The following is a 56,676-nucleotide window of genomic DNA, read 5'->3' on the forward strand; positions in this document are numbered from 1 at the left end:
AATTCGCCCGCAACAACGCCGAACGCGCCTGGCTCACCGCCGACTCGATCCGTTTCGAGGTGGGCGACGCCCGCGAGGTGCAGGCGCCGGCCGACCATGGCTGGATCGTCACCAACCCGCCCTATGGCGAGCGCATGGCGACCGAGCAGGACGCCGACCTGTGGCGCGACTGGGCCACCTGCCTGAAGCGCAATTTCGCCGGCTGGCAGCTGCACGTCATCACCAGCGATCTGACCCTGCCCAACCAGATGCGCCTCAAGCCCAAGCGCCGCGTGCCGCTGCACAACGGCGCGCTGGACTGCCGCCTGTTCGGCTTCGAGCTGGTCGCCGCCGGCTACCGCGACGCCTGACGCGCCCCTCACGCCCGGGGCGGTTCTCCCCCGGGCGCCCTCCTTTTTTCTGCCGGCCGCGCGTTGTAAAAGCGCCGCAACATCGCGCCCGTATCTTTGCTTATGGTGCCCCGCGGCGCCGATTTGGGGCATCATCAGCACCAAGGTGTTGCCGATACGCACCAGGTGCTTGCACAGTTTCAGGGTTAACCCTATAATTCGGGTTATCCCTAGTAGCTAAACAACAGTGCAAGCCCGTGGAGGCTATTGTGATCAACCCGAACAACACCATCCGCCTGACCGACGAACTCGAGCGTCAACTGATGCTCCAGGCTATTGAAGAACAGTTCCGCCCGCACCCGATGCGTGCGTTGGCCGCAGGCCTGCGTAAGCTGGCCCACGGCGTCCGTGCCCTGGCTGGCAAGACGAGCGCCAAGAACGCGCACTCCGCCGCCTGAAGCAGGACCCAGGCCTTCGGGCCTGAACGATTTCCCCTTGGGGGCTGCATAGCCCCTTTTATAGACCCGCCCTTACCGGCGGGTTTTTTTTATGGTCGGCACCGGGAAGCCGTCAACCCACCGGGCGGCGGCTTTGTCGGATAATACCGACCCATGACAGACGCCTTCCTCGACCAGACCCCCAACCGGCTGCGCCGGTTCGCCTGCATGATGTACGAAGCCGTGCTGCTGTTCGGCGTCGTGTTCCTGGCCGGCTACCTGATGGATACGCTGACCCAGAGCCGCAACGCGCTGGCATTGCGGCCGCTGCGCCAGGCCTGGCTGTTCGTGGCGATCGGCGCCTATTTCGTGCTGTGCTGGCGCCGCCGCGGCCAGACGCTGCCGATGAAGACCTGGAACATCCGCCTGGTCGATCGCGACGGCAACCCGCCCTCCACCGCGCGCCTGATCCTGCGCTACGTGCTGGCCTGGCCGCTGGTGCTGGCCGGCGCCGCCGTGGTCTGGGCCGCCGCCAGCGCCACCGGCTGGCCGTCGATGGATATGTTCATCGTGGCCGCGCCGTTCACGATCTTCCTCTGGTCGTGGGTCGATCCGGACGGCCAGTTCCTGCACGACCGCCTGCTCGGCACCCGCCTGCGCAACGCGCCGCAGCGCAAGAAAGCGCGTTGAACCAGATGACCGCGCACGGCTGACCGCGCGCTGAACATACCTGCTTACAACTGGCAAAATCGTGCGGCGAATTTGGTGCTTGCTTTCAGAAAGTTGAAAGTCGCGCGCAAAGACAATGGGGCCCCTTTCATAGACGCTCCAATAACTAATCATGCGCGCACTCCTCTCCCGCCTGTCGCTGGCCGCCGCCAGTGCCCTCCTGTTCCTGCCGTTCGGCGCCTCGGCCCAGAACGCCGCCGCGCAACAGGAGATCGAAGCCGCGATGAAGGCGGCCTACGCGGCCGCCCAGGAAGGCCCGGCCGACGTGAAGCTGGGCGACCAGGCCGTGGTGCACCTGCCCGAATCGATGTTCTTCGTGCCGCGCATCCAGGCCGACCGCCTGATGGCCGCCTATGGCAACGGCAAGGACCCGTCGCTGCTGGGCGTGGTCATGCCCAAGAGCGACGATGACGACTGGGTCATCACCGTCAACTTCGACAAGGCCGGCTACATCAAGGACGACGACGCCAAGAACTGGAACGTCAGCGAGCTGCTGGACAGCCTGCGCGACGGCACCGAGGAGTCCAACGTCGAGCGCAAGAAGCGCGGCTTCCCCGAACTGGTCATGGACGGCTGGGTCGAGGCGCCCAAGTACGACAGCAACACCCAGCGCCTGGTCTGGTCGGTCGCCGTCAAGCACAAGGGCGAGTCCGCCAACGACAACCCCACGGTCAACTACAACACCTATGCGCTGGGCCGCGACGGCTACATCACGCTGGACCTGATCACGCAGAAGAACCTGGTGCCGAAGGACAAGACCGCCGTGCTGACCCTGCTGGACAACCTCAAGTACGTCGAAGGCAAGCGCTACGCCGACTTCAACTCGTCCACCGACAAGGTCGCCGAATACGGCCTGGCCGCGCTGGTCGCGGGCGTGGCCGCCAAGAAGCTGGGCCTGTTCGCCGTGATCGCCGCGTTCCTGGCCAAGTTCGCCAAGGTCGGCATCCTCGCCGCCGCGGCGCTGGGCGGCGGCCTGTGGAAGCGCTTCCGCGGCAAGAAGGCCGACCAGCAACAGTCGTAAGCAATGAAGCTGCTCCTGCTGCTGTTTTCCGGTCTCAAGTACCTGAAATTCGGCAAGCTGTTCGCCACCGGCGGCACCATGCTGCTGTCGGTGGCGGTCTACGCCTTCATCTTCGGCTGGCGCTACGCGGCGGGCTTCGTGCTGTTGCTGCTGGTGCATGAACTGGGCCACTACATCGCGGCGCGACAGCGCGGGCTGGATGTGGGCGCGCCGGTGTTCATCCCGTTCGTCGGCGCCTGGATCCAGCTCAAGGACATGCCGCACGATGCCGACACCGAGGCCTACGTGGGCCTGGGCGGCCCGCTGGCGGGCACGGTGGCGTCGCTGGCCTGCTACTTCGCGGCGCGCAGCACCGGCAGCGACCTGCTGCTGGCGCTGTCCTACGCAGGCTTCTTCATCAACCTGTTCAATCTGATCCCGCTGTCGCCGTTCGACGGCGGCCGCATCACCGCGGTGCTGTCGCCGCGCATCTGGCTGGTGGGCGTGCCGGTGCTGGTGGCGCTGTTCTTCTGGCGCCCCAGCCCGATCCTGATCCTGGTGGCCGTGCTGGCCTTTCCCAACGTGGTGCGGGCCTTCAAGTACGATCCGTCGCTGCCCGAGAACCAGGCCTATTACGGCACCACGCTGGAAAGCAAGCTGACCTACACCTGCGCCTACCTGGGCCTGGTCTGCGTGCTGGCCATCATGGCCCACGACGTGCACGACATGCTGGGCCACCTGCGCGGCTGAGCCCGCCTGTTTGACGGCCGTCACCGCCGGCGCGGCGATGGCCGTCACAACAGCGTCACTTTTTTTTCATGTCACGGTCATCGCGGGATGGTTTCATTCCCAGGCATGACGACAGCCCCCATGGATAGCACCGTGAACGAAATCCGCCCCACGCACTGGCGCGCTCTCTGGATTTCCGACATTCACCTGGGCACCGCCGGGTGCAAGGCGGAGTTCCTGCTGGATTTCCTCGAGCACAACGATTCCGACACCCTGTACCTGGTCGGCGACATCGTCGACGGCTGGCAGCTGCGCAAGCACTGGCACTGGCCTCGGGCCCACAACGATGTGATCCAGCGCATCCTGCGCAAGGCCCGCAACGGCACCCGGGTGGTGTTCATCCCCGGCAACCATGACGAGTTCGCGCGCGAGTTCGCCGGTTATGCCTTCGGCGACATCGAGATCCTGGACGAGGACGTGCACGTGACCGCCAAGGGCCTGCGCCTGCTGGTGCTGCACGGCGACCAGTTCGACGGCGTGATCCAGCACAGCCGCTGGCTGGCGCACCTGGGCGACGGCCTCTACCAGCTGGCGCTGTGGATCAACCACCACTTCAATCGCCTGCGCCACCGCATGGGCCTGCATTACTGGTCGCTGTCGCAATACCTCAAGCACAAGGTCAAGAATGCGGTGTCGTTCATCACCGACTTCGAGGAGGCGCTGGCCGGCGAGGCCCGCCGCCGCGGCCTGGACGGGGTGGTCTGCGGCCACATCCACAAGGCCGAGCTGCGCGACGTCGGCGGCATCCTGTACTGCAACGACGGCGACTGGGTGGAAAGCCTGTCGGCCCTGGCCGAGACCCATGACGGCCAGCTGCAGCTGCTGGACTGGGCCGCGATCCAGGCCGAGCGCCAGGCCGACCCGGCGCAACGCAAACCCCGTTCGCTGTCCCTGCCGGCGCTGCCGTCGGCACTGCGCCGCCAGGGCAAACACCCGTGATAACCCTTATACGTCCCCGTTACGCAACGGGGATATTGCAGTTCACGGCCCTCTAGGTCATGCTTGCAATTGGGGCAACGGGCAAAAACTGACCCGTTCACGCTGCAACATGCTTACAACATAGGGCCATGAACGACCAATATCAGGTGCTCTACCAAACATTCCGCTGGCTGGTTCCCACCCAGTTCAACATAGCGGAAGCGTGCTGCCACCGCTGGGCATCCAGTAGTCCGGATGCGCGGCGCATCGCCATCTACTACGAAGATGAAGCCGGCAACCGCGAGGTCTGGACCTATGCGCGGCTGGCCGAGGCCGCCAATCAGCTGGCCAATGGCCTGGTGAAGATGGGCGTGGGCCGGGGCGACCGGGTAGGTGTGGTTTTGGGACAACGCCCGGAGACCGTGGTCGCCCACATGGCCATCTACAGCGTGGGCGCGGTGGTGCTGCCGCTGTCGGCGCTGTTCGGCCCGGAAGCCCTGCAGAGCCGCCTGTGCGATTCGGAGACCCGCGTCGCCATCGTCGACCATGCCTCCAGCGCCAATCTGCTGGCCGTCAGCGACCATTGCCCCAACCTGCAGCAGATTATCGGCATCGGCTTCGCCGACGAGCGTGTCCTGCCCTGGCGCAGCCTGCTGGCGCGCCAACCCAGTGAATTCAAGCCGGTGCCGACGCGTTCGTCGGACCCCGCCATCCTGCTCTATACCTCCGGCACCACCGGCGCGCCCAAGGGCGCCCTGCTGCCGCACAGCGCGCTGATCGGCAACCTGCCGGGCTTCGTGGCCTCGCAGGACTGGTTCCCGCGCCCCGCCGACGTGTTCTGGTCGCCCGCCGACTGGTCCTGGACCGGCGGCATGATGGACGCGCTGCTGCCGACGCTGTATTTCGGCCACCCCATCGTCGGCACCCGCGGCCGTTTCTCGGTCGAGCGCGCCTTCGAGCTGCTGGAACGCTACCAGGTCACCAACACTTTCCTGTTCCCGACCGCGCTGAAGATGATGATGAAGGCCGTGCCGGAGCCTCGCAATCAGTACCAGCTGGCCCTGCGCTCGATCATGAGCGCCGGCGAAAGCGTCGGCGAGACCGTCTTCGAATGGTGCCGGTCCGCGCTGGGCGTGACGCCCAACGAGATGTTCGGCCAGACCGAAATGAATTACGTGGTCGGCAACAGCCAGAAGCGCTGGCCGGCCAAGCCGGGCAGCATGGGCCGGCCCTACCCCGGCCATCGCGTGGCGGTGCTGGACGACGCCGGCCAGCCGGTGGCGGCCGGAGAAACCGGCGAGATCGCCGTGAATCGCTACGACATCCATGGCTTTCCCGACCCGATCCTGTTCCTGGGCTACTGGCGTAACGAAGCCGCCACCCAGGCCAAGTTCAAGGGCGACTGGTGCCTGACGGGCGACCTGGCCCGGATCGACGCCGACGGCTACCTCTGGTACGCCGGCCGCGCCGATGACGTGTTCAAGTCGTCCGGCTACCGCATCGGTCCCGGCGAGATCGAGAGCTGCCTGATCGGGCACCCGGCCGTGGCCAATGCCGCGGTGGTGCCCAAGCCGGACGCCGAGCGCGGCGCGGTGGTCAAGGCCTACGTCGTGCTGACGCCCGAATTCGCCCAGCGCGACCGCAGCGACATCATCGAGAACCTGCAGGAACACGTGCGCGAGCGCCTGGCGCCCTACGAGTACCCGAAGGAAATCGAGTTCGTCGACGAATTGCCCATGACCACCACCGGTAAAATCCAGCGTCGCATCCTGCGCCTGCGCGAAGAAGAACGCGCGCAAGCGTCCAGGCCCCAATGACGCGGGCGGGTCCGCAGAGACCCGCCGCCGTACCCGGAGACAGGGCATGCCCATTTACCAGCTCGACGACCTCATCCCCCGCATCGACCCCGCCGCCTACGTGGCCGACAGCGCCGACATCATCGGCAACGTCACGCTGGAAGCGGGCGTCAGCATCTGGTCGCACGTCTCGATCCGCGGCGACAACGACGCCATCCTGATCCGCCAGGGCACCAATATCCAGGAAGGCAGCGTGCTGCACGTGGATACCGGCTGTCCCATGACCATCGGCCCGAACGTCACCGTGGGCCACCAGGCCATGCTGCACGGCTGCACCATCCACGAGGGCGCCCTGGTGGGCATGCAGGCGATCGTGCTGAACAACGCCGTGATCGGCCGCAACTGCCTGATCGGCGCCGGCGCCATCATCCCGGAAGACCGGGTGATTCCGGACAATTCCCTGGTCATCGGCATCGGCAAGATCGTGCGCGAGCTGTCGGACGAGGAAATCGCCAATCTGCACAAGAACACCGCCCATTACGTGGCGCGCGGCCAACACTACAAGACGGCCCTGAAACGGCTGGCCTGAGCCTGCCGCCGGGGACACCCCGGCAACCGCCTACACCCCTGCCGCCGGCAGGGGGAATCGGCCGCCCGATCGGCTAACATTCCGCCATGACCGATCAGCTCAAGAAATACCTCCTCGAAGACCGCAGCGTCCGCGTCCAAGCGGTGCGCCTCACGGATACCTGGAAGGCCGTCCAGGCCAACCACGACTACCCGCCCGCCATCACCCACCTGCTGGGCGAACTGGTGGCGGCCTCCACCCTGCTGGCCGCCAACATCAAGTTCGACGGCTCGCTGGTGCTGCAGATCCAGGGCGACGGCCCCATCGCCCTGCTGGTGGTGGAATGCCGTTCCGACCTCAGCCTGCGCGCCACCGTCAAGGTGCGCGAGGGCCACGAGGTGCCGGCCGATGGCGACATGCAGAGCCTGCTGAACCCCGGCGGCAACGGCCGCTTCATCGTGGTGCTGGATCCCCAGCACAAGGTGCCCGGCCAGCAGGCCTACCAGGGCATCGTGCCGCTGGAAGGCGAAACCGTCGCCGAGGCCCTGCAGCACTACATGAAGGCCTCCGAACAGCTCGACACCCGCCTGTGGCTGGGCGCCGACGCCGACCATGCCGCCGGCATGCTGATCCAGCGCCTGCCCCACCACGGCGGCTCGGACACGACAACGCTCAGCGAGCAGGCCGCCACCGAGACCTGGGACCGCGCCACGGCACTGGCCACCACGCTCAAGCGCGACGAGCTGCTGACCACCGAGATCGACACCCTGATCCACCGCCTGTTCTGGGAAGAAACGCTGGTGGCGTTCGATCCGCTGCCCGTGCGCTGGCACTGTCCGTGCACCCGCGAGCGCGTGGCCAACATGCTGCGCTCGCTGGGCCAGGCCGAGGTCGACGACATCCTGGCCGAACGCGGCCAGGTCGACGTGGCCTGCGACTTCTGCGGCAAGCCCTACGTCTTCGACGCGGTCGATTGCGCCGCGCTGTTCACCGGCAGCCAGCAGGCCAACGGCGACGCGCCGCCCACCGTGCACTGAACCCGCGCCGGGGGCCCGTCCCTCGGCTTGTACGAATCGACAGGCGGTCATGCCCGCGCCACACTGGCCGGCCATGACCGCTTTTTTTGTCGCCTCGCGTTCCGGCGCCGCGCGCCCGTTGCAGCGCGGCGCCGCCGCCCTCGAATTCACCCTGGTCGCCGTCCTGGTGCTGCTGCTGGCGCTGGGCACGGTCGAGGCCGTCCGCTGGCAGCTGACCCGCCAGGTCGCCCACCTGGCCCTGTTGCAGGCGGCCCGCGCCGGCGCCACGGCCCACGCCGATCCCGCCCGTATCCGCGCGGCGTTCCAGCAGGCCCTGCTGCCGTTGCACGCCGGTAGCGGCGGTGACGCCGGCGCCCGCCGCCGGCAGGCCAGCGCCCAGACGCGTATCGCCGCGCGGGTGGGCGCGTCCCCCTGGCGCATCGAGATCCTGCGGCCCGACGCCCAGGCCTTCCGCGACCATGCGCGCCCAGGGCTGCGCACCGACGCGCCAGGCGGCCTGCCGGCCATCGACAACGCCTACCAGGCGCTGCAATACGCGCGCCGGCCCGACCTGCCGGACAGCCGCAGCATCTTCCTGGCCAATACGCTCAGGCTGCGGCTGACCTACCTGTACCGTCCCCTGTTGCCGCCGCTGCGCACGCTGCTGGCCGCGCTGGCCCGGGCCGACGGCAGCTACGCGGCCGCGGCATGGGCCAACGGCCTCGTGCCGATCGGCATGGAACTCGAGCTGGAGATGCACAGCCATCCCGTGGATTGGCGCGGCGGCCAGCCGTACCCGGCCGGCATGGTGGCCGGGGCGTGCCGCAGCCTCCACTGCCCGTGAACGGACGGGGTGGCGCGGACATCGGCACTGGAATATGACGGGGCGGGTCCGGGCATTGCCCGGACGCGTGGCGGATCAGCGTTGGGGCGTGGCGTTGCCGTTGGCGGGCCGGGCATTGGCCGGCCGCGTGGCGGAAGTGGCGGCCGGGGCCGGCCTGGCGGGCGTGGCCGGCGCGCTCGCGCGCACCGGGGTGGCCGGACGGGTGGCGGCCTCGGTGGCCAGCGATGCGCCGCCCGCGGGCGGCTGGGTGTTCTGCGGCAGGATATGCACGAAGACTTCGCCGTCGCGCATCATGCCCAGTTCACCGCGGGCCCGTTCCTCGATGGCGCCGGACCCGTTTTCCAGGTCGCGGACTTCGGCTTCCAGGGCCGCGTTGCGCGCGCGCAGGCCTTCGTTGGTCTCGCGCTGCGCCGCCACCTGGCGTTGCAGATCCCAGACCTTGAACCAGCCGCCCTTACCCAGCCAGAGCGGGTACTGGATCAGCCCTACCAGCACGAACAGCACCAGGAACAACAGGCGCATACGCAGGAACCCTCAGCAGTCGTGGCGCAAAGAAGGCCGCGGCGCGCGCCGCGGCCCGCTTACATTAACGCAAGTTGTAGAAGGCTTCCAGACCGGGGTACGACGCGACTTCGGCCAGCTCTTCCTCGATGCGCAGCAGCTGGTTGTACTTGGCCATGCGGTCCGAACGCGACAGCGAGCCGGTCTTGATCTGCATGGCGTTGGTGGCCACGGCGATGTCGGCGATGGTCGAATCCTCGGTTTCGCCCGAACGGTGCGAGACGACGGCGGTGTAGCCGGCGCGCTTGGCCATTTCGATGGCGGCGAAGGTTTCGGTCAGGGTGCCGATCTGGTTGATCTTGATGAGGATCGAGTTGGCCACGCCCTTCTGGATGCCTTCGCGCAGGATCTTGGTGTTGGTGACGAACAGGTCGTCGCCCACCAGTTGCACCTTCTTGCCGAGCTGGTCGGTCAGCAGCTTCCAGCCGTCCCAGTCGTTTTCGGCCATGCCGTCCTCGATCGAGATGATCGGGTACTTGTCGCACCAGGTGGCCAGCAGGTTGGTGAATTCCTGCGAGGACAGCGAGATGCCGCCTTCGCCGGCCAGCGTGTACTTGCCGTCGCGGTAGAACTCGGAGCTGGCGCAGTCCAGGCCCAGAGCGATCTGCGTGCCCGGCTCGTAGCCGGCTTCGGTGATGGCCTTCAGGATCAGCTGGATCGCGGCTTCGTGGCTGGCCACGTTGGGGGCGAAACCGCCCTCGTCGCCCACCGCGGTGGACATGCCCTGGCCGTGGATCAGCTTCTTGAGCATGTGGAAGACTTCGGCGCCCCAGCGCAGGGCTTCACGGAAGCTGCCCGCGCCCACCGGCAGGATCATCAGTTCCTGCAGGTCGAGGGTGTTGTTGGCGTGCGCGCCGCCGTTGATGACGTTCATCATCGGCACGGGCATGCTCATGGGGCCGCTGCCGCCGAAGTAGCGGTACAGCGACAGGCCGGATTCGTCGGCGGCGGCGCGGGCCACGGCCATCGAGGCGGCCAGCAGGGCGTTGGCGCCCAGGCGTTCCTTGGACTCGGTGCCGTCCAGTTCGATCAGGGTGCGATCGACGAAGGTCTGCTCCTGGGCATCCAGGCCCATCAGCGCTTCCGAGATTTCGGTATTGAGGTTCTCGACGGCGCGCAGCACGCCCTTGCCGAGGTAGCGACTCTTGTCGCCGTCGCGCAGCTCGATGGCTTCGCGGGCGCCGGTGGATGCGCCCGACGGCACGGCCGCGCGGCCCATGGCGCCGGATTCCAGCAACACGTCACATTCGACGGTCGGGTTGCCGCGCGAATCCAGAATCTCGCGGCCGATGATATCGACGATTGCACTCATGACTTTACATTCCCTGAACGATAAACATATTCATCACGGCCGCGCCTTCGCGGGCATTGCGGGCGCGTCGGTACTGCCAGGAGTCGTAGAAGGCCTGGGCCGCGGTCAGGGACGGAAACTCCATGACGACGGTGCGGCCGGGCTCACGCCCCTCGAGGTGCCGGGATTCGCCGCCGCGCACCAGGATCTTGGCATCGTACGCGCGCATGGCGAGCGTGGACAGACGCTTGTAATCCTCGTACTGCGCGGGCTTGGTCACTGTGACGTCGGCGATGAGGTAGGCACTCATGGGGTTCCTTCAGAGCAGTTGCGTTGATGGGGTCGCGGCGCCGGACCGCATGACACGGGCAGTGTCTCGCAACACGGCCGGGCCGTGCCTGTCCGATGCTAAGTGGTTGTATCCGAAAGCAGCGCCGTGGCGCGCGGCCACGGCGCATTGTCCGCCAGGAGCGAAGGCGGGAACAAGGCCGGCGGCCCGGGCGGCGCAGATGCGCGGCTCGGTGCCGCCGGCCCCCATTACGCCCCCTGGCCGCGGCGAGCCTTCTGCTCGATGGCGGCGCGGATGTAGCTGGAGAACAGCGGATGGCCGTCACGCGGGGTGGACGTGAACTCCGGGTGGAACTGGACGCCGACGAACCAGGGGTGGTCGGGCAGTTCCATCATTTCCGGCAGGTTCTCGGTCGGGGTGCGCGCGCTGATCACCATGCCGGCCTCTTCCAGGCGCGGCACGTAGACGTTGTTGACTTCGTAGCGGTGGCGATGGCGCTCGTTGACTTCGTCGCCGTAGATCGACTGGGCGCGGGTGCCGGACTTGATCGGCACGCGCTGTGCGCCCTTGCGCATGGTGCCGCCCAGGTCGGACGAGTTGTCGCGCTTCTCGACCTTGCCTTCGCGGTCCATCCACTCGGTGATCAACGCCACCACGGGGTGCGGCGCCGACGGATCGAACTCGGTGCTGTTGGCGCCGCCCAGGCCGGCCACGTGGCGCGCGAATTCGATCACGGCCAGTTGCATGCCCAGGCAGATGCCCAGGTACGGCACGCCGTTTTCACGGGCGTAGCGGATGGCGGCGATCTTGCCTTCGGTGCCGCGCTTGCCGAAGCCGCCCGGCACCAGGATGGCGTCCAGGTGCTTGAGCTGGTCGGTGCCGCGGGTCTCGATGTCTTCGGAATCGATGTACTCGATGTTGATCTTCGAGCGCGTGTGGATGCCGGCGTGCACCAGGGCTTCGGTCAGCGACTTGTACGATTCGGTCAGGTCGACGTACTTGCCGACCATGCCGATGGTCAGCTGGTGCTCGGGGTGTTCGAGCGCGTAGACCAGGTTGTCCCACATGGACAGGTCGGCCGGCGGCGGGGTCAGGCCCAGCGCCTCGCAGACGATGTTGTCCACGCCCTGCTTGTGCAGCATGGCCGGGATCTTGTAGATCGAGTCGGCGTCCCACACCGAGATGACGGCATCCAGGGGGACGTTGGAGAACATCGAGATCTTGGCGCGCTCGTCGTCCGGGATGGGACGGTCGGCGCGGCACAGCAGCGCGTTCGGGTAGATGCCGATTTCGCGCAGCTTCTGCACCGAGTGCTGGGTCGGCTTGGTCTTGAGCTCGCCGGCGGACGCGATGAACGGCACCAGCGTCAGGTGCACGAAGGCGGCGTTGTTGCGGCCCATGCGCAGGCTCATCTGGCGCGCGGCTTCCAGGAAGGGCAGCGATTCGATGTCGCCCACGGTGCCGCCGATCTCGACGATGGCGACGTCGGTGTTGCCGTTCCAGGCGGCGTCAGCGCCACGGGCGATGAAGTCCTGGATCTCGTTGGTGATGTGCGGAATGACCTGGACGGTCTTGCCCAGGTAGTCGCCACGGCGCTCCTTGCGCAGCACCGATTCGTAGATCTGCCCGGTGGTGAAGTTGTTCACCTTGTGCATGCGGGCGGACACGAAACGCTCGTAGTGGCCCAGGTCCAGGTCGGTTTCGGCGCCGTCTTCCGTGACGAACACTTCACCGTGCTGGAACGGGCTCATGGTGCCCGGATCGACGTTGATGTAGGGGTCGAGCTTGAGCATGGTGACCTGCAGACCACGCGACTCGAGGATGGCGGCAAGCGACGCAGCGGCGATGCCCTTGCCCAGGGAAGACACCACTCCGCCGGTGACAAATACGTATTTGGTCATCGTAATAAGCGCCCGGGACGAGCGGGCGCGTGCGGGAAATTTGGATTATAGCCGGGAGGCGGAACTTGTCTGGGTTTTCCCCTAGCGGCCACGCGTAACATTTGGCTGCACACGCGCGGCTGACCGAAATTCCGTCGCGGCGACCTTCATGCTATGGTCGTCCCCGATTTCGTCGCCCCGAGGCCCTTGCCGATGAACCTTCCGACCGCACACCCGAACGCGCTGGCCAGGCGCCTGACCACCGCCGCCATCGGCCTGCAGCTGCTGGGCGCCATCCTGCTCCAGCTCTACCTGGTAAGCGCCGGACCGCTGGCCGCGCTGACGCGCGAGGCATTTTCCCGGCCCGACATGGTGGCGAGCACGGTGGTGAACATCGTCGTCGGCTGCATCCTGGTCGGCCTGACCACCTGGGGCGCCACGCAGCGCTGGCTGCGCCGGCACAACGCGGGCGACGTCGACCGTCCGGGCCGGATGGTGGCCGTGCTGCTGGCGGTCTGGCTGGTGCTGTTCGTGCTGATCTCGACCGGTCTGGCGTTGCTGCATCATGGTTTCTACACGCTCATCTTCAGGCACAAGGAATGGGTGGACCAGGCCTTCGGCTATTACGGCGTCCGCCGCATGCTCCTGATGGCCCTGCCGCCCAAGCTGTGCGCCATCCTGCTCACCATCCTGGGCAGCTGGCTGGCGGTGCGCATCGCGGCCTGGAGCGTCACGCCCGTCGCCGCCACGCAGGCGCCGTTCATGCAGCGGCGCCACGCCGCGTGGATCGCCGCGCTGACGCTGCTGCTGTGGCAATTGCATGTCGCGCTGGTGGTGGGCCTGTACTTCATGAACGATGCGGGATCGGCCGGCATGCTGGAACACGCGATCGGCTACTGGATCGTGCCCGCGTTGCTGCTGGCGCTGGCCGCATGGGTCTGCCTGCGCAGCCTGCCGCAAGCGCTCGGCACGGCCGGCATGGGCCGCGCCATCGGCCACGGCACCTTCGCCTTCTGGCTGACCCAGGTGCTGGGAATCGGCTTGGCTCTCCTGGTCCTCTGGACCATGACCTGGAGCCAGTTGATGCGCACGGCCGCGTCGTACACGACCTCGGTGGTGTCGGTGCTGATCTACAGTGTGCTGCTGGCGCTGAGCTGCTACCTCGGCGCCCGGCTGTTCTACCGCCGCCGGACGCCGCCGGAGATCGCGTCGGCCTGAGCCTGAGCGCCGCGCGATGCCGCGCATGCCATGAAAAAAGGCCCCTCGGGGCCTTTTTTCATGGTCGGACACGACGTTCAGATGGCCGCGGTGCGACGCTCCAGCCAGTCCAGGGCCTCGCCTTCCACCAGCGGCGAGAGGCGCTTGAGCACCGTCTCGTGGTAGTCGTTGAGCCACGCGATTTCGTCGGCGCGCAGCAGCGACGGTTCGATGCAGCGCGTGTCGATCGGGCACAGCGTCAGCGTCTCGAAGCACAGGAACTCGCCCAGCTCGGACGTCAGCCAGGCGCGGTTGGCCACCAGGTTCTCGATGCGCACGCCCCAGCGGCCCGGGCGGTAGATGCCCGGTTCGTTGGAGGTGATCATGCCCGGCTCCATGGCCGTGTGCGGGCCGGGGGCCGCGCGGTAGGAGATGACCTGCGGGCCTTCGTGCACGTTCAGGAAATAACCCACGCCGTGGCCGGTGCCGTGGCCGTATTCGGCGCCGCCTTCCCAGATCGGGGCGCGCGCGATGGCGTCCAGCATCGGCGACGGCGTGCCACGCGGGAACGAGGCGCGCGATAGCGCGATCATGCCCTTGAGCACCAGCGTGAAGTCGACCTTCTGGTCGGCGCTGGGCGTGCCCACCGCGACCACGCGGGTGATGTCGGTGGTGCCGCCCAGGTACTGGCCGCCGGAGTCGATCAGCAGCAGGCCGTCGCCCTCGATGGTGGCGTGCGATTCGGCCGTGGCGCGGTAGTGCGGCATGGCGCCGTTGGCGTTGAAGCCGGCGATGGTAGCGAAGCTGGGGCAGACGTATTCCGGGCGGCGGGCGCGGGCGGCGGTGATCTGCTCGTCGATGGTCAGCTCGGTGATGCGCTCGTTGCCCAGCGCGGCTTCGAACCAGGCGAAGAACTCGCACAGGGCGGCACCATCCTGCGCCATGGCGTGGCGCACATTGGCCAGCTCGGCGTCGGTCTTGCGCGACTTGATCAGGGTGGACGGGTTGATGGCTTCGACGCGCGGCACCGCCGGATCCATCGCGTGGAACACGCCGCAGGTGACGCGGGCCGGGTCGATCAGCAGTTTCTGGTCCCGTTCCAGCGAGGCCAGCGCATCGGCGGCCTGGGCGTAGTCGGCCACCTCGACGCCGTCGGCGGCCAGCGTGGCGCGCAGGGCGGCGTCGATCTTGCCGTCGGCCACGAACAGCGTGGCGTGGTCCGGACCGATCAGCGCGTGGCCGACGAACACCGGGTTGTAGTCGACGTCGGCGCCGCGCAGGTTGAAGAGCCAGGCGATGTCGTCGAGGGTGCTGACGAAATGCACGTCGGCGCCATGGGCGCGCATGGCGGCGCGCACCTTGGCCAGCTTGTCGGCGCGCGCGACACAGGCCTGCGGCGCCACGTGTTCGTAGATCGCGGCCTGCGGCAGGCCGGCGCGGTCCGCCCAGATGTCGTCGAGCAGGTCGGCGCGGATTTCCAGCGCGGCGCCCGACGTGGCGGCGGCCACCGACAGCGCGCGGAACGCGGCCAGGCCCAGCACCTGCCCATCGACGCCGATGACGTCGCCGGCGCGGGTATTGGCGGCCAGCCAGTCCACGTGGCCCGGCGTGGTGGCGACGGCGATCTTCATCAGCTGCACGCCGGTGCCGGCCAGTTGCGCCTCGGCCTGCACCCAGTAGCGGCTGTCGACCCACAGGCCGGCGAAATCGGCCGTCACGACCAGCGTGCCCACCGAGCCCGTGAAGCCCGACAGCCAGCGCCGGCCCTGCCAGCGCGCCGGCAGGTATTCGGACAGGTGCGGATCCGAGGACGGCACGATATAGGCGGACAGGCCGCGGCGGCGCATGGCCTGCCGCAGTTGGGCAATACGGGTGTCGGTGCTGGACATGGGTTTCCTTAGCGCAACATGAAGGACATGGCGGCCAGGCTGTTCAAGGTGCGAACGGCGGCCTGCATGCTGTCCGTGGTGAACCGCAGCGTCACGCCGTCCACGCGTTCGAGCGTGGGCCACATGCAGAACAGGTCGGCGAGCGCCGCGCTCTGGGTCTGCAACCGGCATTCTATAGGGGCGGGGATGCGGAAAGGCACCGCCTTTCCACCGCTGGGCCGCCCCGAGGTGGAAACGCCCCCCTGGGGGGCAGCAAGCCCGCCTTGCGGGCGCGGCGTGGGGGTCGTTCCCTTCACGTTCCGCACCGCGGTCTCCGCGGCGGCGGCGATCGCGCGGCGCGAGGCCGCCGGCGACAGCGTCACGCCACTGCCCTGGCCGTGCGCGACCTTGGTCTGCACCCATTGCGCGCCAGGGAACAGGTCGGTGGTCTCGGCGATGAACACGTCGTCGCCGGTGGCCAGGATGACGGGCACGCCCATTTCGCCGGCCAACGCGCCGTACAGGCCGGCCTCGCCCAATTCCATGCCGTTGATGAAGACGCGCGAGAAGGCGAAGCTGTTGATGGTGTGCGCGAGGATGCCGCGGCCCTGCGAGCGCGAGTGGTAGCCGATCATGAAGACGGCGTCGCAGCCCTCTTCCAGGCCGCCCATCATGCCCAGGTAGCGCGGCTTGCCCAGCACCAGGCGGGCGCGTTCGTCGATGCCGTCCGGCAGCAGGTTGCGAAAGCCGCCGTGCGAATCGTTGACCAGGATCTCTTCGGCGCCGCCGGCGATGGCGCCCTGCACGGCGGCGTTGGCCTCGGCCGTCATCCAGGCGCGGGCGCGCTCGTATTCGCCGTTGCCGGCTCGCACTTGTTCTGCGTGGAAGACGCCGGCGACGCCTTCGATATCGGTGGAAATCAGGATCTTCATGGGGTGTGCCTTGGTAGGATTCAGAATTCGGTGTCCGCCAGCCATTGGCGCCAGTCGGGAGCGGCGTCGCGGAGGGCGGCGCGGTGATGGCCGTCGCGGCCCCGCACGCTTTCGGCCTGCCACAGCGCGGCGATGATGGCCTGCTCGCAGGCCTCGGCGGCCGCCTCGAACAGCGGATCGATGCGGGTTTCGTGCAGCATGGCCAGCGCCGGCATCGGCTGCTCGGCCTGTTGCGGCACGGTGTAGGCGGTGGAGAACGCCAGCGCGATGTCGCCGCTGCCATGGCCGAACACCGAGCCGGTGCGGGCCAGGCCGGCGCCGGCGCGCAGCGACAGGCGGCGCAACTGGCGCGCGTCGAGCGGCGCATCGGTCGCCACCAGCAGGATGATAGACCCCTTCTCCGGCACGATGGCGGCGTTCTCGCCCGCCTGCGCCAGGCCGCGGTCCAGCTGATCCGCCAGGCGCCGGCCGAAGGGCCGGCCGGCCACGGTCAGATTGGGCAGGCGGCCGAAATTGGCCAGCACCAGCGCGCCCACGGTGTGGCGCAGGCCCGGCTGGATCGACGCCACGCGCGAGGCCGAGCCGATGCCGCCCTTGAAGGAAAAGCACGACATGCCGCGGCCGGCGCCGACCGCGCCCTGCGCCATGCGCTTGTCCGCGGCGGCCAGCGCCTGGGCGTAGTGCGACTCCTGCACCGCCATGGCCTGGATGTCGTTCAGGTAGCCGTCGTTGCACTCGAACACCAGCGGATTGACCGTCGACATGCCGCGGCCGATCTCGGGATTGGCCGCCACCGCCGAACGGATCTGGGCGTTGGCCACGGTGCCCACGCCGAAGGTGTTGGTCAGCGCGATCGGCGTTTCCAGCACGCCCAGTTCCTGCACCTGGACCAGGCCGGTGCTCTTGCCGAAACCGTTCAGCACCGTCGCGGCCGCCGGCACCTTGTCCAGGAACAAGTTGCCGCCGTGCGGGCGCACCACGGTCACGCCGGTCTGCCGCGCGCCGTCGTCCAGCGTGCTGTGGCCGACGGTGATGTCGCCCACGTCGCAGATCGAGTCGAGCGGGCCGGGCTCCAGCTTGCCGATGCGGGGTTGGTCCAACGCTTGTTTGTCCATGCTTGTCGCTGCGTGTCGCCACGCTCCAGAATGCAAAATGCCGCCGTCCTGCGTGGCCGTGGCGCGCGCCGCGAGGCGGGCGCCCGGACGCGGGCGGCGGCAAGGGAACCGATGGCGCGCGCCGAGCCCCGAGGGGCGGCCGGCGCGGCGGCCATCATCCGCTTGGGGGTTACTTGCGATCGATCTTGGGATCGAGCGCGTCGCGCAGGCCGTCGCCCAGCAGGTTGAACGCCAGCACCGTCAGGAAGATCGCCAGCGCCGGGAAGATCGCCACGTGCGGGGCGATCACCATGTCGGCGCGCGCCTCGTTCAGCATCGCGCCCCACTCCGGCGTGGGGGGCGAGGCGCCCATGCCCAGGAACGACAGGCTGGCCGCGGTGATGATCGAGGTGCCGATGCGCATCGTGCCGTACACCACGATCGGCGAGATCGTGCCGGGCAGGATGTGGCGCATGATGATGGTCCAGTCGGACGCGCCCACGCTCTTGACCGCCTCGACGTAGGTCATTTGCTTGATCGACAGCGTGTTGCCGCGCACCAGGCGGGCGAACGCCGGCACGCTGAACACGGCCACGGCCACGATCACGTTGACCATGCTCGAGCCCAGGATCGCGACCACGCCGATGGCCAGCAGCATGCCGGGGAACGCCAGCAGCACGTCGGAGATGCGCATCGTGATGCGTTCCCACCAGCCTTCGTAGTAACCGGCCATCAGGCCCATGAAGGTGCCGACGACGGCGCCCATGGCGACGGACAGGAAACCGGCCGCCAGCGAGATGCGCGCGCCCATGATGATGCGGCTGAAGATGTCGCGGCCCAGCGAGTCCACGCCCAGCCAGTGCGTCAGCGACGGGCCGGCGTTGAGCGCGTCGTAGTCGAAGAAGTTCTCCGGATCGAACGGCACGATCCAGGGGGCGAAAACCGCCACCACGACCAGCAGCAGGACGAAGATGCCGGCGCCCACGCCCAGCTTCTGCTTCTTGAATTTGCGCCAGAACTCGGTGGCGGGCGTGCGCACGTCGTTCTTGGGCGCGGCGGTGGCGACGGTTGCGGCGGGTGTCGTATTGCTCATGGCCGCCTCACTTGTAACGGATGCTGGGATTGATGACGCCGTAGAGCACGTCGACAATCAGGTTGATCAGGATGAATTCGAACGAGAACAGCAGCACCAGGCCCTGGATCACCGGGTAGTCGCGCTGGGTCACGGCATCGACCAGCAGGCGGCCGAGGCCGGGCCAGTTGAACACCGTCTCGACCACGATCGAGCCGCCCAGGAGGAAGCCGAACTGCAGGCCCATCATGGTGACGACCGGGATCAGCGCGTTGCGCAGCGCATGCTTGATGACCACGCGGCGCTCGCTCAGGCCCTTGGCGCGGGCGGTGCGCACGAAGTCTTCCTGCACCACTTCGACGAAGGAAGCGCGGGTGAAGCGCGCCATCACCGCGGCCACGGCCGCGCCCAGCGTGATGGACGGAAGTATGTAGTGTTTCCAGCTGGAGGCGCCCACGGTCGGCAGCCAGCCCAGGTTCACGGAGAAGATCTGCATCAGCATCATCCCCAGCGCGAATGCGGGGAACGAGATGCCGGACACCGCCAGCGTCATGCCCAGGCGATCGGGCCAGCGGTTGCGCCAGACGGCGGACACGATCCCGATGATCATGCCGAAGGTGACGGACCAGGCCATACTGGCGATCGTCAGCCACATGGTGGGCATGAAGCGGTCGGCGATTTCGGTCGAGACGGGACGCTTGGTACGCAGCGAGGTACCCAGGTCGCCTTGCAGCATGTGGCTGAAGTAGCGCACGAACTGCTGCGGCAGGGGCAGATCCAGCCCCAGTTCCTTGCGCACCAGTTCGACGGTCTGCTGGTCGGCCTCCTGGCCCGCGGCCAGTCGCGCCGGGTCGCCCGGAAGCATGTGCACAAACAGGAACACGACCACGGCCACCAGCAGCAGCGTGGGGATCATGCCCAAAAGACGTTTGACGATATAGGTCAGCATTGAAATTCCTGCAACATCGGCGGGGACACCGCGTCCCCGCCGTATGTGGCCTTGCAAGGGCCTTGCGGCCCCGAGAGTTACCGCCGGATTACTGCTTCAGATCGATGTCGCCGAACCAGAACGAGGTGTCCGGTTCCACGTACACGCCCGACAGGTTCTTCGACTTCACGTACAGGTTGTTCTGGGTCACCAGGAAGGCCCACGGGGCGTCCTTCCAGATGGTTTCCTGAACGGTCTTGTAGATCTCGGTCTTCTTGGCCCGGTCGGTCGTGGCCAGGGCTTGCTGGATGCCGTCGTCAACCGACTTGTTCGAGTAGTACGACACGTTGTTGAGCACCGGCGGGAAAGCGGCGGTGGTCAGCAGCGGACGCAGGCCCCAGTCGGCTTCGCCGGTCGAGGACGACCAGCCGGCGTAGTACATGCGGACCTTGGCGTCTTCAGGCTTCTGCACCTGTTGCACGCGCTGCACGCGCTGGCCCGATTCCAGCACTTCCACCGACACCTTGATGCCGACTTGCGCCAGTTGCTGCTGCAAGAACTGCACTACCTTCACCGAGGTGCCGTCGTTGTAGGCGGACCAGAGCTGGCTTTCGAAGCCGTTGGGGTAGCCGGCTTCGGCCAGCAGGGCCTTGGCCTTCTTGATGTCGTACGGCCACGGGCCGGTCTTGTGGGCGAAGTCCACGCCGGTCGGCACGACGCCATCGACGATGGTGGCGTAGCCCGAGAAAGCGACCTTGGCCAGGGCTTCCTTGTTGATGGCGTAGTTGATGGCTTCACGCACCTTGACGTTGTCGAACGGCTTTTGCTGCGTGTTCATCGACAGGTAGCGGGCCATGATCGAGTTCTTGTGGTCGACCACGTCCAGCTTGTCGTTCTTGGCCAGCACGGCGGCCTGCTCGAACGGCACCGGGAAGGCGAATTGCGCTTCGCCCGTCTGCACCACGGCGGCGCGGGTGTTGTTGTCGGTGACGGTGCGGAACGTCAGGGTGTCGACCTTCGGGTAGCCCTTCTTCCAGTAGCCGTCGAACTTCTTGACCTTCAGGTATTCGGCCGGTTTCCATTCGACGAATTCGAACGGGCCGGTGCCGACCGGGTGGAAGCCGATTTCCTTGCCGTACTTGGCCAGCGCGGCCGGCGAGATCATCATGGCGGCCGGGTGGGCCAGCGCGTTGATGAAGGCCGAGAACGGCTTCTTCAGGGTGATCTTGACGGTCAGCGGGTCTATCACGTCGATCTTCTCGATGACGCTGAACTGGATGTAGCGCGACAGGCGGTTGTCCGGATTGGCCGGGCGGTCGAAGTTGATCTTGACGGCTTCGGCGTTGAACGGGGTGCCGTCATGGAACTTGACGCCATCGCGCAGCTTGAAGGTGTAGACCAGGCCGTCTTCGCTGACGGTGTAGTCGGTGGCCAGGACCTTCTGGACCTTCAGGTCCTTGTCGAACTCGAACAGGCCTTCGTAGTAGGCCTTGCCGGCCGCCTGGTTCAGCGTGCTGTTGGTGTTGTACGGGTCGAGCGTTTCCAGTGCGATGGAGACGGCAAACGTCACGTCCTTGGCAGCATGCGCCAGCGGCGAGGTGAGCACGCCGAAGGCCACCGCGGCGGCGGCCATCAGCTTGGTGGGGCGCAGAACTTTCATCATTGCAACTCCTGGTTCCTGTACGGAATTAGGGGGTTTGGTGGAAGAAAAACAAGTACGACAACTGACTCAATACGCTCCGCCGACCGCGTGGCGGGCGACGAAGTGATCGGTTCCTACCTGTACCAGCGGTTGCACCACCGGCTCGTCGCCGAGCTTGCGGATCGGGCTGGGAATTTCATCGGACAGCAAGGTGCGCTTCATGTGGCGACGCGACGGATCCGCGATCGGCACGGCGGCCATGAGCTTCTTGGTATACGGGTGCTGCGGGTTCTCGAAAATGGCCCGGCGCGGGCCGATCTCGACAATCTGTCCCAGGTACATGACGGCCACGCGATGGCTGACGCGCTCGACCACGGCCATGTCGTGCGAAATGAACAGGAACGAAATGCCCATGTCGCGCTGCAGGTCGATCAGCAGATTGACGATCTGCGCCTGGATCGACACGTCCAGCGCCGACACCGATTCATCCGCGATCACGACCTTGGGATTGAGGGCCAGGGCGCGCGCGATACAGATGCGCTGGCGCTGGCCGCCAGAGAATTCATGCGGATAGCGCTGCGCCATTTCGGGCGGCAGGCCGACGCGCTCGAGCAGTTCGGCCACGCGCTGCTCGGCCTCCTTGCCCTTGGCCACGCCGTGCACCAGCAGCGGTTCCATGATCGAGAAACCGACCGTGACGCGCGGATCGAGCGAGGCGAACGGGTCCTGGAACACAAACTGGATGTCGCGGCGCAGGGCTTGCAGTTCGGAGGTCTTCAGGCGCACGATGTCGCGCCCGCCGAAGCGGATCTCGCCGCCCTGGCTGTCCACCAGGCGCAGCAACGAACGGCCGGTGGTGGACTTGCCGCAACCAGACTCGCCCACCAGCGACAGCGTCTCGCCGGGGTACAGGTCGAAGCTGACCTTTTCCACGGCGTGCACGCGGCGCTGCACGCGGCTCAGGATGCCGCCGCGCAGGTCGAAACGCGTCACCAGGTCGCGCACGCTCAGAATCGGCTCGCGGCGCGCTGCCGGCACTTCCTGCGTGCTGGTGGCGCCGGGTTCGGCCACGGGCTGCGCCTTGCCGTCCACCTGCAGCAGCGGGAAGCGCGCCGGCAGGTCGGTGCCCTGCATCGCGCCCAGCTTCGGCACGGCCGACAGCAGCGCCTTGGTGTAGGCGTGCCGGGGCGCGGCGAACAACGACGCCGACGGACCTTCCTCGACCTTGTCGCCGCGGTACATGACCAGCACGCGGTCGGCCACTTCGGCGACCACGCCCATGTCGTGGGTGATGAACACCACGCCCATGTGCATCTCTTCCTGCAGCTGGCGGATCAGTTGCAGGATCTGCGCCTGGATGGTGACGTCCAGGGCGGTGGTGGGTTCATCGGCGATCAGCAGCGCCGGCTTGCAGGCCAGCGCCATGGCGATCATGACGCGCTGGCGCATGCCGCCCGACAGCTGGTGCGGGTAGCGGTCCAGCACCGACTTGGCTTCCGGGATGCGCACCTGCTCCAGCATGCGCAGGGCTTCGGCGCGCGAGGCCGCGGCGTCCATGCCCTGGTGCTCGCGGATCGACTCGGCGATCTGGTCGCCGGCGGTGAACACCGGATTCAAGGAGGTCATCGGCTCCTGGAAGATCATGGCCATGTCGGCGCCGCGCACATTGCGCATGGCGCGCTGATTGGCGTTGACCAGGTCGATCACGGAGCCATTGCGCCGGCGCAGGGCCATGCTGCCCTGGGCGATGCGGCCGCCGCCATGTTCCACCAGGCGCATCAGCGCCAGCGACGTCACCGACTTGCCCGAACCCGATTCGCCCACGATGGCCAGGGTCTCGCCCCGGTCCACATGGAACGACAGGTTGCGCACGGCTTCGACCGTGCGCTCCGAGCCCACGAAGCGCACCGTCAGGTCGTCGACCTGGACCACGCGGTTATCCGGCAGCGCCAGGCTGTTTGCGCGATCAACCATATCTCTAGTAATCCCCAAAACTTACAAAAACGAAGCCCGCTGCCGCTCAGCGGTAGATGGCGGTAACCGGCGTCTCACCGACGCGGGCGTAACCGCGGTACATGCCTTCCGTGTTGAACGGCAAGGCCACATTACCCTGGGCGTCGACGGCCACCAGGCCGCCCTTGCCGCCGATGGTGGGCAGTTTCTCCATCACGACGCGGTCCGCCGCCGTTTCCAGCGACGCGCCGCAATATTCCATCTGGGCCGCCACGTCATAGGCGGCGACCATGCGGATGAACATCTCGCCGGTGCCCGTGGTGGACACGGCGCAGGTCTTGTTGCTGGCGTAGGTGCCGGCGCCGATCAGCGGCGCGTCGCCGACGCGGCCGACCTGCTTGTTGGTGATGCCGCCGGTGGACGTGGCCGCGGCCAGGTTGCCCTGCGCGTCCACCGCCACCGCGCCCACGGTGCCGAACTTCTTGTCCGAATCGAGCGGATCGGCCGGCGCCGGCTGGCCGCGCGCGACCATGGCCTGGCCGTCGTGGTCCAGCACCGCCGCTTCCGGCGTTTCGCGCTGCACGCGCAGCAGCTGCTCGCGGCGCGCGTCGGTCGAGAAGTACGACGGGTCGACGATTTCCAGGCCGGCGTCCTTGGCGAAGGCTTCGGCGCCCTCGCCCACGAAGAACACGTGCTTGCTGGATTCCATGACCTTGCGCGCGGCGAACACCGGGTTGCGCACGCAGTTGACGTTGGCGATGGCGCCCGAACGCAGTGTGGCGCCGTCCATGATGGCGGCGTCCAGCTCATGGGTGCTGGCGCTGGTGAATACGGCGCCATGGCCGGCGTTGAACAGCGGGCAATCTTCCAGCAGGCGCACGGCTTCGGTGACGGCGTCCAGCGCGCTGCCGCCACGGGCCAGCACGGCCTGGCCGGCGGTCAGGATGGATTCCAGCGCGCTCAGGTATTCCTGCTCTTTCTCGGGCGACATGGCCGCGCGGGACATCGCGCCGGCGCCACCGTGAATCGCGATCACGGGTTGAATCATCGTTTACCTACTCCATGGATGAGCCACGGCATCACGGACTGGGTCACCCCAGCGGCGGCCGCGACGGAATTCTTGGCCCGATAGGCCACCGCCGCCGACAAGGCCTCGATCAGGCCCAGCGCGGCGGTTTCGGAATTGGGGATCAGCTGGCGCGTGGACACCGCGTACAGCACCACCGACGCGGTCGGCGCCAGCGGCGAGGTGGGCTTGTCGGTCAGCACCAGCACCGGCACGCCGGCCTGCTTGGCGGCGCCCGCCAGGGTCACGGTGTCGGCCAGGTAGCGCGGAAAGCCGATGGCGATGACCAGATCCTTGCTGGTCATGCGCGACATCTGGCGCGCCGCATGCGATACGCCGCCCGGACCGGCCAGCGATTCGACCGAATGCAGGTGCATGCACAGGCCGCGCTGCAGCATGCCGGCCAGGAAGCCGCTGGCGCCGAAGCCGATGATGAAGACGCGGTCGGCGGCCAGGATGGCGTCGACCGCCTGCTCACAGGCGGCGGCATCCAGGCTTTGCAGGTTGCGCTGGGCGTTGCGGATGTCTTCTTCGAGGGTCGCGGCAAAGATCTGCACCGCGCTGGCCGAGTGCGCGAGTTCGGTGCGCAGTTTTTCGACCGGCTCCAGCGCCGCCTCGAAACCGCGCGCCAGCTCGGCGCGGAATTGCGGGTAGCCCGGCAGGTCCAGGGCGCGCGCGAAGCGGTTGGCGGTCGCGACCGACACCCCCGCCGCCACCGCGAATTCGTCGATGGTCATGGTGGCGACCCGGAACTGGTGCGCCAGCACGTATTCGGCCATCTTGTGCTGCTTGCGGCTCAGCGCGGGCTGGGCCCGGGCGATCCGATCAGCGATCGTGAGTGCGGCCTTGTTCATCGAGAAAGAGGGGGAAACGTAGCGGAGGTTTATGTAAATCTGTTTACACACAAATTTTAGATAAGAAAATTCATTTTCATACTAAGGGTATACCCGTGAATTTATGTAACAGTGCTTCAAAAGAAACGGGGCCGGTTTGATGTACGCTTGATCCCTGCCTTCCCCTTGAATTTCGGACTTTTCGAATGCCCCTCTGGACCAGCAAACCCCACGCCGAACTGACCCTGGCCGAGCTCTACGCCATCCTGCGCCTGCGCTCGGAAGTGTTCGTGGTGGAACAGGACTGCGTCTTCCTGGACATGGACGGCAAGGACCTGCAGGGGCAGACGGAACACGTGATGGCCTGGGAAAACGGCGAGCTGCTGGCCTATTGCCGCCTGCTCGAACCCGCCCTGAACGACGGCCAGGCGGTCATCGGCCGCGTCATCACGGCGCCGGCCGCGCGCGGCACGGGCCTGGGCCACGAACTGATGCGCCGCGCCAAGGACGAAGTGGCGCGGCTGTGGCCGGGCCAGCCGGTCTACCTGGGCGCGCAGGCCCGGCTGCGCGGCTATTACGGCGGCCACGGCTTCGTGCCGGTGACCGAGGAATACATCGAGGACGGCATCCCGCACGTCGGCATGCTGCTGCGCGAAGCGGCCTGAACGCCCGGCCGGGGCCGCCCCATCCGCGGGCGCATTGCCGCCGCCCCAATGAAAAACGCCCACGATGGGGCGTTTTTCGTGCCAGCGTCGATCGGGGTTACTTGACCGCCGACACGTCCAGCTTGGCGGCCGTCTTGGACTGGATCTCGTCCACCGTCACGCCCGGCGCCGTTTCCAGCAGCTTCAGGCCGTTGTCGGTGACTTCCATCACGCCCAGGTCGGTGATGATCAGGTCGACCACGCCCACGCCGGTCAGCGGCAGGTTGCACTCGGGCAGCAGCTTGATATCTTCGGTGCCGTCCTTCTTCTTGGCCACGTGTTCCATCAGCACGACCACGCGGCCGACACCGGCCACCAGGTCCATCGCGCCGCCCATGCCCTTGACCATCTTGCCCGGGATCATCCAGTTGGCCAGGTCGCCCTTTTCGGACACCTGCATCGCGCCCAGGATGGCCAGGTTGATCTTGCCGCCGCGGATCATCGCGAACGAGTCGGCCGACGAGAAGATCGACGAGCCGGGCAGCGTCGTGACCGTCTGCTTGCCGGCGTTGATGAGGTCGGCGTCGACCTCGGCGTCGGTCGGGAACGGGCCGATGCCCAGCAGGCCGTTTTCGGATTGCAGCCAGACTTCGACGCCCTTGGGCACGTGGTTGGCCACCAGGGTCGGCAGGCCGATACCCAGGTTCACGTAAAAACCGTCTTGCAGCTCGCGCGCGGCGCGCGCCGCCATTTCATCGCGGGACCATGCCATGTCGTGTTCTCCTTAGGCCGGGCGAGTGGTGCGTTGTTCGATGCGCTTTTCCGGATTGGCGTTCAGCACGATCCGGTGCACATAGATGCCGGGCAGGTGGATCTGGTCGGGGTCCAGGCTGCCGGTGTCGACGATCTGCTCGACCTCGACCACGGTGAACTTGCCGGCCATGGCCACGTTCGGGTTGAAGTTGCGCGCCGTCTTGCGGAACACCAGGTTGCCGCTGCGGTCGGCGATGTGCGCCTTGACCAGCGACACGTCCGGCACCAGCGAACGCTCCATCACGTATTGCTGGCCGTCGAATTCGCGGATTTCCTTGCCGTCGGCGACGATGGTGCCCACGCCGGTGCGGGTGAAGAACGCCGGGATGCCGGCGCCGCCGGCGCGCAGCTTCTCGGCCAGCGTGCCCTGCGGCGTGAATTCAAGCTCGAGTTCGCCCGACAGGTACTGGCGCTCGAATTCCTTGTTCTCGCCCACGTACGACGCGATCATCTTGCGGACCTGGCGCGTGTTGAGCAGCTGGCCCAGGCCGAAGCCGTCGACGCCCGCGTTATTGCTGATGCACGTGAGATCCTTCACGCCCGAATCGCGCAGCGCGGCGATCAGGGCCTCGGGAATGCCGCAGAGGCCGAAACCGCCGACGGCGATCATCTGGCCGTCCTTGACGATGCCTGCCAGCGCCTCCTGGGCGCTTGCAAAAACCTTGTCCATCGCTCCAACTCCTAGTTAAGGTCGAACTGAAGAGGATCCGCCCGCCCTGCCGGACCGCATGCCCCGCGAAGGAGGCCGGTGATCCTGGGTGGACCCTGTCTTTTACTTGGGGCGCGGCTGCCGGTTTCGCGGCCCGGCGGCATCGCGGCGTGGCCCGATGCCTGCTGGTTCGCGGCGCCGAGGGTGGCGCGCCCTGTCATTCGTATTGTGGTTCTGTCCTGGATTTTAACGGCATGACCGGCAAATGCGGGCGCCGTTTCAAACGCCGCATTGAAGTCGGACCGCCCGCCGCCCGAGCGCCTAGGCCGCCGGCTGGAACTGCGTGGCCATTTTCGCCAGCACTTCAGGCGGCCACGGCGCGGACGTATTGGCTACGTAATCCATCCACACGAGCACGTTGCGGCCGCGGGCATAGGGGCCGGCGTCATCGCCGACCTTCTCTAGCAGCAGCTCGAATTCGGCGCTGGAACGGCCGATGCGCGTGACCTTGTGCGTCACCCGCACGGTCGCCGGATAGGTCAGCGGCCGCAGGAAATCGCAGGACGCGTGCGCCAGGATGGCGCCGTCGTCGGCCGGCAATTCGAAGCCCGCGTCGTACAGGATCTGCATCCGCGCCTCTTCCATAAGGCGGAAATACAGCGTGTTGTTGAGATGGTTCAAGGCGTCGGAATCGCCCCAACGCAAAGGCAAATCCACATGATGGGTATCCCCCACCGTCAGAATCCGCGCAGACAGAGTGTCCGGGTTCACCAATTGCTCCTGATATCTGATGGAAATGCGAAGACGTGCAAGGTCTCCGCCTGCAATACAATCGCCGATAATACTTCCAGCCATATATGGAATACATACGGGGAGCTTTGCAATGTCTGAACGCGAGTCGATGGAATATGACGTGGTCGTGGTTGGCGGGGGTCCCGCCGGCTTGGCCACCGCTATCCGTCTGAAGCAACTGGCCGCTGAGAAGAACCAGGAAATCGGCGTCTGCGTCCTGGAAAAAGGCGCGGAGCTGGGCGCGCACATCCTGTCCGGCGCCGTCATGGACCCGCTGGCCCTGACCGAGCTGATCCCCGACTGGAAGGAAAAAGGCGCACCGCTGACCGTGCCCGTGACGCAGGACAAGTTCCTGTTCCTGTCCGAAAACGGCGCGCGCGCGACGCCGAACTGGCTGCTGCCGCCCTGTTTCCACAATGAAGGCAACTACATCGTCCGCCTGGGCGACGTCGTCAAATGGCTGGGCGAACAGGCCGAGGCGCTGGGCGTCGAGATCTTCCCGGGCTTTGCCGCGGTCGAAGTGCTGTACGACGAGAACGGCGCCGTGCGCGGCGTGGCCACCGGCGACATGGGCGTGGCCCGCGACGGCAGCCACACCGACCACTACCAGCCGGGCATGGAACTGCATGCGCGCTACACGGTGTTCGCCGAAGGCGCGCGCGGCCAGCTCGGCCGCCAGCTGATCGACCGCTACAAGCTCGACGACGGCCGCGATCCGCAGGCCTACGGCATCGGCATCAAGGAAATGTGGGAAGTCGATCCGGCCCAGTCCAAGCCTGGCCTGGTGATCCACACCGCCGGCTGGCCGCTGGATTCGGATACCTACGGCGGTTCGTTCCTCTACCACCTGGACAACAACCTGGTGGCCGTCGGCATGATCGTCGGCCTGGACTACGCCAATCCGTGGCTGTCGCCGTTCGACGAATTCCAGCGCTACAAGACCCACCCCGCCATCCGCGGCACCTTCGAAGGCGGCAAGCGCATTGCCTACGGCGCGCGCGCCATCACCGCCGGCGGCCTGCTGTCGCTGCCCAAGCTGACGTTCCCGGGCGGCGTGCTGGTCGGCTGTGAGGCCGGTTTCCTGAACGCCTCGCGCATCAAGGGCAGCCACGCCGCCATCAAGTCCGGCAAGCTGGCCGCCGAGGCCGCGTTCGACGCGCTGGTGGCCGACCGCCGCCAGGACGAACTGGCCGCCTACCCGGAAGCCTTCAAGAATTCGTGGCTGCACGCCGAGCTGAACAAGGCGCGCAACTTCAAGCAGTGGTTCAAGAAGGGCCGCACCGTGGCCACGCTGATGACCGGCATCGAGCAACTGGTATTCAAGGGCAAGATGCCCTGGACCCTGCGCCACAGCAAGCCCGACCACGCCTGCCTGCAGCCGGCCTCGCAGTGCGCCCGCATCGACTACCCCAAGCCCGATGGCAAGCTGACCTTCGACAAGCTCAGCTCGGTGTTCATCTCCAACACCAACCACGACGAAAACGAACCCATCCACCTGACGCTGAAGGATGCGTCGGTGCCGGTGAAGGTCAACCTCGCCAAGTACGGCGGCCCGGAATCGCGCTACTGTCCGGCCGGCGTCTACGAGTTCGTCAAGGACGACCACGGCGAGGACCGCCTGCAGATCAACGCGCAGAACTGCGTGCACTGCAAGACCTGCGACATCAAGGACCCGACCCAGAACATCGTCTGGGTGGCGCCGCAAGGCGGCGAGGGCCCGGTCTACAGCGGCATGTAGCAGGGTCGCGGGCGATGGCTGAACGGGTGCTCTTCATCGGCTGCGGCGATCTCGGCCAACGCGCCGCGCGCCGCTTCCTGGCGCGCGGCGACGAGGTCCACGCGCTGCGCCGCCATCCGCCCGCGGGCGACGCCAGCGGCATCCGCTGGCTGCAAGGCGACATCTCCCGCCCCGACGGCCTGCCGGCCTTGCCGGCAGGCATCACCCGCGTCATCCACGTCGCCACCGCCGGCGCGCGCGATCCGGCCGCATACCGCGGCGTGTTCGTCGAAGGCCTGAAGCACGTGCTGGACGCGCTCGACACGTCGCGCGTGGAACGCATCGTGTTCGTGTCCTCCAGCGCGGTCTATGGCGAACACCATGGCGACTGGGTCACAGAAGACACCCCGCCCGCGCCGCAGGGCTTCAATGGCCGCATCCTGCTGGAAGCCGAAGCGCTGCTGGCCGCGCAGGCGCTGCCGCACACCACCCTGCGTTTCGCCGGCCTCTACGGCCCCGGCCGCCTGCAGCTGATCGAACGGCTGCGCGCCGGCGACGCGCGTGCGCCGAGCGAGCCGCCGCACTGGGCCAACCGCATCCACATCGACGACGCCGCCGCCGCCATCGCGCACGTGGCGCTGCTGCCCGCGGCGCAACCGGTCTACATCGGCTGCGACGACACGCCGCTGCCGCTGCATGAACTGTATGCGGATCTGGCGCGCATGATCGGCGCGCCGGCTCCGGCCGAAGGCCCCGCGCCCGCCGGCATCGGCAGCAAGAAGCTCAGCAACGCCCGGCTGCGCGCCAGCGGCCTGGCGCTGCGATGGCCCGACTCGCGCGCCGGCTACGCCGCGCTGCTGGCGGACGCGGCCTCGCCGGCATAGTTCGACCGACACCGAATCGGCGGCGGCGTGACGCGGCGATACTGGCTTGCCCAGACCCGCTCCCACGCCGCCATGCCCATCCCTTCGCCGCTCGATCCGCTCCAGGCGGTGACGCACGCCAACCCCTATCCCTATTACGCCGCGCTGGCCAGGGACCACCCGCTGTACCACGACGCGCGGCTGGGCCTGTGGGTCGCCAGCGGGCCGCGGACGATCCTGGCGCTCATGCGCCATCCCGCCGCGCGCGTGCGCCCTGTCGCCAAGCCGGTGCCACCAGGCATCGCGGCGGGCCCGGCGGGCCAGTTGTTCAGCCGCTTCCTGCGGATGAACGACGGGCCGCCGCAAGCCCTGCTCAAACCCTTGCTGAGCGAATTCCTCGCGCAACAGGCGCGGCAGGCGCGCGATCCCGCGTGGCCGCGACTGGATGCGGGGCAGGATTCAACGCGGACACCCGATCCCGCCGCCATCGACCGCTTCCTGTCTGCCGCGCCGGTACTGGCCCAGGCCTGTTTCATCGGCCTGCCCGATACCCTCGCGGCGGACTGTGCGCGCGATATCGGCGACTTCCTGGCGGCCCTGCCGCTCGCCGCGCCCGACGCCCGGATCGCGGCCGGGCACGCGGCCGCCGAACGGCTGGCCGCGCGCTTGCGCGCCCACCTGGACGATCCCGCCGCCGCCCCGGCACTGCGCGAATTGCGGCGCCGGGGAATCGACGCCGGGCTGGAGTCCGCGCTGCTGGCCGCCAACCTGGCGGGGCTGCTGTTCCAATCCTGTGACGCCGGCGCCGGCCTGCTCGGCAACGCGCTGTTGCGGGCCGGCCGCCATGGCGCCGCGGCCGACCTGACGGTCGCGCAGGCCCTGGCGCTGGTCGACGCGACGCTGCGCGAAGATCCGCCCATCCACAACACCCGCCGCTTCCTGGCCGAGGCCATCGACCTCGATGGCCAGTGCCTCGAGGCCGGCGCCACGGTGCTGCTGGTGCTGGCCGCCGCGGCCATGGCGCAACCCGACGCGCACTGGACCTTCGGCGCCCTGGGCCACGCCTGCCCCGGCCGCGACCTGGCGCGACGGCACGCGGCGGGCGCGCTGGTCCACCTGCTGCGGGCCGGCGTCGATGGCCGCGCCCTGGCGGCGCGCGCGCGCTACCGCCCGCTGCCCAATGCCCGGATTCCCCAATTTGATTTCACCGAGGAGCCCACCCCATGATCGCCGTGATATTCGAAGTCGAACCCACCGACGGCAACCCCGCGCCCTATCTGCACATCGCCGCGGGCCTGATCGACGAACTGAAGGCCATCGACGGCTTCATCTCCGTCGAACGCTTCCAGAGCCTGAGCACGCCGGACAAGCTGCTGTCGCTGTCATTCTGGCGCGACGAGGACGCGGTCCGGCGCTGGCGCACGCTGGACTCGCACCGCCGCGCGCAGGAGGCGGGTCGCGGCGGCGTGTTCGCCAACTACCGCCTGCGCGTCGCCCAGGTGCTGCGCGACTACGGCATGCAGGAGCGCGAGCAGGCGCCGGGCGACAGCCGCGCGCGCCACGGCTGAGCGGGCGTCGATGCCTCCCTGGGCCCGGCCTTGCGGCGCCCCCGGGGCAGGCGCGCCGCGTTACCGCGTTACAGTTGGGCCGATTACGGCGGCCCAACTGTCCGTTACCATTGCTCCACCGCCGCTCCCGCGCCCATTCATGCCCACCGCCGCTCACGCCCGCCCCACCCCGCTGCAAGTCGATCTGGCGCGCCTGATTGCGCAGGACATCGTGGCCCGGCGCTATGCGCCCGGCGCCCACCTGTCCGAGGAAGCGCTGGCCGCGGGCTACGAGGTGTCGCGTACGCCGGTGCGAGGCGCCCTGCGGCTGCTGGCGACGCAAGGCCTGATCACGCATCGGCCCAACAGCGGCTACACCGTGGCCGAGAACGCCGCGCTGGCCACGCCCGCCATCGCCGGCGCCGGGCCGACCCAGAACGAACTCTATCGGCGCCTGATCGACGACCGCGCCACGCGCGCGCTGCCCGACCAGTTCACCGAACGCGAACTGCTGCAACGCTATCCCGCGCCGCGCAGCGTGCTGGCCAAGACCCTGCTGCAACTGTCGGCCGACGGCCTGATCGAAAAGCGCAAGGGCCACGGCTGGCAGTTCGCGCCGTCGCTGGAGAACCGCGAGGCGCTCAACGAGAGCTACCGGTTCCGCATGACGATCGAGTGCGCCGGCCTGCTGGAGCCCTCCTTCAAGCTCGACCGCGACGCCCTGGCGCGCATGCGGGCCGCGCATGAAACGCTGATCCAGCGCGACGACGCCGACATCTCCGCCACCGAGTTCTTCAGCCTGAACGCCTCGTTCCATGAAATGCTGGCGCGCTTCTCGGGCAACCGCTACATCCTGCAGGCGGTGCAGCAGCAGAACCAGTTGCGCCGCCTGGAGGAACACGCCGCGTTCTACCGCGACGCGCGCTTCGTCAATTCCAGCAACGAGCACCTGCGGATCATCGAGGCCCTTGAAGCCGGCGACCAGGAATGGGCCTCGCAGCTCATGCGCCGCCACCTGAAGACCTCGCAGCAGCAATCCTGATCCACGCCGCCGCCACGCGGCGACTTTCCCTGCCTTTGCCTCGCCATGCCCGTTGATTGGGGTCGCTTTCACGCGCCCATCGGTCTGGGCGGGTTTCGCCTCAAATTGTATTTTTCTTTTTATTAATACAAAATAGGCAAACCCCAAATCCTCCCGACAGGACGCCCATGACTTCGCCCGCCCCCGCCACGCCGATCAACGCCGATGCCTTCTGGATGCCGTTCACCGCCAACCGGCGCTACAAGCGCGACCCGGTGCTGTTCAGCGCGGCCGAGGGCATGCACTACATCCGCCCGGACGGCCGCCGCGTGCTGGACGGCATCGCGGGCCTGTGGTGCGTCAACGCCGGCCATCGCCGGCCCGAAATCGTCGAGGCCATCGCGCACACCGCCTACGAGCTGGACTACGCGCCATCGTTCCAGATGAGCCATCCACTGGCGTTCGAGCTGGCCGAAAAACTGTGCGAGGAGGCGCCCGCCGGGTTTTCCAATGTGTTTTTTTCCAACTCCGGATCCGAGGCCGTCGATACCGCCCTCAAGATCGCGCTGGGCTATCACCGCGCGCGCGGCGAAGGCCAGCGCGTGCGCCTGATCGGGCGCGAGCGGTCGTATCACGGCGTGGGGTTCGGCGGCTTGTCGGTCTCGGGCATCGGCGGCCATCGCAAGCCGTTCGGCAACCTGCTGCCCTACGTCGACCACCTGCCGCATACCTATGACCGCGAGCGCATGGCCTACACCCGCGGCCAACCCGACTGGGGCGCGCACCTGGCCGACGCGCTCGAACGCATCGTCGCGCTGCACGACGCCTCCACCATCGCCGCCGTCATCGTCGAACCGGTGGCCGGCTCGACCGGTCTGCTGGTGCCGCCGCGCGGCTATCTGCAGAAGCTGCGGCAGATCTGCGACACGCACGGCATCCTGCTGATCTTCGACGAGGTGATCTGCGCCTTCGGCCGCATCGACGGCGCCTTCGCTTCGACGCATTTCGGCGTCACGCCCGACCTCATCACCAGCGCCAAGGGGCTGACCAACGGCGCCATTCCGATGGGCGCGACGCTGGTGCGCCAGCATGTCTACGACGCCTTCATGCAAGGCCCGGACAGCGCCATCGAGCTGGCCCACGGCTACACCTACTCGGGCCACCCGGTGGCCTGCGCGGCCGGGCTGGCGATGCTGGACATCTGCCGCCGCGACGGCCTGTTCCAGCGCAGCCGCGACCTGTGGCGCTATTGGGAAGACGCGGCCCACGGCCTGAAGGGCCTGCCGCACGTGGTGGACATCCGCAACATCGGCCTGCTGGCCGCGATCGAACTGGCGCCGCTCGCGGGCAAGCCGGGGCAGCGCGGCTATGCCGTGCACCAGGCCTGCCTGGAACGCGGCTGCCTGATCCGCTCGGCGGGCGACACCATGCTGCTGTCGCCCCCGCTCATCATCGAGCCCGCGCAGATCGACGAGCTGTTCTCCGTGCTGGCAGAGGCGCTGCGCGCCGCGGACTGACGCGGCGCGTCGGCCTCATGTCGGCATGGCCGGCCCCTTGCGGGCCGGCCATGCCGCAGCCGCTCACCCCAGGTGGCGAGCGACGGCCTCGACCACCCGGCGCACGTCGGCGCTCGACACGTCCAGGTGCGTCACCAGGCGCGTCGGACCACCGTAGACCGCGCGCATCAGGATGCCGTCGGCCGCCAGCGCGGCGGTCAGCGCATCGCAACGCGCCGGCTCGAATTCCACGAACACCATGTTGGTGTCCTGGCTCAGCACCCGCACCCCCGCGATGCCGCGCAGCCCGTCGGCCAGCAGGCGCGCGTTGGCGTGGTCTTCGGCCAGGCGCTCGACGTTGTGCTCCAGCGCATACAGGCAGGCCGCGGCCAGCACGCCCGACTGGCGCAGGCCGCCGCCCAGCACCTTGCGCCAGCGGCGCGCGCGGGCGATCAGCTCGGCGCTGCCCACCAGCACCGAACCGACCGGCGCGCCCAGGCCCTTGGAAAAGCAGATCGACACGGAATCGAACGGCTGGCACATCTCGGCCAGCGGCTTGCCGCTGGCGACGGCGGCGTTGAACACGCGCGCGCCGTCCAGGTGCGTGGCCAGGCCATGGCCGCGGGCCCAGTCGGTCGCGGCGCGCACATAGTCCGCCGGGATCAGCTTGCCGTGGAAGGTGTTCTCCAGCGCCAGCAGCCGAGTGCGGGCGAAGTGCGGATCGCCTTCGGGCTTGAGCGCGGCCGCCAGCTTTTCCAGCGGCAGCGAGCCATCCTCGGCGTGTTCGATGGGTTGGGGCTGGATGCTGGCCAGCACCGCCGCGCCGCCGCCCTCGTACTTGTAGGTGTGGGCCTGCTGGCCCACCAGGTACTCGTCACCACGCTCGCAATGGGCCATCAGGCCGGCCAGGTTGCTCTGCGTGCCCGACGGGAAGAACAGGCCCGCGGCCTTGCCCGCGCGCTCGGCGAGCACCTGCTGCAACTGGATGACGGTGGGGTCGTCGCCCATCACGTCATCGCCCAGCGGCGCGCTGACCATGGCCTGCAACATGGCCGGGGACGGCCGGGTGACGGTATCACTGCGCAAATCGATCATGAAGCTTCCTTGAAGGAAAACGGAATCCGGTAAGCGGGCCGGTCAGCCCGCGCGCGCGGCGGGCGCCGCGCGGCTCACGACAAAAATACCGCCGAGGATCAGGGCCATGCCGCCCAGCTCGACCGGCGACGGACGTTCGGACAGCACCGCCCAGGCCATCAGCATCGCCACCACCGGCACGCCCAGGCTGGACAGGCCCGCGATGGAGGCCGGCACGCGTCGCACCACCTGCAGCCACAGCAGCCAGCCGGCGGCGGTGGCGATCAGCACGATATAGGTCATGCCGGTCCACAGCTGCCAGCCCCATTGCGGCGCGATCTGCGGCACCAGCAAGGCCACCGGCGTCATCACCAGCCCGCCGAACAGCATCTGCCAGGCGGTGAACGTCATCACGTCGGGCGCATGGCGCTCGAACATGCGCTTGGACAGTACCGTGCCCACGCCCCAGCACAGGCCGCTGCCCAGCCCCAGCAGCACCGGCCGCATTTCGCCCACGCCATGCCAGGGCTCGATGAACAGCACAAGGCCGATCGCGGCCAGGCCGATGCCGATGCCATGACGGGCCGTCGGCCGCTCGCCCAGCAGGCCCCAGGCGAACAGCACCACCCAGAACGGCATGGTGTAGGCCATCAATGACACCTTGCCGACGCCGCCCGACACCAGCGCCGTCTGCACGAAGCCCTGAAAACCCGCGGTCTGGGTCAGGCCGATCAGCAGGGTCAGCTTCCAGGACGGCAGGGCCAGCGGCCGCCGGGTCGCGGCCGCCAGCGCGAACAGCACCAGCGCGCCGGTCACGTAGCGCAGCGCCACGAAATCGAAGGGGCCGATGTAGGGCACGATCAGCTTCATCGCGATCCAGCTGCCCGCCCACACGAGGATGGTGCTGAACATCAGGGCAAGCCCTGCGCGATCGAAACTGCTGCGGCTCACGGCGGCGTCTCCAGTGGAAGCGGGAAAGAAAAAACGACGATGCCCATGCCGGCAAACCGGCATGGGCATCTCGCATTATGCTCCCGTCGGGCCGGGAACCGTCCACGCCGTCCGCATGACGGACGGCGCGCGCCGCATTACAACGGCTTGGACAGCTGTTCCAGGATCGCGGGGTTTTCCAGCGTCGACACGTCCTGCGTCACTTCCTCGCCCTTGGCCACCACGCGCAGCAGGCGGCGCATGATCTTGCCGGAACGGGTCTTGGGCAGGTTGTCGCCGAAGCGGATGTCCTTGGGCTTGGCGATCGGGCCGATTTCCTTGGCGACCCAGTCGCGCAGCGTCTTGGCGATGGCCTGCGCCTCGGCGCCTTCGGGACGGGCGCTCTTGAGCACCACGAAGGCCACCACGGCCTCGCCGGTGGTGTCGTCGGGACGGCCGACCACGGCGGCCTCGGCCACCAGCTCGTGCGCGACCAGCGCCGATTCCACTTCCATCGTGCCCAGGCGGTGGCCCGACACGTTGAGCACGTCGTCGATGCGGCCCATGATCCAGAAGTAGCCATCCGCGTCGCGCTGCGCGCCGTCGCCGGCCAGGTAATAACCGCGCAGTTCCGGCGGAAAGTAGCTCTTCTTGAAGCGTTCCGGATCGCCCCAGATGTTGCGGATCATCGCCGGCCACGGACGCTTGATCACCAGGAAACCGCCATTGCCCTGGTCGACGTCGCCGCCGGTCTCATCGACGATGGCGGCGGCGATGCCCGGCAGCGGCAGCGTGCACGAACCCGGCTTGGTCGGCGTGGCGCCCGGCAGCGGCGTGATCATGTGGCCGCCGGTCTCGGTCTGCCACCAGGTGTCGACGATCGGGCAGCGCTCGCGGCCGATGTTCTTGTGGTACCAGATCCAGGCCTCGGGGTTGATGGGCTCGCCCACCGTGCCAATGATGCGCAGGCTGTCCAGGTCGTACTTGGACGGATGGGTCTCGGGCGCCGCTTCGGCGGCCTTGATCAGCGAGCGGATCGCGGTCGGCGCGGTGTAGAAAGTGGTGACCTTGTGGCGCGCGATCATGTCCCAGAAGCGGCCGGCGTTGGGGAACGTCGGCACGCCCTCGAACACCACCTGCGTCAGGCCGGCGGCCAGCGGGCCGTAGGTGATGTAGGTGTGGCCGGTGACCCAGCCCACGTCGGCCGTGCACCAGTAGACGTCGTCCTTGCGCGCGTCGAAGGTCCACTTGACCGTCAGCAGCGCCCACAGCAGGTAGCCGGCGGACGAGTGCTGCACGCCCTTGGGCTTGCCGGTGGAACCCGAGGTGTACAGGATGAACAGCGGATGCTCGGCGTTGACCGGCACCGGTTCGCAGGTGTCGGCCTGGCCGGCCTCGACGTCGTGCATCCAGAGGTCGCGGCCTTCGTTCCAGGCGACCTTGCCGCCGGTGCGGCGATAGACGATGACGTGCTTGATGGCTTCGCAGCCGCCCATGGCGATGGCTTCTTCCACCGCCGGCTTGAGCGGGATGGTCTTGCCGCCGCGCACCTGCTCGTCGGCGGTGATGACCAGCGAGGCGCCGACGTCGACGATACGCTCCTGCAGGCTCTTGGCCGAGAAGCCGCCGAACACCACCGAGTGCGTCACGCCCAGGCGCGCGCAGGCCTGCATGGCCACCACGGCTTCGATCGACATGGGCATGTAGATGATGGCGCGGTCGCCCTTCTTGTAGCCCAGCTTGGCGATGCCGTTGGCGAAGCGGCACACGCGCGCCAGCAGTTCGCGGTAGGTGACCTTGTCGACCTTGCCGTCATCGGTTTCGAAGATGATGGCGGTCTTGTCGGCATTGCCGTTGGTCAGGTGCACGTCCAGGCAGTTGGCCGAGACGTTCAGTTCGCCGTCGCCGAACCAGCGGTAGAACGGCGCGTTGGATTCATCCAGCACCTCGGTGAACGGCTTGGTCCACTGCAGGTTGTCGCGGGCCTGGCCGGCCCAGAAGCCGTCGAAATCCTTCTCGACCTGCGCGCACAGCGCGTTGTACGCGTCCATGCTGGGAATCGCGGCCCCCTGCGCCGCGCGCTCGGGCGGCGGGAAGACCCGGGTTTCCACCAGTACGGACTCAATAGCATTCGACATGATCTTGTCTCCAATCTGTGATTCTGTTGTTGATGCCGTTTTTATCTAACTGCCCACTCGCAACCGTATCTCCACGCTCTTACGGGCACCTTACGCAAAATACGGGCCATAAGCCCGTATTCCGCAAGAACGTGCGCCAATCGTGGCGGCAACGGCATCGACAACTGACAGCGCAATACGCAACCCGCCGGCCTTCGCCTGCCCGCAGGCGGCGTGGCGATGGTCGGGACTTCATAAGAATATCAGTTGCCGCGGCCGCACGCGCCCTTACGCCGTGCGGCGCGCCAGGCCGCGCGCCATGTCCACGCGCGACAGCAGGATAAGGCCGCCGACGAAGAACAGCCCGGTCACCAGGATCGCCAGGCGATGGTTGCCATGCGTGACCCAGGTCACCAGGCCGTAGGTCAGCGGGCCGATGACCGCCGCCAGTTGCACCGCGAAGGTCCAGAGCGAGAAGAATTCCGCCAGGCGGCCTGCCGGCGCCAGCGCGCCGGTCATGGCGCGGCCCGCGCTCTGGGTCGTGCCCATGCACAGTCCGGCCAGCGTCGCGGCCACCCAGAACACCGGCGCGGTCACGGCCGCGTAGGCGACCAGCACCATCAGGATCCAGCCGCACAGCGTGATCGCCAGCGCCGGCTTGTGGCCGATGCGGTCCTGCACGTAGCCGAACGAGAACGCGCCCGCCGCCGCGCCGATGTTCACGGTGAACACCAGCAGCATGATCTGCGGCGTGGTGAAGCCCATGACCTCGGAGGCATACACCGCCGCCAGCGTGATCACGACCGAGATGCCCGCCTGATAGCAGGCGATGCACATCAGCAGCCGGCGGAACTCGGGAAAATGCTGGCCGGTCTCGCGCCAGGCGTAGGCCAGCCGCTTGAGCATGGCCAGCGTCTCCTGCGCCTTGCCGGAAGGCCGGGCACGCTCGCGCAACAGGAAGAACGACGGCAGCGCCGCCAGCGCGAACACCGCGCAGGTCACCAGGATGACGCGCGGCACGAAATGCTCGGCGTCGAGTCCGTCGGCCTCGGCCAGCTTCACCACCACCAGCGACAGGCCCAGCGTCAGCATGCCGCCGCAATAACCGAAGCTCCAGCCCCAGCCCGACACCCGGCCCAGCGCCGACGGCTTGGCCAGCTCGGGCAGGAACGCCGCCACCACGGATTCACCGACGCAATAGCAATAGTTGGACACGACGATGGCGGCCAGCGCCAGCCAGACGTCGCCCGGCCCGGCCTGGGTCAGGACCAGGGTGGCGGCCACGCAGCCGATGGTGCTGGCGTAGAGCAAGCGCCGCTTGCCGGCGCGGGCGTCGGCGCGCGCGCCCAGCGTGGGCATCGTCAGCATGATGAGCAGATAGGACAGCGACAGCGCCGCGGTCCAGGCCAGCGTGGCCCACGGCGCGCGGCCGCCGACCACGCCGACGAAATAGGTGCTGAACACCGCCGTGAGGATCACGGTGGTGTAGCCGGAATTGGCGAAGTCGTACATGGCCCAGGCCCAGACTTCGCGTTTGGCCACGCCGGGGTTCAGCGGACTCCTGTCCGCCTCCCCGCCGGCGGGCGCGGCGGCGCCTTCGGGCGCCGGCCGCGGCGTTTCCTGGCTCACAGGCCCAGCGCGGCGATGCCAGCCTGGGCGATCTGGGCGTCCTCGGTGGACTTCACGCCCGACACGCCGACCGCGCCGACCACCTGGCCGTTGACCGTGATCGGCACGCCGCCTTCCAGCATGCCTTCGATCAGCGGCGCCGACAGGAAGGAGTAGCGGCCGTTGTTGATGATTTCCTCGTAGACGCGCGATTCACGGCGGCCCAGGGCCGCGGTCTTGGCCTTGGCCGGCGCGATGTGCGAGGAAATGGGCGCGGCGTCGTCCAGGCGCAGCATGCCCAGCAGGTGGCCACCATCGTCCGACACGGCGATGGTCACGGCCCACTTGTTCTGCAGGGCGTGTGCTTCGGCCGCGGCCAGGATTTTCTTGACGTCTTCGGCGTTCAGCACGGGTTTGGTGTTCATTGCAGCGACTCCTTGATCTGTTCCAGGGCGGTGGGATCCTCGATGGTGGTCAGGTCGCCGGGATCGCGGCCTTCGCATACCGCGACGATCGCGCGGCGCAACACCTTGCCGGAACGGGTCTTGGGCAGCGCGCCCACGAACCGGATCCGGGCGGGTCGCGCCACCGCTCCCAGCTGATCTTCCACCAGCCGCATGATATCCGCTTCCAGCTGTTTTGCGCCTTCCGGCGTTTCCGCGGCGGCCGGATTCTTCAGCACCGCGAACGCCATCGCCACCTGGCCCTTGAGCGCGTCCGCCACCCCCACCACCGCGCATTCGGCGATGCCATTGTGGCTGTTGACGGACTCTTCGATCTCGCGCGTGCCCAGGCGGTGGCCGGCGACGTTGATGACGTCGTCGGTGCGCCCCAGGATGAACCAGTATCCGTCCGCGTCGACCAATCCCCAGTCGAAGGTGGAATACACCTGGCGGCCGGGAATCGAGGTGAAGTAGGTCTGCACGAAGCGCTCGTCGTCGCCCCAGATGGTCGACATGGCGCCCGGCGGCAGCGGCGGCACGATGGCCACCACGCCCTTCTGGTCCGCCTCCAGGTCCTCGCCGCTGGATTCGCTGACGATGCGCGCGTCAAAGCCGTAGACCGGGAACGACGGGCTGCCAAAGCGGGTCGGCACCTTTTCGACGCCGGGCTGGGCCGACAGGATCGGCCAGCCGGACTCGGTCTGCCAGTAGTTGTCGATGATGGGCTTGCCCAGCCCTTCCGAGATCCAGTGCGCGGTCGGTTCGTCCAGCGGTTCGCCGGCCAGATACACCGCCCGCAGCGTGGACAGGTCGTGCTTCCTGAGCAAAGCCGGATCCTGGCGCTTGAGCACCCGCACCGCGGTCGGCGCCGAAAACAGCGTGTTGACGCCGAACTGCTCCACCAGCTTCCACAGGATGGCGCCGTCCGGGCGCACCGGCGTGCCCTCGTACAGCACCGTGGCCTGCCCGCCGATCAACGGGCCATACACGATATAGGAATGCCCCACCACCCAGCCGATGTCACTGGTGCAGAAGAACGTATCGCCGGCCTTGCCGTTGAACAGGTATTCCATCGACGAGGCCAGCGCCACCGCGTAGCCGCCGGTGTCGCGCTGCACGCCCTTGGGCTTGCCGGTGGTGCCGGACGTGTACAGGATGTAGCTGGGCTCGGACGATTCCAGCCAGGTCACCGGCACATGGACGCCGCGCTGCGCCGCCCGCAGGGTGGCGTAGTCCAGGTCGCGGCCGGCGACCGGCTCGAACGGCGCCAGGCCGCGGTCGAACACCACCACCGAGGCCGGCGGCGTCTTGCACAACGCCAGCGCCCGGTCCAGCAGCGGCTTGTAGGGCACCACCTTGCCGCCGCGCGAACCGCCGTCGGTGCACACCACCACCTTGGGCGCGGCATCGTCGATGCGCTGCGCCAGGTTGACCGAGGCGAAACCGCCGAACACCACCGAATGCACCGCGCCGATGCGGGCGCAGGCCAGCATGGTGAAGACCGCCTCGGGCACCATCGGCATGTACAGCAGCACCCGATCGCCGCGCCCCACGCCCAGGTCCTGCAGCATGGCGGCGGCCGCGTTCACTTCGTCATAGACGTCCTGGCGGGTGTAGACGCGCTCGCGCTCGACTTCGGTCGATACCCAGATCAGGGCCGGCTTGTCGGCCTGGGTCGGCAGCCAGCGGTCCACGGCGTTGTAACAGAGGTTGGTCCTGCCGCCCACGAACCATTTGGCAAAGGGCGGCCGGGAAAAATCCAGGACTGACTCGAATGGCGTCTCCCAGTGCACCCTGCCGGCCTCTTCGCGCCAGAAGGCGTCGCGGTCGTGCACCGAGCGGTAATGGAAATCCCTGGTTTTTTGCATTTTTGTCTCCTGTTATTGTGCATACGCCGTATGGCTGATTGCTTTCTTTTCGAATCCTTTGGTCATTCTGGTGGGCAAACCTTGCATGAGGCTTGCCGCAAGTCAAAAAATTCTGCCACGCGTCTACGCCGCACGGGCGCCGGACTGGTTACAGTAACGAACCAGTCTTAAAAGTTTGGTAGAATCCCCGCGAAGTTGTAGACAACATATCTGTTGGTTCGCTGCTTGATTCCCGTTATTCAGGTGTTTTTTAGCGTTTTTGACGCTTTATTTCCTTGAATGCGCGAAACAGGACGCAACCATCCCCAGGCGAATGCATCGACACTCCAAAAGCGCGCGACTGAATTCATCCTCTGGCCAGGCAAACCGCGGTCTGCGTTTGCTGGCGCTGGCGGCGTGCGTCGCGGGTCTGGCGGGTTGTGCAAACACCTCTCAAAAATCCACCGCCTATACGTCCGAGATCGATCCCTACGAGACGGAATGGGTCGCCACCGCCGATGATCCCATCGGCATGCTGGTGGTACAGAAATTCAAGCGCGACCGTCAGCGCAACCACAGCGAAGTCAGCAGCGACAACGCCATGGTCAGCGAAGCCCTGAACTACCTGGGCATCCGCTATCGCTTCGGCGGCAACTCCCCCGATACCGGTTTCGATTGCAGCGGCCTGGTGACCTACACCGCCGAACGTTCGCTGGGCCTGAAGCTGCCCCGCAACGCCGCCGAAATCGCGCAGCAAGGCATTTCCGTCGCCAAGAACGAGCTCAAGGCCGGCGACCTGGTCTTCTTCAACACCCTGGGCCGCCGCTACTCCCACGTTGGCATCTACCTGGGCGACGACCGCTTCGTGCATTCGCCCAGCGCCGGCGGCGTGGTGCGGGTCGAAAACATGACCATGGCCTACTGGAGCAAGCGCTACAACGGCGCCCGCCGCCTGGACAACGGCCTGGTGGCCAGCGCCCGCGCGGCCAACTGACCTCTCGCAGTGTGACGCGCCGGCCGCGATGCGGCCATCCTCCAAACGGCGCGACCGCCACACGCAATCGGACGCAGACAGCAAAACGCCGCCGGACTTTCCAGTCCGGCGGCGTTTTTCATTCCTCTTCGCGGCCCTGGGGCCGCAGGCCGTTTCGGCCTCCCCAGTTTTCAGTGTTGGCGGCGGCGTGGCACGGCGGTGTCAGTGGACCGCGGCGCCCCGGCTGCACAGGCCACATTGCTGCAGGGCCTGCTGCATGCTGCACACCGAACGGCGACAAGCCACGACGCGGATGCCACCGCGCTGCGCCGCGTTGCGGAAGGTCTTCATGACGTTGTGGCCCAGGAAATCGGTCAGCAAAATGACCAGCTGGGTGCCCGAGGGCAGTTGTAACGTCTTCTTCTGATGCGAGGGATCACGGCCACTGATGTGGTGCGTGATCGAGATGTTGTGTCCTTTAAGCAGATCCGGAATGTTGCCGAGCCTGTCGGCGCCCACTACCACTGCACTCAATCCTGCCGTCATGTTTAACCTCACTGGGTCGTTGAGACTGGATGTAATGATAATGATTCCTATTTTTTAGTCAACTCAAATGAGATCAGTTCTTATTTAATATTTTTTATGAGCTTATGGAAAGGGATAGCGAGACACCCTGTCCACGCCCTTCCCCGCCCCCGTGTTTCCAAAAAAAAAGCGGCTCCCGACCAGGGGAACCGCTTCTTCTCGTCCGACTTCGACCGCACTCGTCATGGGCCCGCCTACTTGGCCGTTCCCTGCACGGCCTCGGTCACGACCGCGCGCGTCAGGGACGGCGCCAGCATCTCCAGGAACGTGTAGACATAGTCGCGCAGGAACACGCCGGCCTTCACGCCGACGCGGGTGGTGTGGGTGCCGAACAGGTGCCCCACCGGCAGGCCCACCAGGTTCGAATCGCGCCGCGGATCGTAGGCCACGCCGGCGATGATGCCGATGCCCAGCCCGACGTCGACGTAGGTCTTGATCACGTCGGCGTCGATGGCTTCCAGGACGATGTCCGGATGGATGCCCTGGTTGGCGAAGACCTCGTCGATCGTGCTGCGGCCGGTGAAGGCGCGGTCATAGGTCACGATGGGGAATTCGGCCAGTTGAGCCAGCGACAGGCGCTTGGCGGCGCTGGAGGTCAGCTCGGCCAGCGGATGGTCGGGCCGCACCACCACGGTGTGCTCCCAGGCGTACACGGGCAGCGTCGCCAGGCCGGGCGTCAGGGCCAGCGACTCGGTCGCCAGCGCCAGGTCGGCCTGCTCGTGCAGCACCATTTCGGCCAGCTGCGCGGGGCTGCCTTCGGCCAGCGACAGGTGCACCTTGGGGAATTGCTTGCGGAACGCCGGGATCACGCGCGGCAGCAGGTAGCGCGCCTGGGTGTGGGTGCAGGCGATCACCAGGCCGCCCTCGTCGCGGCGGGCGAATTCGTCGCTGACCTTCTTGAGGTTGTCGACTTCGCGCATGATGCGGTCGATCACCTGCGACACGGCCAGGCCGGGCTTGGTCAGGCCCTTGATGCGTTTGCCATGGCGTTCGAAGATCTTGATCCCGAGTTCGTCCTCGAACTCGATGATGGCCTTGGACACGCCCGGCTGGGAGGTATAGAGCATCCGGGCGGCTTCGGTCAGGTTGAAGTCGCGCCGGATGGTTTCGCGCACGAAACGAAATTGCTGCAGGTTCATGAATTGGCCCCTGATAGACGGGCCAATTATAAGTAATAAGGACGCCTTGTTATATGACTTATTTGTATAAGCTTAGGACAAGGCGTCCCTCTTTCAGCGCATCGAGATCGTGGTGTTCACGGTCTTGGCATGGGCCGACCAGCGCGCCGTGACGGTCTTGGTCTGCGTCCAGAACTGCACCGCCTGCTTGCCGTTGGGACCCAGGTCGCCCAGCTTGGAGCCGCGCGAGCCGGTGAAGCTGAACCATGCCACCGGCACCGGGATCGGCACGTTGATGCCGACCTGGCCGACGTCGATGTTGTTCTGGAAGTAGCGCGCCGCGCCGCCGTCCTGCGTGAACAGGGCGACGCCGTTGCCGTTGGGGTTGCGGTTGATGAACTCCACCGCCTCTTCCAGCGTTTCCGCGCCGACCACGCACAGCACCGGGCCGAAGATTTCCTCGGTGTAGATGGTCATGTTCTCGGTCACGCCGTCGAACACCGTCGGGCCGACGAAGTTGCCCTGCTCGAAGCCGGAGACCTTCAGGTTGCGGCCGTCCAGCAGCAGCTTGGCGCCTTCGTCCACGCCCTTCTGGATCAGGCTTTCGACGCGCTTCTTGGCGTTCGGCGAGACCAGCGGGCCCAGGTCGGCGGCGCGGTCCATGCCCGAATTGACCTTGAGCTTCTTGGCGCGCTCGACGAAATCGGGCAGCCAGTTACGGGCTTCGCCCACCAGCACGGCCACCGACGAGGCCATGCAGCGTTGGCCGGCGGCGCCAAAGGCGGCGCCCAGCAGCTGGTTCAGCGCCACGTCCGGATCGGCGTCCGGCAGGATCACGCAGTGGTTCTTGGCGCCCATCATCGACTGGCAGCGCTTGCCGGCGGCCGAGGCGCGGTTGTAGATCTCGGTGCCGACGCGGGTCGAACCGATGAACGACACCGCCTTGATGTCGGGATGCTCGCACAGGCCGTTGGCCGTTTCCGGGCCGCCATGCACCACGTTCAGCACGCCCGGCGGCAGGCCGGCTTCCAGCGCCAACTCAGCCAGGAACAGCGACGCGGTCGGATCCTGCTCGGACGGCTTGAGCACGAAGGTATTGCCGCAGGCCACCGCGATCGGGAACATGAAGCACGGCAGCATCACCGGGAAGTTGAACGCGGTGATGCCCGCGCACACGCCCAGCGGCTGGATCAGGGTGTAGACGTCGATGCCGGAGGCGGCGTTCTCGGCGTATTCGCCCAACTGCAGATTGGCGATCGAGCAGGCGTGCTCGACCACTTCCAGGCCGCGACCGACTTCGCCTTCGGCATCCGGCAGGGTCTTGCCATGCTCGCGGGTGATCATCTCGGCCAGCTTGCCGGTGTTGGCGCGCAGCAGTTCCTGGAACTTCAGCATGACGCGCATGCGCAGGCCCTGGCCGCTGTTGCGCCAGGTCTTGAAGGCTTCCTTGGAATTGGCGATGGCCTCGTCCAGTTCGTCGCGCGTGGCGAACGGCACCTTGGCCACGACCTCCTGGGTGGCGGGGTTGATCACGTCGCGCCATTCGGTGGTCTTGGACTGCACGAGCTTGCCGCCGATCAATAGCGGAACGCGGGGGACTTCACTCATTTGATGCTCCTCACACTGCATAGTCGATGCGGATGGAATCCGCGTTCTTGGATCTCGCGCGCGCGCCGCCGGGGTCTGCCGGCGGCGCGCCGCGCCTTACTTCTGCACCAGCGGGCAGGCCGAATCGGCCAGCGGCTGGAAGGCCTCGGCCGCCGGGATGGTGGCCACCAGCTTGGAATAGTCCCACCCGCCCTTGGATTCGGACGGCTTCTTCACTTCATACAGGTACATGTCGTGGATCACGCGGCCATCGGGCCGGATCGAGGCGTTGCGCATGATCGGATCCTTGATCGGCAGCGCGCGCATCTTGTCGGCCACCACCTTGCCGTCGGTGCTGCCCGAGGCCGCCACCGAGCGCAGGTAGTGCAGCACGCTCGAATACACGCCGGCCTGCGTCATGGTCGGCTTCAGGCCGCGGAAGGCCTTCTCGAAGCGCGTCGACCACTGCCGCGTGGCGTCGTCGTAATCCCAGTAGAAGCCGTCCACGTACGACAGGCCCTGGGCGCTTTCGAGCCCCAGCGCGCGCAGGTCGGACAGGAAGATCAGCAGCGACACCAGGCGCTGGCCGCCGGCCACGATGCCGAACTCGCGCGCCTGCTTGACCGCGTTGACCGTGTCCTGGCCGCCGTTGGCCAACGCCACCACCTGCGCCTTGGAGCTTTGCGCCTGCAACAGGTACGAGGCGAAGTCCGGCGCGTTGAGCGGATGACGCACGCTGCCGGCGACGGTGCCGCCCAGCGCCTTGACCGCCTTGGCCGTGTCGGCCTCGAGCGAATGGCCGAAGGCATAGTCGACGGTGATGAAATACCAGGACTTGCCACCCGCCTTGACCGTGGCCTTGGCGCCGCCGGCGGACTGCGAATAGGTGTCGAACATCCAGTGGAAGCCGAGCGGCGAGCATTCCTTGTTGGTCAGCGCCGTGGTGGCCGGGCCGGAGAACATCACGACCTTGTTCTTTTCGCGCGCGATGCCCTGCACCGCCAGCGCCACCGCGGAATTGGTCAGGTCGGCAATGGCGGTGACGCCGTCGCGGTCGAACCACTCGCGCGCCTTGGCCGCGCCCACGTCGGCCTTGTTCTGGTTGTCGGCCGACACCAGCTCGATCTTCATGCCCTTGCACTCGGCCGCCAGGCAATCGTCGATGGCCAATTGCGCCGCCGCCACCGAACCGGGTCCGCCCATGCCGGCATAGGTGCCCGACATGTCCGTCAGGATGCCGATCTTCACTGGCGGCTTATCCGCCGCGTACGCCTGACCCACCAGCGCTGCGCCCAGACACAAGCCTGCGGCCAGCCCGCGTGCGTGCAATTCCATGGATTTGTCTCCTGAGTGTTATGCGTTATGGCGCCGTCTTCGCGGCCCGCGGCTCCTGGAGCATTCCCCCCAGGGCTGCCGACCCAGTGTAGATGTGTGAAAATCAACAAGCAACACCAGAAATGCACATTCCTTGTGCATCAATGCACAAGCCTGTCGGGAGCGAAAAACGTGCTGGATTGGGACAGTCTGCGGTATTTCCTGGAGGTCGCGCGGACCCAGCGCGTCAGCGCCGCGGCGCGCAGGCTCGGGGTCGAGCACACCACGGTGTCGCGCCGCATCCGCGCGCTGGAAACCGAGCTGGACACGCTGCTGTTCGAGAAATCGCGCAGCGCCGGCTTCGTGCTGACAGAGGATGGCCAGCGCCTGTTCGTGCACGCGGAGCAGATGGAAAGCACGGTGCACAGCGCCCGCGAGACGCTGTCGGGGATCGGGCAGGCGCTGTCCGGCCACCTGCGCATCGGCGCCACCGAGGGCTTCGGCAGCTACGTGCTGACGCCGCTGGCGGCCGACTTCCAGCGGCGCTATCCGCACATCACGCTGGACATCCTGCCGGTGCCGCGCTTCGTCAGCCTGTCCAAGCGCGAGGCCGACCTGGCCATCACGATCGAGCGCCCCCAACGCGGCCCCTATGTGTGCAGCAAGCTGTGCGACTACACGCTGCGCCTGTACGGCACGCCCGAGTACCTGGCGCGCCATCCGCCGATCCGCGGCCGGGCCGACCTGGCGGGCCACAGCTTCATCGGCTATGTCGACGAACTGCTGTTCAGCGAGCGGCTGCGCTACCTGGAAGACCTGCTGCCGGCCAGCCGGGTGGTGTTGCGCAGCACCAGCGTGGTGGCGCAATACCACGCGGCGCTGCAGGGCCAGTCGCTGGCCATCCTGCCCTGCTTCATCGCGGCGCAGGACCCGCGGCTCAAGCCGGTGCTGGAAAAGGAAGTGGAGATCACGCGTTCATTCTGGATGTATTGCCACGAGGACCTGCGCAAGCTCAAGCGCGTGACGGTGCTGTGGGAGTTCATCCGCAAGTCGGTGCTGAAGAATGCCGACCTCTTGGCCGGCAAGCGCGGAACGATGAAATACCTGCCCTGAGGACGACAGTGGCGGCGCGGTCACGCGCCGCCGGAGACCGGGGCCAGCGGCCCGGCTCACCGATCCCCGCGCCCCTGGAACGGGCCGCGGGTCGGGCCGCTAGCTGTTCTTGGGCGCCTTGACGCGCAGGCGGCGCATCAGCAGGAATGCCGTGAAGGCGGCCACCACCAGGTGGATCGCCACGGTGCCAACGCCGAAACTGAGCTTGCCGTTGGAAATCCAGGCGCGCGATAGGTTGATCAGGTTCATGTACAGCAGGCCCACCAGGCCGGCGATCAGCAGGTCGCCGGAACGGCCCAGGCGCGGGTTCACGGCGCCCAGCGGGATCGCCAGCAACGCCAGGTTCAGCGCGGCCAGCGGCAGCGAGACGCGCCACATCACCTGCGACCAGCTGCTGGTGGTGTTGTCGGCCATCAGCTGCGGCGTGGTGCGCGCCTTGGCCGAGCGCTCGGCGGCGGCGCGCGCGGACGCGACCGGGTCGTCGCCGCCCTTGCTCTCCAGGCGCAGGCCGTATTTCTCGAAGTGCACCAGGCGGATCTCGGGCGTGCCCGGCTTCAGGTCGTAGCGATGCCCTTCGCCCAGCACCAGGAAACGGTCGCCGTTGGGCAGGGTTTCGCTGTGGGCGCTGCTGGCGGTCAGCACGCTGAGCCATTCCGGCCCGGTTTCGCGCGCGAACACGTTGCCCAGTTCGTCGGTCGGCTTGGCCGGGTCCTCGGCGAAGAACACGCGGTTGCCGCCCGCCGATTCCGCGAACTGGCCGGCCGTGACCTTGGACAGGTCGGAGCGCTGCTCGAAGCGTTCGTGGTATTCGCCGATCTGGCGATAGGCCCAGGGCGCGGCCACCAGCGTCAGGCCGGCCACCGCGATGGCCACGGGGACGGCGACGCGCAGCACCGGCTTGAGCCAGTCCGCCAGCGACAGGCCGCTGGCGAACCAGACCACCATCTCGGATTCCCGGTAATTGCGCGTGACGGTGGTGAGCACCGCGATGAAGACCGACACCGCCAGGATGGTCGGCAGCGCCGTGATGGTGGACAGCGCGGCCAGCACGAGCACGACGTCCGCCCCGATGTTGCCGCCCGCCGCTTCACCGAGCAGGCGCACCAGCAGCACGCTGAGCCATACGATGAGCAACGTGGAAAAGACAACGCCAGCGTGACTGGTGATCTCGCTGACGACAGAGCGTTTGAATAGAGACATGGGAGAATATGCGGGATAATCGACCGCATCATACAGACGCACACGGGAAACCCTCATGGAATTTAGCACACAGACCACTGCTTCCCTGCACCAGATCAAAACCGCCGCCCTGGCGGTCGGGGTCTTCGCCGACGGCGTGTTGAGCCCCGCCGCCGACCTGATCGACCGTGCCGCCAACGGCGCCGTGCGCGCCGTCACCAAGACCGAATTCCGCGGCCGCGCCGGCAGCACCCTGGTGCTGCGCGCATTGCCGGGCGTCGCGGCCCAGCGCGTGGTCCTGGTGGGCCTGGGCAAGCAGGATGAATACTCGGCCCGCGCCCACGCCTCGGCCGAACAGGCCTTCGCCGCCGCCTGCGTCTCGGCCCAGCTGACCGAAGGCGTGTCGACCCTGGCCGCCAACCCGATCGCCGACGTGGCCATCATCGCCCGCGCCCGCAGCGCCGCCATCGCGGCCGGCAGCGCCACCTATCACTACGACGCCAGCTTCGGCAAGCCCGACCGCGACGCCCGCCCCAAGCTCAAGAAGATCGTCCAGATCGTCGAGCGCGCTGACGCCGCCCAGGCCCAGAAGGGCCTGCGCGAAGGCGCCGCCATCGCCAACGGCATGGAACTGACCCGCACCCTGGGCAACCTGCCGGGCAACCTCTGCACCCCCACCTACCTGGGCGAGACCGCCAAGCGCCTGGCGCGCGAATACAAGTCGCTCAAGGTCGAGGTCATGGACCGCAAGCAGGTCGAGGCGCTCGGCATGGGCTCGTTCCTGTCGGTGGCGCGCGGCTCCGAGGAAGCGCTGCGCTTCATCGTCCTGCGCCACGCCGGCAAGCCCGCCAAGAAGGGCGCCAAGGCGTCCGACGGCCCCATCGTGCTGGTCGGCAAGGGCATCACCTTCGACGCCGGCGGCATCTCGCTCAAGCCCGCCGCCACGATGGACGAAATGAAGTACGACATGTGCGGCGCCGCCAGCGTGCTCGGTTCGTTCCGCGCCCTGGCCGAACTGGAACTGCCGCTGGACGTGATCGGCCTGATCCCGGCCTGCGAAAACCTGCCGAGCGGCAAGGCCAACAAGCCGGGCGACGTGGTCACCAGCATGGCCGGCCTGACCATCGAGATCCTCAACACCGACGCCGAAGGCCGCCTGGTGCTGTGCGACGCGCTGACCTACGCCGAGCGCTTCAAGCCCTCCGCCGTCATCGACATCGCCACCCTGACCGGCGCCTGCGTGGTGGCCCTGGGCCACGTCAACACCGGCCTGTTCAGCAAGGACGACGCGCTGGCCGAGGCCCTCTCGTCGGCCGGCCGCCAAGCCCTGGACACCGCCTGGCGCATGCCGATGGACGATGCCTACCAGGACCAGCTCAAGTCCAACTTCGCCGACCTGGCCAACATCGGCGGCCCCCCGGCCGGCGCCGTCACGGCCGCCTGCTTCCTGTCGCGCTTCACCAAGTCGTACCGCTGGGCCCACCTGGACATCGCCGGTACGGCCTGGAAGAGCGGCAAGGACAAGGGCGCCACGGGCCGTCCCGTCCCGCTGCTGATGCAGTTCCTGCTGGACCAGGCTTGAGCGGCCACCCACGGACCCCGGCATGACGCGCATCGACTTCGCCTTTGGCGCGCCCGACCGCTTGCGCATGGCCTGCCAGGTCGTGCGCAAGCGCTACCTGGCGGGCCAGCGGCTGGTGGTGTATTGCCGCGAGGGGTCGCGCCTGGCGCAGTTCGACCGCATGCTATGGGCCTTCGACGACACCTCGTTCGTGCCGCACGTCCTGGCCAATGACCCGCTGGCGGCCGAGACGCCCGTCGTCCTGACCGCCGGCGATCCGCAACAGGCCGCGCAGGCCGCCGGGGACGGCCCGAACCCGCCCTGGCTGCTCAATCTCGATGACGACTGCCCGCCGGGCTTCGAGACCTTCGAACGGCTGCTCGAGATCGTCTCGGACGATCCCGAGGACAAGCAGGCCGCGCGCCAGCGCTGGCGCGTCTACCAGGGCGCCGGCCACACGCCGCAAAGCCACGACCTGAGCCAACGGCAGCCGGGCGCCTGACCGCCCTCCCCGCATCCCGCGCCGCCCCCGGGCGGCGCCATCCAGACCCTCGGGAGCCTCCATGCCCCACCGCCCCTCCGATCCCGGCATCCCCACCCTGACCCAGCGGGCCGAACCCACGCTGTCCCCGTCCGCGCCGCTGCCGGACGCGCCGCTGCTGACCGAGGTGGCGCAGGACGATGCGCCGGCCTTTGCCGACGACGCCTTTCCGCTGCTGACGGACCTCGCTCAGGACGACGACGTCCCGCTGCTGACCGAGACAGCCGATGCCGTCGCCATGCCGCCGTCTGCCGCCGCGGCGGTTGGCGGCGCCCAGGAGGACGCCATCCCCCCGGAGGAGGCCGTCGCCTCGCCCGACGCATCGCCGCAGGCCTCGGTGCTGGCCGCCCGTCTGCAGGCGGAGGTCGAGCAGATCATGCGCCAGGCCCTGGCCGACGCCATCGAACAGATCCAGGCGCGCATGGACGAGGAATTGCCGCGTATCGTGGCGCGCGTGCTGCAGGACGTCAGGCCCGGTTGAAATCGGCATGACCATCCCCATAATGGGGTCATGCCCGCCCACCCTGCGCGCTAATTCTTCCGAAAACTGGATTCTTCAGGGAACTGTAAGGTATCCTTGGCATCTAAGCCTTCTAGGCAAATCAATTTCTGCCGTACACAGGAGTCCTCCATGAACGAATATCGTCCGTCCCCCTTTAACCGTTCCGGCACCCTCGCCGGCGCGCCGGGCGAGGTCGTGCGCAACAAAGTCCTGCGCAACACCTATTGGCTCCTGGCGCTCTCGCTGATCCCGACCGTGCTGGGCGCGGCCGTCGGCCTGTACACCGGCATCAACCGCGTCATGGGCGCCAGCCCGGGCCTGTCCGCCATCGTGTTCCTGGTGGGCGCCTTCGGCATGATGTTCGCCATCGAGAAGAACAAGAACAACTCGCTGGGCGTGGTCCTGCTGCTCGCCTTCACGTTCTTCATGGGCGTGATGCTGTCGCGCCTGCTCGGCTTCGTGATGGGCTTCAGCAACGGCTCGCAGCTGGTCATGACGGCGTTCGGCGGCACCGCGATCGTGTTCGGCACGATGGCCACGCTGGCCACCACCATCAAGCGCGACCTGTCCGGCCTGCAGAAATTCCTGTTCATCGGCGCGGTCGTGATCCTGGTGGCGGCCCTGGCCAACATCTTCCTGCAGCTGCCCGCGCTGATGCTGACCATCTCGGTGCTGGCCATCGTGATCTTCTCGGCGTTCATGCTGGTCGACCTGCAGCGCGTCGTGAATGGCGGTGAAACCAACTACGTGTCCGCCACGCTGGCCATCTACCTGGACGTCTACAACGTCTTCTCGAACCTGCTGATGCTGCTGGGCATCTTCGGCGGCAACCGCGAGTAAACGCGCACCGCTGTTACTGTCACAAGGGCCTGCATGAACAATGCAGGCCCTTTTTCATTGGAGCCAGCCATGCCCGATCGCCGCCGATTCCTGCAAGCCGCCGCCTGCGCCCCGCTGCTGGCCCAACCGTGGACCGCGAGCGCCCTGACCACCCGGCAGCCGATGCTGGCGCGCACCATCTGGTCTTCGGGCGAGATGCTGCCGGTGGTCGGGCTGGGCACGGCCGACACCTTCAACGTGTCGCCGTCCGACGCCGCCGAGATGGCGCCGCTGGCGCACGTCGTGGATGCGCTGCTGGACGGCCGCGGCTCGCTGATCGACACCGCCCCCAGCTACGGCCAGGCCGAGGCCGTCACCGGTGCGCTGCTGGCGCGCGAACCGAACCGGCGTCCACAGGTGTTCCTGGCCACCAAGATCAGCGTCCAGGGCCACGAGGCGGCCATGCGCCAGATCGAGCAGTCGCGCCGCGCGCTGCGCACCGACAAGCTCGACCTGATCCAGGTCCACAACCTGATCGACACCCGCAACCAGCTGGCGCTGCTGCGCGACCTCAAGCGGCAAGGGCAGACGCGCTATATCGGTATCACCCACTACACCGATGCGGCCCATGACGAGCTGACCGAACTGGTGGAGCGCGAAAAGCCCGATTTCGTGCAGATCAACCTGTCGGTGGGCGCGCGCAACGCCGAAAAGCGCCTGCTGCCGGCCTGCCAGGCCAATGGGGTCGCGGTCCTGGTCAACCGCCCGTTCCAGGACGGCGCGCTGTTCCGCCAGGTTAGGGACCGACCGCTGCCCGGCCTGGCCGCCGACATCGGCTGCACCTCGTGGGCGCAGCTGTTCCTGAAATTCATCATCGGCCACCCGGCCGTGACCGCGGTCATCCCCGCCACCTCCAAGCCGGCCAACATGGTGGACAACGCGCGGGCCGGCTTCGGCCAACAACCGGACGCGGCCCTGCGCGAACGCATCGCCGCCCTGCTGGGCTGACGCCATGCCCGCCGCCGGCACCTGGCGCCAGCGGACGGCGCAAGCGCTGGGGATCCTGCCCGGCGAACTGGTCGCGGGCGCCTGCGGCTTCGCCTTCTTCTTTTTCCTGTTCTGCGGCTATTTCATGCTGCGACCGATCCGCGAGACCCTGGGCATCCAGGCCGGCGTCGACCAGCTGCAATGGCTGTTCACCGCCACCTTCCTCGCCATGCTGGCGGTGGTGCCGCTGTTCGGCTGGCTGTCGGCCCGGGTGTCGCGCGCGACGCTGGTGACCTGGGCCTACACGGTGTTCGCCGCCACCATGGCCGGCTACGCGGGGCTGTTCCACTGGCAACCCGATGGCGTCTGGGCGGCGCGCAGCTTCTACGTGTGGCTGTCGGTCTTCAATCTGTTCGTGGTCTCGCTCGGCTGGAGCCTGATGGCCGACGTCTTCCGCATGGAGTCGGCCAAGCGCCTGTTCGCCTTCATTGCCGCCGGCGCCAGCGCCGGCGGCTTGTGCGGCCCCCTGCTGGGCGGCCTGTTGGCGGGCACGCTCGGCGCAGCGGGCCTGCTGCTGCTGTCGGCGTTGCTGTTAACGGCCACGCTGCCGCTCAAGCGCTGGCTGCTGCGCTGGCGCGCCGCGACCCGCCCCGAGGACGAGACCGCCGAACTGGCGCGTCCGATCCCGGGCGCCATGCTGGCGGGGCTGTCGCGCGTGTTCCAGTCGCCCTACCTGCTGGGCATTGCCGTGCTGGTGCTGCTGCTGGCCACCCTCAGCACCTTCCTGTACATGGAGCAGGCGCGGCTGGTGGCCGATACCTTCCCGGACAAGGCGCAGCGCATCCGCGTCTTCGCCACGCTGGACTTCATCGTGCAGGCCCTGGCGCTGCTGTCGCAGCTGTTCCTGACCGGCCGCGTCGCCGCCTGGCTGGGCGTGCGCTTCCTGATGGCGGCGGTGCCGCTGGCGATGGCGCTGGCGTTCCTGGCGCTGGCGGCCTACCCGGTGTTCGCGGTGCTTGCCGTGGCCATGATCCTGCGGCGCGCCGGCGAATACGCCCTGGTCAAGCCGGGACGCGAAATGCTGTTCACTGCGGTCCCGCCCGAGGACAAGTACAAGACCAAGAACGCCATCGACACGGTGGTCTATCGCGCCGGCGACGCGGCCAGCGGCTGGGTCAAGGCCGGGGTCGATGCGCTGGGCCACGGCGTGGCGCTGATCGCCCTGCTGGGCGCGCTGTGCGCGCTGGCCGCGGCGGCGCTCGGCTACGGACTGGGGCGCAAGGCCGACCGGCAGGCGCCACCGCAGCCTTAGCTTTCACCGAACAACCATCTTAGAAAACCAAACGGATTCCCGGCGCGGCCGCCGCACAATAGCGCAGCCCTCAACGTTCCGGGAATCGTCATGAAACGCTCCGCCCGCCTTGCCGCCCTGTTGCTCTGCCTGACCGCGCAGCCCGCGCTGGCCGAATACCCGGAACGGGCGATCACGATGATCGTGCCGGCCGCCGCCGGCGGCAACGCCGACATCACCGCCCGGCTCGTCGGCCAGGAAATGAGCCGCGTGCTGGGCCAGCCGGTGGTGATCGAAAACCGCGTCGGCGCGGGCGGCCGCATCGGCACCCAGGCGCTGGTGCGCGCGGCGGCCGACGGCTACACCATCGGCTATGCGCATGTCGGCACGCTGGTGCTGCATCGCTACCTCTTCAAACAGCAACTGTACAACCTGGACCGCGACATCACGCCGATCGGGCTGGTGGCCGAAACCCCCAACGTCATCGTCGTCAACGCCGCCTCGCCCTATCGC

General features: G+C 67.5%; 54 protein-coding genes (2 of these 54 running past the window's edge). 27 read left to right on the forward strand and 27 right to left on the reverse strand.

The window, feature by feature from the left end:
- The 10 genes from I6I07_RS31125 to I6I07_RS31170 all read left to right on the forward strand — a co-directional run.
- Positions 1-350: the 3' portion of a THUMP domain-containing protein gene (locus tag I6I07_RS31125; protein ID WP_198485022.1), read on the forward strand. 1,474 nt of this gene lie to the left of the window's left edge; 350 of the gene's 1,824 nt are visible here — the last part of the coding sequence; the start codon falls outside the window, past its left edge; its stop codon occupies positions 348-350.
- A gap of 248 nt (positions 351-598) precedes the next feature.
- Positions 599-787, forward strand: coding sequence for a hypothetical protein (locus I6I07_RS31130; RefSeq protein WP_006393542.1), 189 nt, complete (start codon positions 599-601; stop codon positions 785-787).
- Between the two features lie 153 nt (positions 788-940).
- Positions 941-1,456 (forward strand): RDD family protein, encoded by a 516-nt coding sequence (locus I6I07_RS31135; protein ID WP_198485025.1) that lies wholly within the window; start codon positions 941-943, stop codon positions 1,454-1,456.
- 151 nt (positions 1,457-1,607) lie between these two features.
- Positions 1,608-2,516: a DUF2167 domain-containing protein gene (locus tag I6I07_RS31140; protein ID WP_198485028.1), complete on the forward strand. Its 909-nt coding sequence runs from the start codon at positions 1,608-1,610 to the stop codon at positions 2,514-2,516.
- Between the two features lie 3 nt (positions 2,517-2,519).
- Positions 2,520-3,245: a site-2 protease family protein gene (locus I6I07_RS31145; protein ID WP_116522753.1), complete on the forward strand. Its 726-nt coding sequence runs from the start codon at positions 2,520-2,522 to the stop codon at positions 3,243-3,245.
- A 105-nt stretch (positions 3,246-3,350) separates the two neighbouring features.
- Positions 3,351-4,223 carry a UDP-2,3-diacylglucosamine diphosphatase gene (locus I6I07_RS31150; protein WP_116522752.1) on the forward strand — a complete coding sequence of 291 codons (873 nt, stop codon included), beginning with the start codon at positions 3,351-3,353 and terminating at the stop codon, positions 4,221-4,223.
- A gap of 128 nt (positions 4,224-4,351) precedes the next feature.
- A complete protein-coding gene (locus I6I07_RS31155; protein ID WP_198485031.1) occupies positions 4,352-6,019 on the forward strand; it encodes an acyl-CoA synthetase in 1,668 nt (555 codons plus the stop codon).
- A 46-nt stretch (positions 6,020-6,065) separates the two neighbouring features.
- Entirely contained in the window at positions 6,066-6,587 is a 522-nt protein-coding gene (locus I6I07_RS31160) for a gamma carbonic anhydrase family protein (protein WP_006389349.1), read from the forward strand.
- Positions 6,588-6,673: 86 nt separating this feature from the next.
- Positions 6,674-7,603 carry an Hsp33 family molecular chaperone HslO gene (hslO, locus tag I6I07_RS31165; RefSeq protein WP_198485034.1) on the forward strand — a complete coding sequence of 310 codons (930 nt, stop codon included), beginning with the start codon at positions 6,674-6,676 and terminating at the stop codon, positions 7,601-7,603.
- Positions 7,604-7,676: 73 nt separating this feature from the next.
- Positions 7,677-8,426 (forward strand): TadE/TadG family type IV pilus assembly protein, encoded by a 750-nt coding sequence (locus tag I6I07_RS31170; RefSeq protein ID WP_198485038.1) that lies wholly within the window; start codon positions 7,677-7,679, stop codon positions 8,424-8,426.
- Positions 8,427-8,501: 75 nt separating this feature from the next.
- Here the strand turns inward: I6I07_RS31170 and ftsB are convergent, their stop codons facing one another.
- The 4 genes from ftsB to I6I07_RS31190 form a co-directional block, all read right to left on the reverse strand.
- Entirely contained in the window at positions 8,502-8,948 is a 447-nt protein-coding gene (ftsB, locus tag I6I07_RS31175) for a cell division protein FtsB (RefSeq protein WP_198485041.1), read from the reverse strand.
- Positions 8,949-9,012: 64 nt separating this feature from the next.
- On the reverse strand, positions 9,013-10,299 hold the full coding sequence (gene eno / locus I6I07_RS31180; RefSeq protein WP_006393534.1) for a phosphopyruvate hydratase: 1,287 nt from the start codon (positions 10,297-10,299) through the stop codon (positions 9,013-9,015).
- Positions 10,300-10,303: 4 nt separating this feature from the next.
- Positions 10,304-10,588: a DUF1330 domain-containing protein gene (locus I6I07_RS31185; protein WP_198485044.1), complete on the reverse strand. Its 285-nt coding sequence runs from the start codon at positions 10,586-10,588 to the stop codon at positions 10,304-10,306.
- 227 nt (positions 10,589-10,815) lie between these two features.
- Positions 10,816-12,468 carry a CTP synthase gene (locus I6I07_RS31190; RefSeq protein WP_198485047.1) on the reverse strand — a complete coding sequence of 551 codons (1,653 nt, stop codon included), beginning with the start codon at positions 12,466-12,468 and terminating at the stop codon, positions 10,816-10,818.
- 192 nt (positions 12,469-12,660) lie between these two features.
- On the opposite strand from I6I07_RS31190, the gene I6I07_RS31195 reads away from it, so the two are divergent.
- On the forward strand, positions 12,661-13,665 hold the full coding sequence (locus I6I07_RS31195) for a hypothetical protein (protein WP_198485050.1): 1,005 nt from the start codon (positions 12,661-12,663) through the stop codon (positions 13,663-13,665).
- A 77-nt stretch (positions 13,666-13,742) separates the two neighbouring features.
- On the opposite strand, the gene I6I07_RS31200 is transcribed toward I6I07_RS31195, so the two are convergent.
- From I6I07_RS31200 to I6I07_RS31240, 9 genes are all read right to left on the reverse strand, one after another.
- Positions 13,743-15,533 carry an aminopeptidase P family protein gene (locus I6I07_RS31200; protein WP_198485053.1) on the reverse strand — a complete coding sequence of 597 codons (1,791 nt, stop codon included), beginning with the start codon at positions 15,531-15,533 and terminating at the stop codon, positions 13,743-13,745.
- A gap of 8 nt (positions 15,534-15,541) precedes the next feature.
- On the reverse strand, positions 15,542-16,444 hold the full coding sequence (locus I6I07_RS31205) for a M55 family metallopeptidase (RefSeq protein ID WP_198485056.1): 903 nt from the start codon (positions 16,442-16,444) through the stop codon (positions 15,542-15,544).
- 20 nt (positions 16,445-16,464) lie between these two features.
- Positions 16,465-17,559: a P1 family peptidase gene (locus tag I6I07_RS31210; RefSeq protein WP_198485060.1), complete on the reverse strand. Its 1,095-nt coding sequence runs from the start codon at positions 17,557-17,559 to the stop codon at positions 16,465-16,467.
- Positions 17,560-17,728: 169 nt separating this feature from the next.
- Positions 17,729-18,631 carry a glutathione ABC transporter permease GsiD gene (gsiD, locus tag I6I07_RS31215; protein ID WP_006393528.1) on the reverse strand — a complete coding sequence of 301 codons (903 nt, stop codon included), beginning with the start codon at positions 18,629-18,631 and terminating at the stop codon, positions 17,729-17,731.
- A 7-nt stretch (positions 18,632-18,638) separates the two neighbouring features.
- Positions 18,639-19,559, reverse strand: a complete 921-nt coding sequence (gsiC, locus tag I6I07_RS31220) for a glutathione ABC transporter permease GsiC (protein WP_049072229.1) — start codon at positions 19,557-19,559, stop codon at positions 18,639-18,641.
- An 88-nt stretch (positions 19,560-19,647) separates the two neighbouring features.
- Positions 19,648-21,201: a glutathione ABC transporter substrate-binding protein GsiB gene (gsiB, locus tag I6I07_RS31225; protein ID WP_198485063.1), complete on the reverse strand. Its 1,554-nt coding sequence runs from the start codon at positions 21,199-21,201 to the stop codon at positions 19,648-19,650.
- A gap of 66 nt (positions 21,202-21,267) precedes the next feature.
- A complete protein-coding gene (locus I6I07_RS31230) occupies positions 21,268-23,154 on the reverse strand; it encodes a dipeptide ABC transporter ATP-binding protein (RefSeq protein WP_198485066.1) in 1,887 nt (628 codons plus the stop codon).
- A gap of 46 nt (positions 23,155-23,200) precedes the next feature.
- Entirely contained in the window at positions 23,201-24,181 is a 981-nt protein-coding gene (locus I6I07_RS31235) for an isoaspartyl peptidase/L-asparaginase family protein (protein ID WP_198485069.1), read from the reverse strand.
- On the reverse strand, positions 24,178-25,053 hold the full coding sequence (locus I6I07_RS31240; protein ID WP_198485071.1) for a MurR/RpiR family transcriptional regulator: 876 nt from the start codon (positions 25,051-25,053) through the stop codon (positions 24,178-24,180). The genes I6I07_RS31235 and I6I07_RS31240 overlap by 4 nt, the downstream gene beginning before the upstream one ends.
- Positions 25,054-25,238: 185 nt before the next feature.
- Between I6I07_RS31240 and I6I07_RS31245 the strand changes: the two genes are divergently transcribed.
- Positions 25,239-25,697 (forward strand): GNAT family N-acetyltransferase, encoded by a 459-nt coding sequence (locus I6I07_RS31245; protein WP_198485074.1) that lies wholly within the window; start codon positions 25,239-25,241, stop codon positions 25,695-25,697.
- Positions 25,698-25,794: 97 nt separating this feature from the next.
- Here I6I07_RS31245 and I6I07_RS31250 read toward each other — a convergent pair whose 3' ends face one another.
- The 3 genes from I6I07_RS31250 to I6I07_RS31260 form a co-directional block, all read right to left on the reverse strand.
- Positions 25,795-26,448 carry a CoA transferase subunit B gene (locus I6I07_RS31250; protein ID WP_006393521.1) on the reverse strand — a complete coding sequence of 218 codons (654 nt, stop codon included), beginning with the start codon at positions 26,446-26,448 and terminating at the stop codon, positions 25,795-25,797.
- A gap of 12 nt (positions 26,449-26,460) precedes the next feature.
- The gene (locus I6I07_RS31255; protein ID WP_006393519.1) at positions 26,461-27,159 is read right to left on the reverse strand and encodes a CoA transferase subunit A; all 699 of its coding nucleotides are present in this window, start codon (positions 27,157-27,159) and stop codon (positions 26,461-26,463) included.
- Between the two features lie 300 nt (positions 27,160-27,459).
- Positions 27,460-27,909: an acyl-CoA thioesterase gene (locus tag I6I07_RS31260; protein WP_035361297.1), complete on the reverse strand. Its 450-nt coding sequence runs from the start codon at positions 27,907-27,909 to the stop codon at positions 27,460-27,462.
- A gap of 112 nt (positions 27,910-28,021) precedes the next feature.
- Between I6I07_RS31260 and I6I07_RS31265 the strand changes: the two genes are divergently transcribed.
- The 6 genes from I6I07_RS31265 to I6I07_RS31290 all read left to right on the forward strand — a co-directional run bounded on the left by I6I07_RS31265 (position 28,022) and on the right by I6I07_RS31290 (position 34,595).
- Complete coding sequence (locus I6I07_RS31265) at positions 28,022-29,668, forward strand: electron transfer flavoprotein-ubiquinone oxidoreductase (protein ID WP_006393517.1); 1,647 nt, start codon at positions 28,022-28,024, stop codon at positions 29,666-29,668.
- A 14-nt stretch (positions 29,669-29,682) separates the two neighbouring features.
- The gene (locus I6I07_RS31270) at positions 29,683-30,531 is read left to right on the forward strand and encodes an NAD(P)H-binding protein (RefSeq protein ID WP_198485076.1); all 849 of its coding nucleotides are present in this window, start codon (positions 29,683-29,685) and stop codon (positions 30,529-30,531) included.
- Positions 30,532-30,603: 72 nt separating this feature from the next.
- Complete coding sequence (locus I6I07_RS31275; RefSeq protein WP_198485079.1) at positions 30,604-31,737, forward strand: cytochrome; 1,134 nt, start codon at positions 30,604-30,606, stop codon at positions 31,735-31,737.
- Positions 31,734-32,078 (forward strand): antibiotic biosynthesis monooxygenase family protein, encoded by a 345-nt coding sequence (locus tag I6I07_RS31280; protein ID WP_006393514.1) that lies wholly within the window; start codon positions 31,734-31,736, stop codon positions 32,076-32,078. The genes I6I07_RS31275 and I6I07_RS31280 overlap by 4 nt, the downstream gene beginning before the upstream one ends.
- Before the next feature lie 139 nt (positions 32,079-32,217).
- Positions 32,218-33,099, forward strand: coding sequence for a GntR family transcriptional regulator (locus I6I07_RS31285; RefSeq protein WP_054429564.1), 882 nt, complete (start codon positions 32,218-32,220; stop codon positions 33,097-33,099).
- 167 nt (positions 33,100-33,266) lie between these two features.
- Positions 33,267-34,595 carry an aspartate aminotransferase family protein gene (locus tag I6I07_RS31290; protein WP_198485081.1) on the forward strand — a complete coding sequence of 443 codons (1,329 nt, stop codon included), beginning with the start codon at positions 33,267-33,269 and terminating at the stop codon, positions 34,593-34,595.
- Between the two features lie 63 nt (positions 34,596-34,658).
- Here the strand turns inward: I6I07_RS31290 and ltaE are convergent, their stop codons facing one another.
- The 6 genes from ltaE to I6I07_RS31320 form a co-directional block, all read right to left on the reverse strand.
- On the reverse strand, positions 34,659-35,669 hold the full coding sequence (ltaE, locus tag I6I07_RS31295) for a low-specificity L-threonine aldolase (RefSeq protein ID WP_198485083.1): 1,011 nt from the start codon (positions 35,667-35,669) through the stop codon (positions 34,659-34,661).
- A gap of 42 nt (positions 35,670-35,711) precedes the next feature.
- On the reverse strand, positions 35,712-36,599 hold the full coding sequence (locus tag I6I07_RS31300) for a DMT family transporter (RefSeq protein WP_198485086.1): 888 nt from the start codon (positions 36,597-36,599) through the stop codon (positions 35,712-35,714).
- Between the two features lie 137 nt (positions 36,600-36,736).
- Positions 36,737-38,716 (reverse strand): acetate--CoA ligase, encoded by a 1,980-nt coding sequence (gene acs / locus I6I07_RS31305; protein ID WP_198485089.1) that lies wholly within the window; start codon positions 38,714-38,716, stop codon positions 36,737-36,739.
- A 267-nt stretch (positions 38,717-38,983) separates the two neighbouring features.
- Positions 38,984-40,324 carry an MFS transporter gene (locus tag I6I07_RS31310; protein WP_198485093.1) on the reverse strand — a complete coding sequence of 447 codons (1,341 nt, stop codon included), beginning with the start codon at positions 40,322-40,324 and terminating at the stop codon, positions 38,984-38,986.
- Positions 40,321-40,728 carry a heme-binding protein gene (locus I6I07_RS31315; RefSeq protein WP_006393507.1) on the reverse strand — a complete coding sequence of 136 codons (408 nt, stop codon included), beginning with the start codon at positions 40,726-40,728 and terminating at the stop codon, positions 40,321-40,323. Before I6I07_RS31315 ends, I6I07_RS31310 begins: the two co-directional genes overlap by 4 nt.
- On the reverse strand, positions 40,725-42,614 hold the full coding sequence (locus I6I07_RS31320; RefSeq protein WP_198485096.1) for a propionate--CoA ligase: 1,890 nt from the start codon (positions 42,612-42,614) through the stop codon (positions 40,725-40,727). The genes I6I07_RS31315 and I6I07_RS31320 overlap by 4 nt, the downstream gene beginning before the upstream one ends.
- 313 nt (positions 42,615-42,927) lie before the next feature.
- On the opposite strand from I6I07_RS31320, the gene I6I07_RS31325 reads away from it, so the two are divergent.
- Positions 42,928-43,587, forward strand: coding sequence for a C40 family peptidase (locus I6I07_RS31325; protein WP_198485099.1), 660 nt, complete (start codon positions 42,928-42,930; stop codon positions 43,585-43,587).
- Positions 43,588-43,788: 201 nt separating this feature from the next.
- On the opposite strand, the gene I6I07_RS31330 is transcribed toward I6I07_RS31325, so the two are convergent.
- From I6I07_RS31330 to I6I07_RS31345, 4 genes are all read right to left on the reverse strand, one after another.
- Entirely contained in the window at positions 43,789-44,112 is a 324-nt protein-coding gene (locus tag I6I07_RS31330) for a DUF2325 domain-containing protein (RefSeq protein WP_035361296.1), read from the reverse strand.
- A gap of 233 nt (positions 44,113-44,345) precedes the next feature.
- Positions 44,346-45,290 carry a CysB family HTH-type transcriptional regulator gene (locus tag I6I07_RS31335; RefSeq protein WP_198485101.1) on the reverse strand — a complete coding sequence of 315 codons (945 nt, stop codon included), beginning with the start codon at positions 45,288-45,290 and terminating at the stop codon, positions 44,346-44,348.
- Between the two features lie 93 nt (positions 45,291-45,383).
- Entirely contained in the window at positions 45,384-46,877 is a 1,494-nt protein-coding gene (locus tag I6I07_RS31340) for a CoA-acylating methylmalonate-semialdehyde dehydrogenase (RefSeq protein ID WP_198485104.1), read from the reverse strand.
- 96 nt (positions 46,878-46,973) lie between these two features.
- Positions 46,974-48,191, reverse strand: coding sequence for an ABC transporter substrate-binding protein (locus I6I07_RS31345; protein WP_198485107.1), 1,218 nt, complete (start codon positions 48,189-48,191; stop codon positions 46,974-46,976).
- A gap of 171 nt (positions 48,192-48,362) precedes the next feature.
- Here I6I07_RS31345 and I6I07_RS31350 point away from each other — a divergent pair, with 171 nt between their 5' ends.
- Positions 48,363-49,283 (forward strand): LysR family transcriptional regulator, encoded by a 921-nt coding sequence (locus I6I07_RS31350; RefSeq protein WP_006393501.1) that lies wholly within the window; start codon positions 48,363-48,365, stop codon positions 49,281-49,283.
- 99 nt (positions 49,284-49,382) lie between these two features.
- Here I6I07_RS31350 and lptF read toward each other — a convergent pair whose 3' ends face one another.
- The gene (gene lptF, locus I6I07_RS31355) at positions 49,383-50,483 is read right to left on the reverse strand and encodes an LPS export ABC transporter permease LptF (protein WP_198485110.1); all 1,101 of its coding nucleotides are present in this window, start codon (positions 50,481-50,483) and stop codon (positions 49,383-49,385) included.
- A gap of 55 nt (positions 50,484-50,538) precedes the next feature.
- Between lptF and I6I07_RS31360 the strand changes: the two genes are divergently transcribed.
- From I6I07_RS31360 to I6I07_RS31390, 7 genes are all read left to right on the forward strand, one after another.
- Positions 50,539-52,044 carry a leucyl aminopeptidase gene (locus I6I07_RS31360; protein WP_006393499.1) on the forward strand — a complete coding sequence of 502 codons (1,506 nt, stop codon included), beginning with the start codon at positions 50,539-50,541 and terminating at the stop codon, positions 52,042-52,044.
- Between the two features lie 22 nt (positions 52,045-52,066).
- Positions 52,067-52,525 carry a DNA polymerase III subunit chi gene (locus I6I07_RS31365; protein WP_006393498.1) on the forward strand — a complete coding sequence of 153 codons (459 nt, stop codon included), beginning with the start codon at positions 52,067-52,069 and terminating at the stop codon, positions 52,523-52,525.
- Between the two features lie 61 nt (positions 52,526-52,586).
- Positions 52,587-53,045, forward strand: coding sequence for a hypothetical protein (locus I6I07_RS31370; protein ID WP_198485113.1), 459 nt, complete (start codon positions 52,587-52,589; stop codon positions 53,043-53,045).
- Positions 53,046-53,195: 150 nt separating this feature from the next.
- Positions 53,196-53,906: a Bax inhibitor-1/YccA family protein gene (locus tag I6I07_RS31375; RefSeq protein ID WP_006393496.1), complete on the forward strand. Its 711-nt coding sequence runs from the start codon at positions 53,196-53,198 to the stop codon at positions 53,904-53,906.
- A gap of 69 nt (positions 53,907-53,975) precedes the next feature.
- Positions 53,976-54,893: an aldo/keto reductase gene (locus I6I07_RS31380; protein WP_198485116.1), complete on the forward strand. Its 918-nt coding sequence runs from the start codon at positions 53,976-53,978 to the stop codon at positions 54,891-54,893.
- 4 nt (positions 54,894-54,897) lie between these two features.
- Positions 54,898-56,184 (forward strand): NTP/NDP exchange transporter, encoded by a 1,287-nt coding sequence (locus I6I07_RS31385; RefSeq protein WP_198485118.1) that lies wholly within the window; start codon positions 54,898-54,900, stop codon positions 56,182-56,184.
- 90 nt (positions 56,185-56,274) lie between these two features.
- Positions 56,275-56,676, forward strand: the 5' end (the start) of a protein-coding gene (locus tag I6I07_RS31390) for a Bug family tripartite tricarboxylate transporter substrate binding protein (protein ID WP_198485121.1). Its footprint extends 561 nt past the window's final position; only the first 402 of its 963 coding nucleotides appear in the window; its start codon is at positions 56,275-56,277; the stop codon falls past the right edge of the window.

The sequence above is a fragment of the Achromobacter deleyi genome, assembly GCF_016127315.1.
In the GTDB taxonomy this organism is placed as follows: Bacteria; Pseudomonadota; Gammaproteobacteria; order Burkholderiales; family Burkholderiaceae_B; genus Achromobacter; species Achromobacter insuavis_A.

Coding starts and splice junctions, on each gene's coding strand:
- I6I07_RS31135 (WP_198485025.1), top strand. CDS start 941: ATGACAGACGCCTTCCTCGACCAGACCCCCAACCGGCTGCGCCGGTTC.
- I6I07_RS31140 (WP_198485028.1), top strand. CDS start 1,608: ATGCGCGCACTCCTCTCCCGCCTGTCGCTGGCCGCCGCCAGTGCCCTC.
- I6I07_RS31145 (WP_116522753.1), top strand. CDS start 2,520: ATGAAGCTGCTCCTGCTGCTGTTTTCCGGTCTCAAGTACCTGAAATTC.
- I6I07_RS31150 (WP_116522752.1), top strand. CDS start 3,351: ATGACGACAGCCCCCATGGATAGCACCGTGAACGAAATCCGCCCCACG.
- I6I07_RS31155 (WP_198485031.1), top strand. CDS start 4,352: ATGAACGACCAATATCAGGTGCTCTACCAAACATTCCGCTGGCTGGTT.
- I6I07_RS31160 (WP_006389349.1), top strand. CDS start 6,066: ATGCCCATTTACCAGCTCGACGACCTCATCCCCCGCATCGACCCCGCC.
- hslO (WP_198485034.1), top strand. CDS start 6,674: ATGACCGATCAGCTCAAGAAATACCTCCTCGAAGACCGCAGCGTCCGC.
- I6I07_RS31170 (WP_198485038.1), top strand. CDS start 7,677: ATGACCGCTTTTTTTGTCGCCTCGCGTTCCGGCGCCGCGCGCCCGTTG.
- ftsB (WP_198485041.1), bottom strand. CDS start 8,948: ATGCGCCTGTTGTTCCTGGTGCTGTTCGTGCTGGTAGGGCTGATCCAG.
- eno (WP_006393534.1), bottom strand. CDS start 10,299: ATGAGTGCAATCGTCGATATCATCGGCCGCGAGATTCTGGATTCGCGC.
- I6I07_RS31185 (WP_198485044.1), bottom strand. CDS start 10,588: ATGAGTGCCTACCTCATCGCCGACGTCACAGTGACCAAGCCCGCGCAG.
- I6I07_RS31190 (WP_198485047.1), bottom strand. CDS start 12,468: ATGACCAAATACGTATTTGTCACCGGCGGAGTGGTGTCTTCCCTGGGC.
- I6I07_RS31195 (WP_198485050.1), top strand. CDS start 12,661: ATGAACCTTCCGACCGCACACCCGAACGCGCTGGCCAGGCGCCTGACC.
- I6I07_RS31200 (WP_198485053.1), bottom strand. CDS start 15,533: ATGTCCAGCACCGACACCCGTATTGCCCAACTGCGGCAGGCCATGCGC.
- I6I07_RS31205 (WP_198485056.1), bottom strand. CDS start 16,444: ATGAAGATCCTGATTTCCACCGATATCGAAGGCGTCGCCGGCGTCTTC.
- I6I07_RS31210 (WP_198485060.1), bottom strand. CDS start 17,559: ATGGACAAACAAGCGTTGGACCAACCCCGCATCGGCAAGCTGGAGCCC.
- gsiD (WP_006393528.1), bottom strand. CDS start 18,631: ATGAGCAATACGACACCCGCCGCAACCGTCGCCACCGCCGCGCCCAAG.
- gsiC (WP_049072229.1), bottom strand. CDS start 19,559: ATGCTGACCTATATCGTCAAACGTCTTTTGGGCATGATCCCCACGCTG.
- gsiB (WP_198485063.1), bottom strand. CDS start 21,201: ATGATGAAAGTTCTGCGCCCCACCAAGCTGATGGCCGCCGCCGCGGTG.
- I6I07_RS31230 (WP_198485066.1), bottom strand. CDS start 23,154: ATGGTTGATCGCGCAAACAGCCTGGCGCTGCCGGATAACCGCGTGGTC.
- I6I07_RS31235 (WP_198485069.1), bottom strand. CDS start 24,181: ATGATTCAACCCGTGATCGCGATTCACGGTGGCGCCGGCGCGATGTCC.
- I6I07_RS31240 (WP_198485071.1), bottom strand. CDS start 25,053: ATGAACAAGGCCGCACTCACGATCGCTGATCGGATCGCCCGGGCCCAG.
- I6I07_RS31245 (WP_198485074.1), top strand. CDS start 25,239: ATGCCCCTCTGGACCAGCAAACCCCACGCCGAACTGACCCTGGCCGAG.
- I6I07_RS31250 (WP_006393521.1), bottom strand. CDS start 26,448: ATGGCATGGTCCCGCGATGAAATGGCGGCGCGCGCCGCGCGCGAGCTG.
- I6I07_RS31255 (WP_006393519.1), bottom strand. CDS start 27,159: ATGGACAAGGTTTTTGCAAGCGCCCAGGAGGCGCTGGCAGGCATCGTC.
- I6I07_RS31265 (WP_006393517.1), top strand. CDS start 28,022: ATGTCTGAACGCGAGTCGATGGAATATGACGTGGTCGTGGTTGGCGGG.
- I6I07_RS31270 (WP_198485076.1), top strand. CDS start 29,683: ATGGCTGAACGGGTGCTCTTCATCGGCTGCGGCGATCTCGGCCAACGC.
- I6I07_RS31275 (WP_198485079.1), top strand. CDS start 30,604: ATGCCCATCCCTTCGCCGCTCGATCCGCTCCAGGCGGTGACGCACGCC.
- I6I07_RS31280 (WP_006393514.1), top strand. CDS start 31,734: ATGATCGCCGTGATATTCGAAGTCGAACCCACCGACGGCAACCCCGCG.
- I6I07_RS31285 (WP_054429564.1), top strand. CDS start 32,218: ATGCCCACCGCCGCTCACGCCCGCCCCACCCCGCTGCAAGTCGATCTG.
- I6I07_RS31290 (WP_198485081.1), top strand. CDS start 33,267: ATGACTTCGCCCGCCCCCGCCACGCCGATCAACGCCGATGCCTTCTGG.
- ltaE (WP_198485083.1), bottom strand. CDS start 35,669: ATGATCGATTTGCGCAGTGATACCGTCACCCGGCCGTCCCCGGCCATG.
- acs (WP_198485089.1), bottom strand. CDS start 38,716: ATGTCGAATGCTATTGAGTCCGTACTGGTGGAAACCCGGGTCTTCCCG.
- I6I07_RS31315 (WP_006393507.1), bottom strand. CDS start 40,728: ATGAACACCAAACCCGTGCTGAACGCCGAAGACGTCAAGAAAATCCTG.
- I6I07_RS31320 (WP_198485096.1), bottom strand. CDS start 42,614: ATGCAAAAAACCAGGGATTTCCATTACCGCTCGGTGCACGACCGCGAC.
- I6I07_RS31325 (WP_198485099.1), top strand. CDS start 42,928: ATGCATCGACACTCCAAAAGCGCGCGACTGAATTCATCCTCTGGCCAG.
- I6I07_RS31330 (WP_035361296.1), bottom strand. CDS start 44,112: ATGACGGCAGGATTGAGTGCAGTGGTAGTGGGCGCCGACAGGCTCGGC.
- I6I07_RS31335 (WP_198485101.1), bottom strand. CDS start 45,290: ATGAACCTGCAGCAATTTCGTTTCGTGCGCGAAACCATCCGGCGCGAC.
- I6I07_RS31340 (WP_198485104.1), bottom strand. CDS start 46,877: ATGAGTGAAGTCCCCCGCGTTCCGCTATTGATCGGCGGCAAGCTCGTG.
- I6I07_RS31345 (WP_198485107.1), bottom strand. CDS start 48,191: ATGGAATTGCACGCACGCGGGCTGGCCGCAGGCTTGTGTCTGGGCGCA.
- lptF (WP_198485110.1), bottom strand. CDS start 50,483: ATGTCTCTATTCAAACGCTCTGTCGTCAGCGAGATCACCAGTCACGCT.
- I6I07_RS31360 (WP_006393499.1), top strand. CDS start 50,539: ATGGAATTTAGCACACAGACCACTGCTTCCCTGCACCAGATCAAAACC.
- I6I07_RS31365 (WP_006393498.1), top strand. CDS start 52,067: ATGACGCGCATCGACTTCGCCTTTGGCGCGCCCGACCGCTTGCGCATG.
- I6I07_RS31370 (WP_198485113.1), top strand. CDS start 52,587: ATGCCCCACCGCCCCTCCGATCCCGGCATCCCCACCCTGACCCAGCGG.
- I6I07_RS31375 (WP_006393496.1), top strand. CDS start 53,196: ATGAACGAATATCGTCCGTCCCCCTTTAACCGTTCCGGCACCCTCGCC.
- I6I07_RS31380 (WP_198485116.1), top strand. CDS start 53,976: ATGCCCGATCGCCGCCGATTCCTGCAAGCCGCCGCCTGCGCCCCGCTG.
- I6I07_RS31385 (WP_198485118.1), top strand. CDS start 54,898: ATGCCCGCCGCCGGCACCTGGCGCCAGCGGACGGCGCAAGCGCTGGGG.